Origin of the sequence: Ruegeria sp. HKCCD6604 (assembly GCF_013110635.1) — a bacterium.
GTDB lineage: Bacteria > Pseudomonadota > Alphaproteobacteria > Rhodobacterales > Rhodobacteraceae > Ruegeria.
On record NZ_WVQW01000005.1, the window covers coordinates 172,232 to 225,761 of the forward strand.

General features: G+C 58.7%; 64 protein-coding genes, 1 tRNA gene and 1 riboswitch (2 of these 66 cut by a window edge). Of the genes, 31 read left to right on the forward strand and 34 right to left on the reverse strand.

What is annotated here, in order from left to right:
• Positions 1-112: the 5' end (the start) of an AraC family transcriptional regulator gene (locus GS614_RS13810; protein WP_152457547.1), read on the reverse strand. The gene continues 929 nt to the left of window position 1, outside the view; only the first 112 of its 1,041 coding nucleotides appear in the window; the start codon lies at positions 110-112; the stop codon falls past the left edge of the window.
• A 459-nt stretch (positions 113-571) separates the two neighbouring features.
• On the opposite strand from GS614_RS13810, the gene GS614_RS13815 reads away from it, so the two are divergent.
• The 4 genes from GS614_RS13815 (at position 572) to ribD (ending at position 3,099) form a co-directional block, all read left to right on the forward strand.
• Complete coding sequence (locus tag GS614_RS13815) at positions 572-976, forward strand: hypothetical protein (RefSeq protein ID WP_152457548.1); 405 nt, start codon at positions 572-574, stop codon at positions 974-976.
• A 21-nt stretch (positions 977-997) separates the two neighbouring features.
• Complete coding sequence (locus tag GS614_RS13820) at positions 998-1,411, forward strand: secondary thiamine-phosphate synthase enzyme YjbQ (protein ID WP_171726585.1); 414 nt, start codon at positions 998-1,000, stop codon at positions 1,409-1,411.
• A 120-nt stretch (positions 1,412-1,531) separates the two neighbouring features.
• Positions 1,532-2,002: a transcriptional regulator NrdR gene (nrdR, locus tag GS614_RS13825; RefSeq protein WP_117869416.1), complete on the forward strand. Its 471-nt coding sequence runs from the start codon at positions 1,532-1,534 to the stop codon at positions 2,000-2,002.
• Positions 1,999-3,099 carry a bifunctional diaminohydroxyphosphoribosylaminopyrimidine deaminase/5-amino-6-(5-phosphoribosylamino)uracil reductase RibD gene (gene ribD, locus GS614_RS13830; protein WP_171328875.1) on the forward strand — a complete coding sequence of 367 codons (1,101 nt, stop codon included), beginning with the start codon at positions 1,999-2,001 and terminating at the stop codon, positions 3,097-3,099. Before nrdR ends, ribD begins: the two co-directional genes overlap by 4 nt.
• Positions 3,100-3,101: 2 nt before the next feature.
• Here ribD and GS614_RS13835 read toward each other — a convergent pair whose 3' ends face one another.
• From GS614_RS13835 to GS614_RS13845, 3 genes are read right to left on the reverse strand one after another with little or no spacing between them, the layout of a single operon-like run.
• Positions 3,102-5,102 (reverse strand): capsular polysaccharide biosynthesis protein, encoded by a 2,001-nt coding sequence (locus GS614_RS13835; protein WP_171726586.1) that lies wholly within the window; start codon positions 5,100-5,102, stop codon positions 3,102-3,104.
• A gap of 3 nt (positions 5,103-5,105) precedes the next feature.
• Positions 5,106-6,239, reverse strand: coding sequence for a polysaccharide biosynthesis/export family protein (locus GS614_RS13840; protein WP_152457552.1), 1,134 nt, complete (start codon positions 6,237-6,239; stop codon positions 5,106-5,108).
• 53 nt (positions 6,240-6,292) lie between these two features.
• Positions 6,293-7,609 (reverse strand): capsule biosynthesis protein, encoded by a 1,317-nt coding sequence (locus GS614_RS13845; RefSeq protein ID WP_371809402.1) that lies wholly within the window; start codon positions 7,607-7,609, stop codon positions 6,293-6,295.
• A gap of 150 nt (positions 7,610-7,759) precedes the next feature.
• Here GS614_RS13845 and GS614_RS13855 point away from each other — a divergent pair, with 150 nt between their 5' ends.
• From GS614_RS13855 to GS614_RS13875, 5 genes are all read left to right on the forward strand, one after another.
• Positions 7,760-8,347 carry a riboflavin synthase gene (locus tag GS614_RS13855; RefSeq protein ID WP_171328869.1) on the forward strand — a complete coding sequence of 196 codons (588 nt, stop codon included), beginning with the start codon at positions 7,760-7,762 and terminating at the stop codon, positions 8,345-8,347.
• 99 nt (positions 8,348-8,446) lie between these two features.
• Positions 8,447-9,568, forward strand: a complete 1,122-nt coding sequence (gene ribB / locus GS614_RS13860; RefSeq protein ID WP_171726588.1) for a 3,4-dihydroxy-2-butanone-4-phosphate synthase — start codon at positions 8,447-8,449, stop codon at positions 9,566-9,568.
• A gap of 2 nt (positions 9,569-9,570) precedes the next feature.
• Positions 9,571-10,122 carry a 6,7-dimethyl-8-ribityllumazine synthase gene (locus GS614_RS13865; protein WP_171726589.1) on the forward strand — a complete coding sequence of 184 codons (552 nt, stop codon included), beginning with the start codon at positions 9,571-9,573 and terminating at the stop codon, positions 10,120-10,122.
• A complete protein-coding gene (gene nusB, locus GS614_RS13870) occupies positions 10,119-10,601 on the forward strand; it encodes a transcription antitermination factor NusB (RefSeq protein ID WP_171119535.1) in 483 nt (160 codons plus the stop codon). The genes GS614_RS13865 and nusB overlap by 4 nt, the downstream gene beginning before the upstream one ends.
• A gap of 59 nt (positions 10,602-10,660) precedes the next feature.
• Positions 10,661-10,966 (forward strand): hypothetical protein, encoded by a 306-nt coding sequence (locus tag GS614_RS13875; protein WP_171170548.1) that lies wholly within the window; start codon positions 10,661-10,663, stop codon positions 10,964-10,966.
• Between the two features lie 214 nt (positions 10,967-11,180).
• Here the strand turns inward: GS614_RS13875 and GS614_RS13880 are convergent, their stop codons facing one another.
• Positions 11,181-11,606, reverse strand: coding sequence for an SRPBCC domain-containing protein (locus tag GS614_RS13880; RefSeq protein ID WP_171170550.1), 426 nt, complete (start codon positions 11,604-11,606; stop codon positions 11,181-11,183).
• Positions 11,599-11,922: a helix-turn-helix transcriptional regulator gene (locus tag GS614_RS13885; RefSeq protein ID WP_152457560.1), complete on the reverse strand. Its 324-nt coding sequence runs from the start codon at positions 11,920-11,922 to the stop codon at positions 11,599-11,601. Before GS614_RS13885 ends, GS614_RS13880 begins: the two co-directional genes overlap by 8 nt.
• A 114-nt stretch (positions 11,923-12,036) precedes the next feature.
• Here GS614_RS13885 and GS614_RS13890 point away from each other — a divergent pair, with 114 nt between their 5' ends.
• Positions 12,037-12,468, forward strand: a complete 432-nt coding sequence (locus GS614_RS13890) for an MmcB family DNA repair protein (protein WP_152457561.1) — start codon at positions 12,037-12,039, stop codon at positions 12,466-12,468.
• Between the two features lie 2 nt (positions 12,469-12,470).
• Here GS614_RS13890 and GS614_RS13895 read toward each other — a convergent pair whose 3' ends face one another.
• On the reverse strand, positions 12,471-12,659 hold the full coding sequence (locus tag GS614_RS13895) for a DUF6324 family protein (RefSeq protein WP_171206892.1): 189 nt from the start codon (positions 12,657-12,659) through the stop codon (positions 12,471-12,473).
• A 77-nt stretch (positions 12,660-12,736) separates the two neighbouring features.
• Here GS614_RS13895 and GS614_RS13900 point away from each other — a divergent pair, with 77 nt between their 5' ends.
• Positions 12,737-13,219: a GNAT family N-acetyltransferase gene (locus GS614_RS13900; RefSeq protein WP_171206891.1), complete on the forward strand. Its 483-nt coding sequence runs from the start codon at positions 12,737-12,739 to the stop codon at positions 13,217-13,219.
• Positions 13,220-13,266: 47 nt separating this feature from the next.
• Positions 13,267-13,343, forward strand: a tRNA-His gene (locus GS614_RS13905).
• 94 nt (positions 13,344-13,437) lie between these two features.
• Here GS614_RS13905 and GS614_RS13910 read toward each other — a convergent pair.
• From GS614_RS13910 to secG, 12 genes are all read right to left on the reverse strand, one after another.
• Positions 13,438-14,244, reverse strand: a complete 807-nt coding sequence (locus tag GS614_RS13910; protein ID WP_152457564.1) for an ABC transporter permease — start codon at positions 14,242-14,244, stop codon at positions 13,438-13,440.
• Entirely contained in the window at positions 14,241-15,128 is an 888-nt protein-coding gene (locus GS614_RS13915) for an ABC transporter permease (RefSeq protein ID WP_171170555.1), read from the reverse strand. Before GS614_RS13915 ends, GS614_RS13910 begins: the two co-directional genes overlap by 4 nt.
• 82 nt (positions 15,129-15,210) lie before the next feature.
• Entirely contained in the window at positions 15,211-15,960 is a 750-nt protein-coding gene (locus tag GS614_RS13920) for a transporter substrate-binding domain-containing protein (protein ID WP_171170557.1), read from the reverse strand.
• Between the two features lie 33 nt (positions 15,961-15,993).
• Entirely contained in the window at positions 15,994-16,770 is a 777-nt protein-coding gene (locus tag GS614_RS13925; protein WP_152457567.1) for an ABC transporter ATP-binding protein, read from the reverse strand.
• Between the two features lie 109 nt (positions 16,771-16,879).
• Positions 16,880-17,638, reverse strand: a complete 759-nt coding sequence (locus tag GS614_RS13930) for a phosphate/phosphite/phosphonate ABC transporter substrate-binding protein (RefSeq protein WP_216597811.1) — start codon at positions 17,636-17,638, stop codon at positions 16,880-16,882.
• 5 nt (positions 17,639-17,643) lie between these two features.
• The gene (locus tag GS614_RS13935) at positions 17,644-18,081 is read right to left on the reverse strand and encodes a TerB family tellurite resistance protein (protein WP_171119546.1); all 438 of its coding nucleotides are present in this window, start codon (positions 18,079-18,081) and stop codon (positions 17,644-17,646) included.
• A 20-nt stretch (positions 18,082-18,101) separates the two neighbouring features.
• Positions 18,102-18,551: a TerB family tellurite resistance protein gene (locus tag GS614_RS13940; RefSeq protein WP_152457570.1), complete on the reverse strand. Its 450-nt coding sequence runs from the start codon at positions 18,549-18,551 to the stop codon at positions 18,102-18,104.
• A gap of 42 nt (positions 18,552-18,593) precedes the next feature.
• Positions 18,594-18,887: a DUF1330 domain-containing protein gene (locus GS614_RS13945; protein ID WP_152457571.1), complete on the reverse strand. Its 294-nt coding sequence runs from the start codon at positions 18,885-18,887 to the stop codon at positions 18,594-18,596.
• 75 nt (positions 18,888-18,962) lie between these two features.
• A complete protein-coding gene (locus tag GS614_RS13950) occupies positions 18,963-19,739 on the reverse strand; it encodes an isocitrate lyase/phosphoenolpyruvate mutase family protein (protein ID WP_171726590.1) in 777 nt (258 codons plus the stop codon).
• Between the two features lie 167 nt (positions 19,740-19,906).
• Positions 19,907-20,389: a bacterioferritin gene (locus tag GS614_RS13955; RefSeq protein WP_152457573.1), complete on the reverse strand. Its 483-nt coding sequence runs from the start codon at positions 20,387-20,389 to the stop codon at positions 19,907-19,909.
• A 122-nt stretch (positions 20,390-20,511) separates the two neighbouring features.
• Positions 20,512-22,155: a CTP synthase gene (locus GS614_RS13960; protein WP_152457574.1), complete on the reverse strand. Its 1,644-nt coding sequence runs from the start codon at positions 22,153-22,155 to the stop codon at positions 20,512-20,514.
• A gap of 160 nt (positions 22,156-22,315) precedes the next feature.
• Positions 22,316-22,681, reverse strand: a complete 366-nt coding sequence (gene secG, locus GS614_RS13965) for a preprotein translocase subunit SecG (protein ID WP_152457575.1) — start codon at positions 22,679-22,681, stop codon at positions 22,316-22,318.
• 151 nt (positions 22,682-22,832) lie between these two features.
• Here secG and nthA point away from each other — a divergent pair, with 151 nt between their 5' ends.
• From nthA to GS614_RS13990, 5 genes are all read left to right on the forward strand, one after another.
• Positions 22,833-23,447 (forward strand): nitrile hydratase subunit alpha, encoded by a 615-nt coding sequence (nthA, locus tag GS614_RS13970; protein ID WP_171119550.1) that lies wholly within the window; start codon positions 22,833-22,835, stop codon positions 23,445-23,447.
• Positions 23,444-24,121, forward strand: a complete 678-nt coding sequence (gene nthB, locus GS614_RS13975; protein ID WP_171726591.1) for a nitrile hydratase subunit beta — start codon at positions 23,444-23,446, stop codon at positions 24,119-24,121. Before nthA ends, nthB begins: the two co-directional genes overlap by 4 nt.
• On the forward strand, positions 24,118-24,447 hold the full coding sequence (locus GS614_RS13980) for a nitrile hydratase accessory protein (RefSeq protein ID WP_171170569.1): 330 nt from the start codon (positions 24,118-24,120) through the stop codon (positions 24,445-24,447). Before nthB ends, GS614_RS13980 begins: the two co-directional genes overlap by 4 nt.
• Before the next feature lie 224 nt (positions 24,448-24,671).
• The gene (locus GS614_RS13985; protein WP_171119553.1) at positions 24,672-25,967 is read left to right on the forward strand and encodes an adenylosuccinate synthase; all 1,296 of its coding nucleotides are present in this window, start codon (positions 24,672-24,674) and stop codon (positions 25,965-25,967) included.
• Positions 25,967-26,203 (forward strand): DUF2842 domain-containing protein, encoded by a 237-nt coding sequence (locus GS614_RS13990; protein WP_152457580.1) that lies wholly within the window; start codon positions 25,967-25,969, stop codon positions 26,201-26,203. The genes GS614_RS13985 and GS614_RS13990 overlap by 1 nt, the downstream gene beginning before the upstream one ends.
• A gap of 150 nt (positions 26,204-26,353) precedes the next feature.
• Here the strand turns inward: GS614_RS13990 and GS614_RS13995 are convergent, their stop codons facing one another.
• The gene (locus GS614_RS13995; RefSeq protein WP_171726592.1) at positions 26,354-28,054 is read right to left on the reverse strand and encodes a hypothetical protein; all 1,701 of its coding nucleotides are present in this window, start codon (positions 28,052-28,054) and stop codon (positions 26,354-26,356) included.
• Between the two features lie 123 nt (positions 28,055-28,177).
• Here GS614_RS13995 and GS614_RS14000 point away from each other — a divergent pair, with 123 nt between their 5' ends.
• A complete protein-coding gene (locus GS614_RS14000) occupies positions 28,178-28,885 on the forward strand; it encodes a thiamine diphosphokinase (RefSeq protein ID WP_171726593.1) in 708 nt (235 codons plus the stop codon).
• Here the strand turns inward: GS614_RS14000 and GS614_RS14005 are convergent.
• From GS614_RS14005 to GS614_RS14020, 4 genes are read right to left on the reverse strand one after another with little or no spacing between them, the layout of a single operon-like run.
• Positions 28,830-29,744, reverse strand: coding sequence for a DMT family transporter (locus tag GS614_RS14005; protein WP_171231882.1), 915 nt, complete (start codon positions 29,742-29,744; stop codon positions 28,830-28,832). The genes GS614_RS14000 and GS614_RS14005 overlap by 56 nt on opposite strands.
• Before the next feature lie 45 nt (positions 29,745-29,789).
• Positions 29,790-30,206: a GFA family protein gene (locus tag GS614_RS14010; RefSeq protein ID WP_171231881.1), complete on the reverse strand. Its 417-nt coding sequence runs from the start codon at positions 30,204-30,206 to the stop codon at positions 29,790-29,792.
• A 23-nt stretch (positions 30,207-30,229) separates the two neighbouring features.
• Positions 30,230-31,603, reverse strand: a complete 1,374-nt coding sequence (locus GS614_RS14015) for an L-serine ammonia-lyase (RefSeq protein WP_171726594.1) — start codon at positions 31,601-31,603, stop codon at positions 30,230-30,232.
• A gap of 1 nt (position 31,604) precedes the next feature.
• On the reverse strand, positions 31,605-32,306 hold the full coding sequence (locus tag GS614_RS14020; RefSeq protein ID WP_171726595.1) for a glutathione S-transferase family protein: 702 nt from the start codon (positions 32,304-32,306) through the stop codon (positions 31,605-31,607).
• 167 nt (positions 32,307-32,473) lie between these two features.
• On the opposite strand from GS614_RS14020, the gene rpiA reads away from it, so the two are divergent.
• From rpiA to GS614_RS14050, 6 genes are all read left to right on the forward strand, one after another.
• Entirely contained in the window at positions 32,474-33,262 is a 789-nt protein-coding gene (rpiA, locus tag GS614_RS14025; RefSeq protein WP_171726596.1) for a ribose-5-phosphate isomerase RpiA, read from the forward strand.
• A 126-nt stretch (positions 33,263-33,388) separates the two neighbouring features.
• A complete protein-coding gene (gene gor / locus GS614_RS14030; protein ID WP_171726597.1) occupies positions 33,389-34,747 on the forward strand; it encodes a glutathione-disulfide reductase in 1,359 nt (452 codons plus the stop codon).
• A 72-nt stretch (positions 34,748-34,819) separates the two neighbouring features.
• Positions 34,820-35,962 carry an FtsH protease activity modulator HflK gene (hflK, locus tag GS614_RS14035; protein ID WP_152457589.1) on the forward strand — a complete coding sequence of 381 codons (1,143 nt, stop codon included), beginning with the start codon at positions 34,820-34,822 and terminating at the stop codon, positions 35,960-35,962.
• Positions 35,962-36,858, forward strand: a complete 897-nt coding sequence (gene hflC, locus GS614_RS14040) for a protease modulator HflC (protein ID WP_171119562.1) — start codon at positions 35,962-35,964, stop codon at positions 36,856-36,858. Before hflK ends, hflC begins: the two co-directional genes overlap by 1 nt.
• Positions 36,858-37,052, forward strand: a complete 195-nt coding sequence (locus tag GS614_RS14045) for a DUF2065 domain-containing protein (protein ID WP_152457591.1) — start codon at positions 36,858-36,860, stop codon at positions 37,050-37,052. The genes hflC and GS614_RS14045 overlap by 1 nt, the downstream gene beginning before the upstream one ends.
• A gap of 110 nt (positions 37,053-37,162) precedes the next feature.
• The gene (locus tag GS614_RS14050) at positions 37,163-38,677 is read left to right on the forward strand and encodes a Do family serine endopeptidase (RefSeq protein ID WP_152457592.1); all 1,515 of its coding nucleotides are present in this window, start codon (positions 37,163-37,165) and stop codon (positions 38,675-38,677) included.
• A gap of 223 nt (positions 38,678-38,900) precedes the next feature.
• Here GS614_RS14050 and GS614_RS14055 read toward each other — a convergent pair whose 3' ends face one another.
• The 5 genes from GS614_RS14055 to GS614_RS14075 all read right to left on the reverse strand — a co-directional run bounded on the left by GS614_RS14055 (position 38,901) and on the right by GS614_RS14075 (position 43,137).
• On the reverse strand, positions 38,901-39,569 hold the full coding sequence (locus GS614_RS14055; RefSeq protein WP_152457593.1) for a Crp/Fnr family transcriptional regulator: 669 nt from the start codon (positions 39,567-39,569) through the stop codon (positions 38,901-38,903).
• A 115-nt stretch (positions 39,570-39,684) separates the two neighbouring features.
• Entirely contained in the window at positions 39,685-40,290 is a 606-nt protein-coding gene (locus GS614_RS14060) for an inner membrane-spanning protein YciB (protein ID WP_171119563.1), read from the reverse strand.
• 16 nt (positions 40,291-40,306) lie between these two features.
• The gene (locus GS614_RS14065) at positions 40,307-41,209 is read right to left on the reverse strand and encodes an EamA family transporter (protein ID WP_171726598.1); all 903 of its coding nucleotides are present in this window, start codon (positions 41,207-41,209) and stop codon (positions 40,307-40,309) included.
• 91 nt (positions 41,210-41,300) lie between these two features.
• Complete coding sequence (gene ftsY / locus GS614_RS14070) at positions 41,301-42,440, reverse strand: signal recognition particle-docking protein FtsY (RefSeq protein WP_171206878.1); 1,140 nt, start codon at positions 42,438-42,440, stop codon at positions 41,301-41,303.
• 58 nt (positions 42,441-42,498) lie between these two features.
• On the reverse strand, positions 42,499-43,137 hold the full coding sequence (locus tag GS614_RS14075) for a lysoplasmalogenase (protein WP_171119566.1): 639 nt from the start codon (positions 43,135-43,137) through the stop codon (positions 42,499-42,501).
• Between the two features lie 155 nt (positions 43,138-43,292).
• Between GS614_RS14075 and GS614_RS14080 the strand changes: the two genes are divergently transcribed.
• The gene (locus GS614_RS14080; protein ID WP_171206909.1) at positions 43,293-43,673 is read left to right on the forward strand and encodes a hypothetical protein; all 381 of its coding nucleotides are present in this window, start codon (positions 43,293-43,295) and stop codon (positions 43,671-43,673) included.
• A gap of 96 nt (positions 43,674-43,769) precedes the next feature.
• Here GS614_RS14080 and GS614_RS22370 read toward each other — a convergent pair whose 3' ends face one another.
• A complete protein-coding gene (locus GS614_RS22370) occupies positions 43,770-43,895 on the reverse strand; it encodes a glutathione binding-like protein (protein ID WP_367396925.1) in 126 nt (41 codons plus the stop codon).
• A gap of 22 nt (positions 43,896-43,917) precedes the next feature.
• On the reverse strand, positions 43,918-45,402 hold the full coding sequence (xseA, locus tag GS614_RS14090) for an exodeoxyribonuclease VII large subunit (RefSeq protein WP_171328825.1): 1,485 nt from the start codon (positions 45,400-45,402) through the stop codon (positions 43,918-43,920).
• A gap of 75 nt (positions 45,403-45,477) precedes the next feature.
• Here xseA and purD point away from each other — a divergent pair, with 75 nt between their 5' ends.
• Complete coding sequence (gene purD / locus GS614_RS14095; RefSeq protein ID WP_171170601.1) at positions 45,478-46,746, forward strand: phosphoribosylamine--glycine ligase; 1,269 nt, start codon at positions 45,478-45,480, stop codon at positions 46,744-46,746.
• A gap of 133 nt (positions 46,747-46,879) precedes the next feature.
• On the opposite strand, the gene GS614_RS14100 is transcribed toward purD, so the two are convergent.
• The gene (locus GS614_RS14100; protein WP_171206874.1) at positions 46,880-47,623 is read right to left on the reverse strand and encodes a VCBS repeat-containing protein; all 744 of its coding nucleotides are present in this window, start codon (positions 47,621-47,623) and stop codon (positions 46,880-46,882) included.
• The gene (locus GS614_RS14105) at positions 47,623-47,946 is read right to left on the reverse strand and encodes a 2Fe-2S iron-sulfur cluster-binding protein (RefSeq protein WP_152457603.1); all 324 of its coding nucleotides are present in this window, start codon (positions 47,944-47,946) and stop codon (positions 47,623-47,625) included. The genes GS614_RS14100 and GS614_RS14105 overlap by 1 nt, the downstream gene beginning before the upstream one ends.
• Before the next feature lie 127 nt (positions 47,947-48,073).
• On the opposite strand from GS614_RS14105, the gene GS614_RS14110 reads away from it, so the two are divergent.
• Together GS614_RS14110 and GS614_RS14115 are read left to right on the forward strand one after the other, a co-directional pair.
• On the forward strand, positions 48,074-48,466 hold the full coding sequence (locus GS614_RS14110) for an OB-fold nucleic acid binding domain-containing protein (RefSeq protein ID WP_152459842.1): 393 nt from the start codon (positions 48,074-48,076) through the stop codon (positions 48,464-48,466).
• 225 nt (positions 48,467-48,691) lie between these two features.
• The gene (locus tag GS614_RS14115; protein WP_171726599.1) at positions 48,692-49,078 is read left to right on the forward strand and encodes a hypothetical protein; all 387 of its coding nucleotides are present in this window, start codon (positions 48,692-48,694) and stop codon (positions 49,076-49,078) included.
• A gap of 69 nt (positions 49,079-49,147) precedes the next feature.
• Here the strand turns inward: GS614_RS14115 and GS614_RS14120 are convergent, their stop codons facing one another.
• A complete protein-coding gene (locus GS614_RS14120; RefSeq protein WP_171726600.1) occupies positions 49,148-49,846 on the reverse strand; it encodes a glutathione S-transferase N-terminal domain-containing protein in 699 nt (232 codons plus the stop codon).
• Positions 49,847-49,967: 121 nt separating this feature from the next.
• A riboswitch (SAM riboswitch) is annotated at positions 49,968-50,045 on the forward strand.
• A gap of 62 nt (positions 50,046-50,107) precedes the next feature.
• Here GS614_RS14120 and metZ point away from each other — a divergent pair.
• The 3 genes from metZ to GS614_RS14135 form a co-directional block, all read left to right on the forward strand.
• Positions 50,108-51,313: an O-succinylhomoserine sulfhydrylase gene (gene metZ / locus GS614_RS14125; RefSeq protein WP_171119573.1), complete on the forward strand. Its 1,206-nt coding sequence runs from the start codon at positions 50,108-50,110 to the stop codon at positions 51,311-51,313.
• Between the two features lie 232 nt (positions 51,314-51,545).
• Positions 51,546-52,649 carry a GTP cyclohydrolase FolE2 gene (gene folE2 / locus GS614_RS14130; protein WP_171119574.1) on the forward strand — a complete coding sequence of 368 codons (1,104 nt, stop codon included), beginning with the start codon at positions 51,546-51,548 and terminating at the stop codon, positions 52,647-52,649.
• 133 nt (positions 52,650-52,782) lie between these two features.
• Positions 52,783-53,530, forward strand: the 5' portion of a protein-coding gene (locus GS614_RS14135) for a hypothetical protein (RefSeq protein WP_216601180.1). Its footprint extends 176 nt past the window's final position; 748 of the gene's 924 nt are visible here — the first part of the coding sequence; the start codon lies at positions 52,783-52,785; its stop codon lies beyond the right edge, outside the window.

Consider the following 53,530-nt stretch of genomic DNA (forward strand, 5'->3'; position numbering starts at 1 on the left):
CCTGCTGACGCAGCCCGGCCTGTTTCAATACCCGCTGGGATACTTTGCTGTTGCCGGCGTGGCGATCCAGTGCCTGGATCAAAAAATGTAGTCGGTCGATATCTACATCCATCGTGGTACAACACCTTACATTCTCAAATACACTAACAGTTTATCAGGGAAATCCCTTTGTTGACTTTGGCTTTTGGCAGAAAGGATTTTGCACTTGAGTACTACTTGTTGGCAAGTTCTCGAAAGGTTTTGACCGGAACGCGCATGAAGTGTAGAGCGGGGCTGTCCAAATCAGCTTTGTTGCCGGGTCGGGACCTTTATGGGGATGAGGTCAGAGCCTCGGAGAAATCACCAATCTCTGCTCAGGGCTCCCCGGCACGCTCTTTTTCCCGCAAGTGGCGCGTTGTTCTACGACGCCGGGCTTGGGCCTGCTGATCCGCTGTCAAGGCTGGCTCACACCGGATAACGCTATGTACCTGGCGGGCTGAATTGATTGTGAGGTACCCTGTGCACGCGGTGAAGTTCGACTAACCTATTTAGGGGTCGCTATTTGGAACAAGCAATCAGGGAAGAAATTACCATGAAACAGTCATACACTTTCGCCGCGTTGGCAGCCTTGGCCTTCAGTGTTCCATTGACAGCAGATGCTGCACGGAACGGATTTCGAACGGAACCCATAAACGCCACTGATTTTGAGGTCATCCCCCGCGGCGACATGCGTACCGAAGGCTATTGGTGCGCGGCCGCAGATTATGCGCGCCGAACCTTGGGATTGGGTTGGACGGACCGGATTTACGTGCTGCGGGGGTACGGGCCCAGTGTCACAACCGGTCGCAGAACAGCGGTTCAGTTTTCGATCAAGCAACCTCAAACGGTTGATGTGCAACCAAGCAGCTTTGTCTCGTTCGGGTTTCAGCCTGGCAACAGTGAATCTGTACAAGGTGCGAATGCACGGTGTAATTATCGACCGTTCTTCAACGACTGACAAACGCGCAGGATAGTCACGATGCAGACCGAGTTCGTTTTGCACACCCGTGGACCGGGGCTGTACGAATTCACGTCCGACGTTCTGCAATGGCTTGAACGGGTGGCGAAAGATGGGGTCTTGACCCTTTTCGTTCGCCACACCTCCTGCTCATTGATGATTCAGGAAAACGCGGACCCCGAAGTTCAAACAGATCTTCAGGCGTTCTTCGAACGGCTGGTTCCACCGTCAGACAACCCTGCCATGTCCTATCTGCGGCACACCTATGAAGGCCCGGACGATATGCCTGCGCATATCAAGGCCGCGCTCTTGCCGGTTTCGCTGACGATCCCGGTGTCACAGGGACGGCCTGTTCTTGGAACATGGCAAGGTATTTACCTGTTTGAACACCGCACTGCGCCGCATCAAAGGAAGGTTGCGGCGTACCTGGCCTGACCCACTATTTAGCGGTTTGAATTTCCGACTACCCAAACCCTAGCGGCTGCCCTATAGTTGTGGATAAGTAAGCCGCAGCGCTTACAAAAAGAGGCCGAACATGGGACGAGGAGACGGCGGATGCGCTGCCCGTTTTGCGGAAATATCGACACTCAGGTGAAAGATTCACGCCCGGCAGAGGACCACGTGGCAATCCGCCGACGCCGGTTCTGTCCGGCCTGTGGCGGACGGTTCACGACCTACGAACGTGTGCAACTGCGTGATCTGGTTGTCATAAAAACCAATGGAAAACGCGAAGATTTCGATCGCGACAAGCTGGAGCGTTCGATCCGCATCTCGATGCAGAAACGCCCAGTTGATCCCGAACGGATCGATCAGATGATTTCGGGCATCGTGCGCCGTCTGGAAAGCATGGGCGATACGGATATCCCGTCCAACAAGATCGGTGAGATCGTTATGGAAGCTCTGGCGCGGATCGACACTGTCGCCTATGTTCGCTTTGCGAGTGTGTACAAGAATTTCCAGGCGGCCGATGATTTCGAGGAGTTCGTCCACGAACTGCGCCCGCCGCAGCCTTCGACTGACGAGTGAACGAAACAGATAAGCGATTCATGGCGCTTGCCCTGTCTTTGGGGCGGCGCGGTCAGGGGACGTGCTGGCCGAACCCCGCTGTGGGGTGTGTCATCGTTCGTGATGACCGGATCATTGGGCGGGGCTGGACACAGCCGGGTGGCCGCCCTCATGCCGAGACCGAAGCCTTGGCTCAGGCCGGGCAGGGTGCGCGTGGTGCGACCGCCTATGTAACTCTGGAACCCTGTGCCCATCACGGCAAAACGCCACCCTGCGCCGAGGCCTTGATTGCGGCAGGTGTATCCCGCGTTGTGGCCGCTGTCGAAGACAGCGATCCGCGCGTGGCCGGGCAGGGTTTTGCTATGTTGCGCGAGGCGGGGATTGACGTTGTAACTGGCGTTCTTGCGCAACAGGCAGAACGGGATCTGGAAGGCTTTTTCCTCAAGACTGAACAAGGCCGGCCTTTTGTGACGCTGAAGATGGCCAGCAGCTTTGACGGGCGTATCGCAACCTCGACAGGGCACAGTCAATGGATCACCGGACCGCAGGCACGTCGTGTGGTCCATGCCATGCGCGCACGTCACGATGCGGTTATGGTCGGGGCAGGGACGGCGCGCGCCGACGACCCCTCGCTGACCGTTCGGGATCTTGGCGTTGAGCATCAACCCGTCCGCGTCGTGGTGTCCCGCCATATGGATATTTCTCTGATGGGGCAGCTGGCGCGCACGGCTTCAAAGATACCTGTCTGGCTCTGCCATGCGCATCACCCGGATGCAGAACGTGCACAGGCGTGGGAGGGATTGGGGGCAAAGCTGATCCCCTGTGCGTTGAAAGATCATCATATCGATGCGATGGATCTGCTTCAGCAACTGGGTCAGGCCGGTTTGACCAGTGTCTTCTGCGAAGGCGGGGCCGCGCTTGCGGCCTCGCTGCTGGCCGAAGATCTGGTGGACGAGCTGATCGGGTTCACTGCCGGCTTAACCATCGGGGCCGAGGGCCTGGCCGCGGTCGGGACACTAGGTCTGGAAACGTTGGAGGCCGCCCCCAGATTCGAATTGATCGAGACGCAGGCGGTCGGCGGGGATGTATTGCACCGTTGGCGCAGAGCGTCGGAATAACGTCAACGCCAAAGATGAGCGTGCGTTGCGAACGCGCCCTGAAGCTTTGACAGAAACCGGTTGAACGGACCGGACGGTGCCGAATGCCCCAGCGCCAAGCGTTCAACAGCCACTTCGACAGGGCAGGGTTGTCTGGTGATCGGATCGAAATAGCGTGGATAGTCAATCAAGGTGGCGTGCACCAAACCCATCAGCGACGGCCGTGCACCTCGCCTGACGGGGACGGCATCCAGATCGGTGGTCAGGCCCCATCCCGCATAGAAGGGCGCGCCCAGGGTCGTGACCCTCACCCCGCGCAACAATGCCTCGAACCCCAATAGCGATGTCATCGTCCACACCTCGTCCACCTGCGTCAGCAGCGAGGCAGGGTCAGTTCGGGTCACGACAAGGTCCGCAAGTGACTCTGCGTCTATCTGGCCATCCCGCAAACCGGCTTCGACATCGGGGTGCGGTTTGTAGATCAGGATTGCATCGGGGTTGGCTTCGCGCGCCGTTTTCAGCAAGTCCAGATTGCTGCGCACCGTGTTGGTGCCCAGCAGGATCGAGGCGTCATCTTCAACCTGTCCGGGCACCAGAATTCGGTGCCCATGGGGTAGAACCGGCGCGGATTGGCCCGTGTTGTATTTGCTCAAACCATCGGCCAGCAATCGCTCAACAAGCCGTTCAGCGCGCAATTCCTGATCCGGGCGCAATGTTGCACGCTCGCTGATCAGGTTTTCCAACTGGCTGGGCTTTGTGGGGTCATAGTAGATGCCGATTTCGTCGGTTACCAGGGATAGGGGCGGAACAAGCGCCGCCCCAAGTCCGCGGGAACGCAAAAAACCGTCTTCCACACGAACGGCCCCTTCGCTGTCGCGCGCCTGACTGGCCCAGACCATGTGCGGGCGATCCGAGGCATCAGGCTGTGTGGCCGTAAAGCGCAACTTGCCATGCCGCCCGAAAATCTGTTGCATGTGCCTGCGTTTCCACAGACGCATACCGGCGGCCGTCCAACCGTGCCTGTCCTGCTGCCATGCGCGGGTCTGCGCCTCCAAAATGTCCAGAACCGTTTCCAGTTCGCAGAGCTGATCGCGAAAGGGGTCGTACCAGGTCGGGTAAAGCAGCATAGCGGCCGCGAACAGTTGCGCGCGCGTCAGGTTGCGCTGTCGGCGTTGGACTGGGAATTCATCCTGCGTCAGGCCCCAGCCGGCATAGAACGGTTGGCCGAAAACGCGCGGTTTGTGACCGACCAGGATTGCTTCAAAGCCCAGCTGCGAGGAAACGGTATAAACCGCAACGGCACCCTCAAGCAGGGGCCAGGGGCTGATGGGCTGGTCAAACCACGTGACCCGGTCTGACAGGTTCTGATCGGTGAAATATCCCTGACGATGACCTGCCATCGTTTCTGGATGTGTCTTGATCAGAATGCGCGCGCCTGGGTTTTCCTCCTGCGCGACCACAAGCATTTCAAGAAAACGGGCACGATCGGCACCGCTTGCCGTGACGGCGGCATCGCCAACCGTCTGATCGATGACCAGTACATAACCGGGATCAGGTGCGACAAGGTCGAGGTCAAACGCGGAATACTTGCTGAGGTGCAATTCCCTGACCCGCTCCATCGCCGCGCGTGCGCGGTTCAGCAGCGCGGTGTCGTCCAAGGGATCAGTGTTCAGCAGCTTCTCAAGGTCGGAAGGTTCTGCCGCATCGAAATGCGGGCCTGAACGGTCCAGCAAAAGACCCAAGGGCGGTTCACCGGCGCGCCCCGGGTGCAGAGACCTGAGAAAGGCATCCTCGACCCGCAGAACGGGTGCACGGTGTTTTTCGGCGATGCGCAGGCCCCGATACGCGGTCGGGCTGTTGCCCCATATGCCCACGCAATCGCCATCCTTGGGAAGACCCAGACGAATGTCATATCCGGCAAGCGTCAGAATCCGTCTCAGGCGTTTTTGCGTAAGAAACCCGCCGTTGTAGACGAACAGCCGGGTGCGCTCGGCCCCGGCTGCGCTGTCCGGATCGGGTACCATGCATCAGTTGCCGGTCAGCGTGGCGACGTTTGCGATGGGGGTCAGACCACCAGCGATCAGCGAGATCGATTTGCTCCACTGTGCATAGGGTGCTTCGGTCACATAAATCGTATCGTCGTCGCGGATCACGAAATCCCGCGCGATGAACAGGCCGTTGGGGGCCGTCAGGTTCAGCAGGTAGATCATGCGTTGATCCCCCTTCAGGTCGGCGCGTCCGGTGATGCTGCGCGCGATGTCCTGGCGCTCTTTTCGCAGAATGAAAATGCCGGTTGGATCAGAGGACAGCGTTAGCAGACCACCGACCTGAGCCAAAGCTTCCAACGCAGTAAGGTCCTGACTGTCAAAGGCCACGCGAGACTGACCCCCGGTCGCGCCGAGAGCTATGTATGATCTGCTGTCTTCTTCCACCAAAATGCGGTCGCCGCCACGCAAAGCGACGTCCAGTTTCGGGTTGCGGAACAGATCTTCGTACCAGACGGTGCCCTTTTGATCCCCTCGGATCAATGTCACCAGTGCGATATCCGACGCTACTGAGACCCCGCCCGCCTTGGACAGCATGCCAAGCAGGGAACGGGTTGGGCGTTCGATCGGATAGATGCCGGGGGTTGCGACTGTACCCGTCAGCGAGACGGTGGAACCGTCACCCGCAACACGCCGCACTTCGATCTGTGGGTCGGGTGTCTGTTCCCGCAGCTTGTTCGTAATCAAAACGCGAAGCTGTTCGGGCGTGTTGCCCGCGGCCCGAATCCGACCCGCATAGGGGACGAAAATGAAACCATCGCTGTCGACCTGAACTTCGTCCAGAATGGTCGCCGCACCGGTTTCGCCGGACAGCAACCCGTCGTCCACGTTTTCCCATATGGTCAGGCCCAGCACGTCACCGGGGCGGACAGTGTCGGCGGTCAAGGCCTGGGCGCTGCTGAACGAGGACGAAAAGCCAAACTGAGGCACGGCGGATGCAAGGCGTGTCACGCGGTCATCGACTTCGACGACAAACGCGTTGCCGCCATTCTGGACTGCGCCCGCCAGAATTTCGGTCTTGTTCGGCCCGGATTTCGGAAGTTGGCAGGCCGCCATCAAGCCGATTGCGGCCACAAGGGAAACCCCCCGCATCCATCGCTTAGGAGAGAATTGCACTGCCGGATATCCTCAGTCTTTTGTTGTTGCGGGAAGATTAGCCAAGAAGCAGCTCAACTTCCAGTCACAGGGCGCCCGAATTGCTCGACGATTTTCAACTGTGGCGTCGGTGCCTCGTTCTTGTTCAGAAGGGCCTGATAAGGGTCACTGCTGCTGAGCATCATGTCCACAGCGCGGCGCAGCAACTGCCGCCTGCCGCGCCGGGAATAATACCCGCCCGGAACCTGGCTGGTTTCCAGCAGGAATTGCCGGTAACAGCGATAGGCGTCGACATCCGGCGCGTCTGGTTCAGCAAAAAATGCGGCGATCGACTGCTGTGATACGAAGTCGGTCTTGTCATAAACCGAACGTCCCAAAATACGCAGCGGAATACCCCGCCACAAGACCTGCTGCCCCGCAGTGGAATTCACGGTGACGGCCGAGTTCGCCTCATCCAGCAAACCTGCCAGTTTTCCGCCGGGGACATAGTGAACACGGTTCTGCACCCCGTGTTTCCTGGCAATCTCCATGGCGCGAAGGTGCAATGGTTCACGGTGGTTTTCCAAAGGGTGCTCTTTTACAACCAGCCTGTGATGCGCCGGTGCGCCTTGCGCGAATCCTGCGATGACCAGTTCCAGAAAATCGGACATGCAAGAGAATTCGGAATGGGCCTGAACCGAACTGTCATGCCCGAGTTGCAGCAGCACGAGGTGATAGGGGAAGCCCCCCCATCTGACGCGCGCCGTGGCAACGCTGCGTTGCAGGCGATGAACTGGCATCAGCATCAAGCGTTTGAAATACAACCGGAATTCCTGTGAAACCGACAGATCACGATGCGGCCGGAAATTGCGGTATCTCTTTTTCAGGAACATGACGAACCAATGATAGAGGGCACCGTAGAATATGTGTTGCCGCATATCCCCCCAATGCGACGGTGGCGGGGGCGTTTTGCTGTCCGAGCGGGCCAGAGCCTGCCGCATCTGGTCGACATCCAGTGACATCAGGCGCGAATGCCCGTTTGACCCGTCCCGCTCGTACGTGACCCACCAGGGCCGCAGGTAGCCTTCTTCGAAAACGTGAATTGTCAGCCCTTGAGACTTCGCAATCTCAACTGCGCGGGCGTGGACCGGTCTCGTGTCGCCATAAAGAACGATATCCGTGACGCCCTTGTCGGCAATCAACCTGTTCAATGTCTCGGGCCAATCGTCGGGCCTGTTCCGGAATGCGATGAAACTTGCCTTGTCGAACCAGAACGCCTGATCCCCCGCATTGAACCCAACCCGCCAGACCTGTGCCCCCGTGGCACGCAACATCCGCCCGAGTGTTGAGAAAAACGGCCCGTGAGGTCCCTGAAGAAACAGGAAGACCCGTTTGTCTGAGCCTGAAGGCATTTGCGGCATCTGGACTGCTCTTTTGTTTTTTGTTGCGGAAACTATGCCTGTTTGGGCCTTGTACGGCAAGGCGGGGCTTGCCCGCGCGGCCCATTGGGCTTACCTCGACGGTGAATAGCAGGCACAGGTTAGGAACTGAGGGTTAACGGAATGTTCACAGGGATCGTCACCGACATCGGCACCGTCACCGAGCTGGAACAGCAGGGGGATCTGCGTGCCCGGATCAAGACGGCCTATGACACGGCCAGTATCGATATCGGTGCTTCGATCGCCAGTGATGGTGTGTGTCTGACGGTGATCGCGCTGGGCGACGATTGGTATGATGTTCAGATCAGCGCCGAGACGGTTTCGAAGACCAACCTTGATACATGGGCCGTCGGCAAGCGTGTCAATCTGGAACGTGCGCTGAAAGTCGGCGATGAACTGGGCGGTCACATTGTTTCGGGTCATGTGGATGGCGTGGCCGAAGTGGTCGCGGTCGAGGATGAAGGCGACAGCACGCGTGTCACCTTGCGCGCACCGAAGGAACTGGCCCGGTTCATAGCGCCCAAAGGGTCGGTTGCGCTGAACGGGACATCGCTGACGGTCAATGACGTGAATGATTGCGAGTTTGGCATCAATTTCATCCCTCACACCAAGGAAGTCACGACCTGGGGCGATGTGGGTGTGGGCGATCGCGTCAATCTTGAGATCGATACGTTGGCCCGGTACGTCGCGCGTCTGGCCGAGATGTCCTGATACGTCGCGTCGGAAAGCACCTGCGCCGTTTGTGGACTGGTCTTTGCGCCCTCAGTGGTCTATTCCGCCGAGCAAACCTGCCATGTGAAAGGCTGCCCCATGAGCTTTGAAACCCCCGGACCGGTCGAGGCCCAGTTGCGTGACGCGATCAGCCCGATCGAAGAAATCATCGAAGAAGCGCGCGCAGGCCGGATGTACATTCTGGTCGATCACGAAGATCGTGAAAACGAAGGCGATCTGGTGATTCCGGCCGAGTTTGCGGATGCCGAGGCGATCAACTTCATGGCCACCCACGGGCGCGGTCTGATCTGTTTGCCGATGACGGCGGAACGGATAGATGCGCTGGGGCTGCCGATGATGGCCGTGAACAACTCGTCCCGGCACGAGACGGCTTTCACCGTATCGATTGAGGCGCGCGAAGGTGTCAGCACCGGGATTTCAGCCGCCGACCGGGCGCTGACCGTGGCGACCGCAATAAATGAACAGAATACGATGGCGCATATCGCCACCCCAGGCCATGTCTTTCCGTTGCGGGCAAAGCGGGGCGGGGTGCTGGTGCGCGCAGGCCATACCGAGGCCGCCGTGGATATCTCGCGCCTTGCCGGGCTAAACCCGTCAGGCGTGATCTGCGAGATCATGAATGCAGACGGAACCATGGCGCGCCTGCCGGATCTGGTCGAGTTCGCCAAAAAGCACAACATGAAAATCGGCACGATCAGCGACCTGATCAGCTATCGGGCGCGCAATGACAATCTGGTTGTCGAGACTTCTCGTCAAACAGTCACCTCGGAATACGGCGGTGAGTGGGAAATGCGGATTTTCACCGATCAGACCCACGGCATTGAACATGTTGTCATGATCAAAGGCGACATCACCACGCCCGAGCCCGTTCTGACGCGCACGCACGCCCTGCACGAAGCGCCGGATATCCTGGGGCTTGGCCCGAAATCATCGCGCGAGTTGCCGCGCGCGATGGAAAAGATCGCCGAAGAGGGCCGCGGAGTGGTCTGCCTGTTCCGCCAGCCGCGCAACTCGTTGTATGCGGTCGAGGATGAAGGCCCGCGCACCATCAAGCAAACCGGTCTGGGGGCGCAGATCCTGTCCAAGATGGGGATTCAGGAACTGGTGCTTCTGACCGACTCTCCTGAAACGGTGTATCTTGGGCTGGACGCGTTTGGCCTGTCCATCGTCGGCACCCGCTCGATTCTGAAGGAAGACTGAACATGGCTGAACAAGACAAACACGGAATTCTGCCGACACCCAGCTTCGACAAGCCGGTGAAACTGCTGATCGTGGCCGCTCCGTTCTACCGCTCGATCGCCGACAACCTGATTGCGGGTGCCACGGCCGAGATCGAAGCGGCTGGCGGCACCTGCGAAGTGGTCGAAGTGCCCGGCGCGCTGGAAATTCCCACGGCCATCGCCATGGCCGACCGACAGTGCAACTTTGACGGCTATGTCGCGCTTGGCTGCGTCATCCGCGGTGAGACCACGCATTACGAAACCGTCTGCAACGACTCCAGCCGCGCGATCCAGCTGCTGGGCCTACAGGGGCTGTGCATCGGCAACGGCATCCTGACGGTCGAGAATGACGAGCAGGCCGAAGTCCGCGCCAACCCCGAAAAGATGAATAAAGGGGGCGGCGCGGCCGCTGCGGCCTTGCATCTGATCGCGCTCAGCCGTAAGTGGGGCGCTTCGAAAAAGGGCGTCGGATTCAAGCCGCCGTCCGAGTCCATCATGGTGGCGGGCGACAGCAACGGATCAACGACAGCATGACCCAGACAGACACGCCGAAACCGGCAAACCGGAAACGCCTGATGAAATCCGCAGCGCGGCTTTATGCCGTGCAGGCGCTGTTCCAGATGGAACAGTCGGGCCAGACGACCGAGCAGGTGGTCAACGAGTTTCTGGACCACCGGTTCGGCGCGGTCTACGAGGGCGACGAGATGCTCGAGGGCGACAGCACGCTGTTCCGCAAGCTGGTGGATGACGCGGTGAACTATCAGGCGCCGATCGACCAGATGACCGACCGCGCGCTGGTGGCGAAATGGCCGATCGCGCGCATCGACCCGACCCTGCGCGCGCTGTTTCGCGCGGCGGGTGCGGAACTGACCCAAAGCGGCACACCGCCCAAGGTGGTGATCACCGAGTTTGTCGATGTGGCACGTGCATTTTTCCCTGAGGGTAAGGAACCAAAATTCGTCAATGCCGTGCTGGATCACATGGCGCGCGAGGCCCAGCCCGAGGCGTTCTGACACGTTTACCTGAACCAGACATGCGCTAGCATTGTTTTCGAAGCGCAAGGAGGTTCGCCATGCCCAAACTGATCCGCCTGTATATCACGCAAGTCGCCTGGGGTTTTGTCATTTCGGCCGTGTTTGTCGGGGTGCTCTTGGCGCTGAACGTCGCGAACCTTCGGCATCTGATCACCGGGTCGGAAATCGGCCTGATAGCGTTGGTGATGATCTGGTTCATGAACGGCATCGTCTTTGCCGGCGTTCAGTTCGCGTACAAGATCATGAGCATGGCGGAAAAGCCGCAGGGGCCGCGTCGGGGAACACCGGTCGCACACAGCTTCGAGCCGGCAACCGTGAAACAGGAAGCCCACGCAGGGCGCTGATATTTCAGGGAAAGTGCGGCGGGACCACCAGTCAACCGTGCGGTTTGATTCCCGAGGACCTGTATGTACAGGTGGGCGCCGGGTAATCAGGCCAGGACCTGAACAGAGCCAGCCCCCTCGGAATTGCTTAAGGCCACCAGAATGCTACCTGTCACAAGAAGGGCAGAACCCGCCACGCGCTTAAGTAGGGTGTCTGACGGGTTCGCGCAAGAGGTCAGGCGTCAACAGTTTCGTGCAATGCCACACGCAACTTGCCGAAATGTTCATCCCATCCTTTGTCCAGGGCCAGGATCAGATCAAATGCTGCGACGCCTTGCGGCAATCCTTCGTGCACAAGCTCAAGACGTGTGCCGCCCGAGACCGGCTCCAATGTCCATTTGACCACGCTGACAGCGTCTCCCATCGGTTTGACGGTGAAGGTGTGTTCAAGATATTTTGGGGGGCGGGCGACACGGACCTCTCCCCAGATCAGCAAGTCGCCGCTTGTCGTGCCGAACATCTCAAGCTTCTGACCTTCTGCCAGTGTTCTTTCAGGTTTGTGGAACCATTCCGCCAAATGCTCAGGTTCCGTCAGATATGCCCAAACGGTTTCCGGTTCCGCCCTGAGGAAAATCGATTTCTTCAATACGGCATCAGTCATTTTGTTTCCTTTCAATGGCTTCCTTGAGAGAGTTGAGGCGATCGTCCCAGAACTGGTCAAAATAGCTGAGCCAGTCGAGCACCGGGGCCATACCCTGTGGTTCAAGTCGATTGATGCGTTCCCGGCCGCGCGCTTCGACTGTGATCAACCCACCGTCGGACAGAATCGTCAGGTGTTTTTTGACCGCAGCGCGGGTCATGTCGAACCGGTCCGTCAACTGCCCGATCGTCATGTCCTGTGACGAGAGCAGTCGCACGATGTTCCGGCGTGTGGGATCGGCCAGCGCGCGAAACGCGTTTTGAGTTTGGTTCTCCATAAGCAACCCCAGAAATAGTACCTTTTGGCGTCATATGAATGTAATACCAAAAGGTACTATGTCAAGACGCAAAGGCGCTTTACTTTTGTTCGCTAATTGTTCACATTTTCAGCTATGACTTTGGATCTGCAACCTGGACAGAGACTGGCACGTGGCGTCGCGCGGCATCTTGCGGCCCATGGCTTTGTTTCTGTGGAGGAATTCGTACCTGCGCGCGGGTTGCGCGTTGACGTGATGGGGCTGGGGCCAAAGGGTGAGTTGTGGGTGATTGAATGCAAATCCAGCCGTGCCGATTATCAGTCGGATTCGAAATGGCAGGGCTATTTGGAATGGTGTGACCGCTTCTTTTGGGCCGTCGATACAGAATTCCCGACCGATCTGTTGCCTGATGAAACAGGCCTGATCATCGCCGATGCCTATGATGCGGAAATCGTGCGCATGGCGCCCGAGGACAAAATCGCACCGGCGCGGCGCAAGAAGATGATCCAGAAATTTGCAACGGATGCCGCGCGCCGTTTGCACGCGCTTCGGGATCCCAGGCTGTAAGGTCAACCTTTGACGGCAAGGGCGGCTTGTACCGCAGCACGAATTTCGTCGGCGATTTCTGCTGCTTCTTCCGGGTCAAAATCCATCGGTATTTCGATGCCGTCAGCTTCGATGAACAGTCGGACCATACCCTGATCGGTCGGACCGATTTGCAGGTTTGCCTGAATGTCGCGTTCGGTATTGATGCCCATCTGTGCCTCCGAGACTGAGCGTTCCTGCTAGCGCGCACGGGGTTGAGAATCAAGTCACCTTTGCGGTCAGATGAGATATGGAAGACGCCGTTCTCAGACCCTTTCACCCCGATGACGCCGCGTGGCTGGTTGAACAGCACGGTCTGCTTTATGCGCGCGACGAAGGGTTTGATGACAGCTTTGCGCCCCTAGTGGCCAGCATCCTTGACGACTTCATGGCCAACAGTGACCCCGAGCTTGAAAGAGGCTGGATCGCCGAGCAGGACGGGCAGCGTCTGGGCAGTATTTTCTGCGTTGCTGTTGACCGGAATACCGCCAAGTTGCGGCTGTTTCTGCTTGTCCCGCAAGCACGAGGGCTGGGGCTGGGAAAGCGCCTGTTGCAAGCATGCACTGCCTTCGCACGCGGGGCAGGATACAAAGAAATGGTTCTGTGGACGCACGAAAGCCATACCGCCGCCTGCGCACTTTACAAGGCGTCCGGCTGGGAATTGACAGACAGCAAAGCGGTGCATTCCTTCGGTGTCGATCTTGTCGAACAAAGCTGGAAATTTCGGCTTTAATGCTCTTGCATTCCGCGGGCGTGTTCGGTACATCGCCCCTCACGAGTGCCGCCTTAGCTCAGTTGGTTAGAGCGCTGGATTGTGGATCCAGAGGTCCCCTGTTCAAGCCAGGGAGGCGGTACCACTTCTCCCCTTTTGAATGTGCTGTAAAGCGCGCGGGCGCGCGGTGATTGGCGTTGATTTGGTTTGGTGTCCAGACGTGACTGGCGCGCCGAAACTCAGCGCGCCAGGTTCAGTTTGAACCGCATCTTGGCCCGTTTTGCGACCGGCAGGTGCCGGTTCAGGCGTTTATTGATCAGGCCAAAGCCCCCGACAATCACCAGCGTCAGCAGGATGAAATAGAACGCCAGTATCGGGTATGGGATGAACGGGTTGAACGTCTTGTCTGCAAAGTAACTGGCGTAATACAGGGCGTCTCCGCGTTGCTGCCATGCCGGGAAGGCTGAAAAGAAGACCAGCGTTGTTGCGTGGAAAAGAAAGATCGCTTCGTTTGTGTAGGCAGGCCAGGCAAGCCGCAACATGGTGGGCCAGACGATCCGGCGAAAACGGGCCCAGCCTGACATGCCATAGGCATCTGCGGCTTCGATATCGCCCTTGGGAATGGACCTTAGCGCTCCGTAAAAGATCTCGCCCGAATAGGCTGCGGTGTTGAGGAACAGCACGATCAGCGCCCCCAGCCAGGCTGAGGTGAAGGCGTCGAACATCGGGTTGGATTTCTTCAGCGACAGGAACAGGAAATAGGCGAAGAAAAACTGGATAAACAAGGGCGAGCCGCGAAACAGGAAAATGAACCATTCCGAAGGCTTGCGAAGCCATTTGTTTGCTGACGCCTTGCCGACGGCCAGGGCCGTGGCCAGAAAAAAGCCGGTCGCCAGCGCCATGATCCCGAAATAGACATTCCAGATCATCCCCGACCCGATCAGCGTGAACTGTTCGCACAGGGTGAAGTCACTTTTGGGCAGTAGTCGCTCGCCGATACCCAGGGACCGCAGGCCGTAATCTTGAATCGTCTGCAAGCAGCTCATGCCGTGGTCTCCTTGCGCAGAAGCTCACCGCCGGACGTGGCCTGCCCGTGGGACAGTTTCCGCATCAGCTTTTCAAGCCCAAGTTCAGATACGCGCGTCATGCCGAGGTAGAAGACAAGCAGGAACAGGAAGTACCACATGCGCCAGTCGCCATGCGGATATTGGGTGAACTTGGACGTCTTGGTGCCGCCAAGTTCGCGGGCCCAATAGACGATGTCTTCGATCCCCAGCAGGAACAGCAGCGGAGTGGCCTTGATGAGAACCATCCAAAGATTCGACAGGCCGGGCAGGGCATAGACCCACATCTGCGGCACAAGGATGCGCCAGAAGGTCTGACGACGGGACATGCCATATGCTTCGGCGGTTTCAAGCTGCGCGTGGGGCACGGCGCGCATTCCACCAAACAAAACGTTTGCCGCAAACGCCCCGAAAACAATTGAGAAGGTAACGACGGCCAGGAAAAAGCCGTAGGTTTCATGCACCCATTCCGGTGCGGTCCCCAATGGCAGCTTGGCCGCCTGACAGACGATAAAGTCATTTCCCTGCCGGATCGGGTCGGTCCATTCGGGGCACAATATCTTGTGCCGCGTCCATTCGAATGCCTGATCCAAGGCTATCACGAAAAACAGGAAGAAAGCGATGTCCGGAACACCACGCACGATGGCAATATACCCTTTGCCCAGCCAGCTCAGGGGCGGGAAATGTGATCGGGCGGCCATTGCGCCAACAAAACCAAACGCCAATGCGACCGGCGCGGTCACCGCCAGCAATCCCAACACCTTGAGGAACGATAGGTAGAAGGACCAGTGCACGCCGTTGGTCAGGTAGCAGGAGAACCAGCGGAACGTTCCAAGCGTGTCAGGGTCAGCGCAATAGGAAAACATGAAGCGTCTTTCGAGCGTCGTACCCGGTTATTCCACCGGGCAGGGTTCGGCGCGATGGACGCGCCGAACCGCTTGATACGGATTAGTTTGTAACGACCGAACCGTCAGCGTTGTAGGTCGGAACGCCTTCGCCGAACCACTTGATGATCAGTTCGTTCAACGAACCGTCCGCTTTCATCGAGGTGATCGCCTCGTCGAACTTTCCGCGCAGTTCGCCATCCGATTCACGGATGCCCAGCCCGATGCCACCGCCCAGCGGAACGTCATCACCCACGAAAACCAGCTCTCCGGCGGATTCCTCGACGATCGGCACCAGGAAGTCCTTGTCGGCAAACACGGCATCGGCTTCACCGTTGCGGACGGCTGCGATGGTTTCTTCCGGAGTTGCAAACTCGACCAGAGTCGCGCCCGACTCGGCTACGTGGCCTGCCTGAATGGTGGCGGTCTGTGCGGCAACGACGCCGGTGGTGACATCAACATCCGCAGACGCACCGACATAGGCCGAGGCCGCAGGCGGGAAGTAGTTCTGGGTGAAGTCGATGACTTCGTCACGTTCGTCGGTGATCGACATACCCGCGATGATGGTGTCGTAGTTGCCCGAGACCAGGTTCGGAATGATCGAATCCCAGTCGTTCTTGACCCATTCACATTCCAGGTTTGCGCGCTTGCACAGTTCGTCGCCGACTTCACGCTCGAAGCCGTCGATTTCGCCCGCATCATTGATGAAGTTGTACGGAGGGTAGGCGCCCTCGGTTCCCATGCGGACCGTGTCGGCCATGGCGATACCGGCGGTCAGCGCCAGTGCGGCAGTGGACAGAATCAGATTTTTCATTGGTTGCTCCCCAGTTTGGTTCTGTTTTTGAAGTTAAGCCGCCTGAGTGGCGGAGAGAAAACCCCGAAGCCGTTCGGATTCAGGAGATGTGAAGATATCTTCGGGCGTGCCTTCTTCCTCGATCAGGCCCTGGTGCAGGAACACCACGTGGCTTGAAATGTCGGCGGCCATTTTCATGTCATGCGTCACGATGATCATGGTACGCCCTTCGGCGGCCAAGTCCTTGATCACCTTGATCACTTCCTGTTCCAGTTCAGGGTCCAAAGCCGAAGTCGGTTCATCAAACAGCAGGGCTTCGGGTTCCATGCACAGGCCGCGGGCGATGGCGGCGCGCTGTTGCTGCCCGCCGGACAATTGCGCCGGATAGGCGTCGCATTTGTCGCCGATGCCAACCTTATCCAGATACTTGCGCGCGCTCTCTTCCACCTCGGCCCTGTCGCGCCCCAGAACGGTCACGGGGGCTTCCATCACATTTTGCAGGATGGTCATATGCGCCCAAAGATTGAACTGTTGAAACACCATCGACAGGTTGGTGCGTATGCGCAGAACCTGTTTGGAGTCGGCGGGGCGGCGCCCGTGGCTTTCCCCGGACCATTTCACAGGCTCACCCTTGAAAAGGATTTCTCCTTGCTGGCTGTCTTCCAGAAGATTGCAGCATCGCAGAAGCGTCGACTTGCCGGACCCGGACGACCCAATCAGTGATACCACGTCACCGCGATGTGCCGTGATATCGACCCCCTTCAACACTTCAAGATTTCCGAAGCTTTTGTGAAGGTCTTTGATTTCGATAACGGGTGCAGTTTCTGTCACGGGCAGTCCAGTGGTTGGTGGTGTTGGTCCGGTACTAGGACCGAAAAAAAAGGTCAATGCAATGTGCAAATGACAGAATCAAGCGGAGAAACACCCAAATTGGCCAAAATCAGTCGACAAATTGGGCAGTCGTTGATCCGCCGTCTTTGGGGGGCGCCGGAGTGGGGACAGCCAAGTAGTGCGCCGCGGGAATATCGATCAACCCGCGTATATGCAGCAATCGTTGATCGTCGTCGCAAAGCTGGTCAATCGCGGCCCGAACAGCGCCTGCAACGACCTGCGGATTCTGACCCATCGATGTGATGTAGGGCAGGGTCGGAGTCGGAGTCGTTCTTGCCAGTTCGCGCAGTTTGGTCCCCAAATTGCTATGTTGTTGCAGCATCAGCCACGTCAGCATGTCCAGTGCGGCAAAGTCCGCTTTGCCATCTGCGACGGCTTGGGCAGACAGCGCATGCCCGCCGGTTTCCAACAGTCCGGCGGGGTGCAGGTTTGCTTGGGTCATATGTGTGATCGGGGCTGCCCAGCCGGATTGGGACAGGCTCTCATTATACGCGAACACGCCTGTGCTCAGCCCCGCCAGATCCCGGTCGTCGTCATTCCGAGACACAAAGACCGAGCAATAGTATCCGGGGGGACATCCGGGCAGGCCATAGTCCGGGGTGCCAACCAGTTGCACGTGACCATGCAATCGGGTTCGAAACGGCATGCCACAGGTTTGTGCCAGAATCAGTTTTGGGTCCCGCCAGACCGTCCACACGTCTTTGTCGCGGGTAAGGTGTTCCGGGCCTGATCCAAGTTGGGCGCGAATCAGGTTCCAGAACCTGTCATTGGCGGCTTGCAGGGCAGGCATGTCATACATGCCCAGCATGGCAATCACGATTTTGCAGCCTTTTGCCGTGCCAAAGCGGAATCCACGTCACTTACGCCTAGAAGACTGACCACCAGACGCAGCAGCGAATCTTCCTCGCTTGTGCGGTGCCCATCGGCCAACGCCACGGACCACAGTGCCTGAACGACCGCAAGCCGATCTTCATAGGCAACCGCCTCTTTGATGGCTCGGGTAAAGCGGACGGTGTCCGGGGCCTCGGCCTCAAGATCTTCAGCGCGGGCGCGCAGGGCGGCGCTTTCGAACGGCGACAGGCCATAGCGTTGCGCCGAAATTCGGTCGATACGGGCCATTTCGGTATCGGAATAGTCATTGTCGGACCGTGCCAGACGCACCAGCAGGGCCGTCAGGGCCAGGCGGGCGTCATCGTCGACAAGAGGATCGGGCTGAGGCTGCGTGAGCCTGGAAAGAAATTCACTGAACATGCGTTAGATATAGCGAGCGACTAACTCACATCCAAGCGGCTTTGAACGCGTTCACGCGCAGCCTTGCTGTCGTTAAAGCTCAACCCCATGGCAACGCGGGCTTCCTCGACGATTTTCACCTCGCCTTCGTCGGTGTTTCCATCTGCCAGGACAACTTCCCATAGCGCATCCAGAGCGGCCAGGCGTTCCTTCAGATCCGTGGTCTCACGGATCAGCTTGCCGAAGGTATCGGTATCCGGTGCTGCCGCGTGAAGCTTTTCGCATGTGGCGCGCACCTTGGCTGCTTCGATCGCGTTGTGCTGGTAAAGACGGGCCAGGATTTTGTCGATCAGGCGGATCTCTTCCAGCTTGTAGTCCCGATCAGCCTGCGCCACGCGCACCATGAGCGCCCCCAGAGCAAGTTCGGCATCCGGGTCCGGAAGATGTTCATGCTGGGGCGGTCTGAGCGCCTGAAGGAACTTTTTCAACATGGCAAAAGATTATTCCATATTTTGTGGTGCGCCAAGCTTAGTCTACCCGTCATAGCCCTGAATGATCACAAGATCGCCCATCGATACCGGGGCGCGCAGTGCTTTGGCTTTCTGGTATGCTTCGCTTTCGTAACAGGCAAGCGCATCCTCATAGCTGGGAAATTCGATCACGACGGTCCGGGCGCGCGCTGCGCCTTCCTTAACTTCGCGCTTTCCTCCGCGCGTCAGAAAGCGCGCACCATAAGCTGCAAAGGGTTCCGCATTTGCAGCAATGTAGGTCTTGTACGTGTCCATGTCGTCCACATCGACATGTGCAACCCAATAGCCTTTCATCAGGCTTGCCTCCTGTTCAGTTTCAAAAGCAGGGTGGTGAGAAGTGGCGGCAATTGCAATCCCACAACTTCAGGGTGATCAGTTGCGGTAGTGAATAGCGGCGTGCGCCTGATCTGTTAACCACTTGATCATCTGACGATAAGGAACCGGACCATAGCTGACGCGCGTAACCCCCAGTTCAGCCAGACGCGGTGTGCCGGGGGTGCCGGGCAGGGCGATGATGTTGACCGGAAGGTTCGTGCGCTCGCACAGATGGCCGATCATCGCCTCGTCTTTCAGCCCCGGAGCAAAAAAACCGCTGGCGCCCGCAGCCTCATAGGCCGAAGCACGGGCAATGGCGTCGTTCAGCATGGCCTCATCATGTGTTTCTGCCGGGGCTTTCAGGAAAATGTCGGTTCTTGCGTTGACATAGGCAGGTATGCCCGCGTCTTCGCAGGCCGCGCGCATGGCTTCGACGCGTTTGGCCTGAACCGCTGTATCGTACAGCCCGTCGCCGCCGATGATCTGATCTTCGAAGTTGAAACCTACCACGCCGCAATCCAGCGCACGCTTGACGTTTTGCGCAATGCCCTGTGGATCTTCGGCATATGCCCCTTCGAAATCCAGTGTCACCGGAAGATCAACCGCTGCAACGATGCGGCGCGCATTGTCCAATGCGGCCTCAAGCGGGATGTTCTGACCGTCGCCAAAACCCTGTGCCATGGCAACAGGTGCACTGCCGGTTGCAATGGCTTGCGCGCCTGCATCCCGCACCGCGCCGGCACTGCCAGCATCCCAGATGTTGAACAGAATGACGGGGTCGCCCTTTTTGTGAAGGCTGGTAAAGGTCTTCGCGCGTTGGGATTGATCGCTCATCGGGGCTCTCCTGTCGTGGTGTGATCAACAGTTAACCCCATGAGGGCAGACCGAGTAGAGGTTTTTTGCTCGGCAGCGTCACATTGAAGTGACGGTAGCCGCATGGCCCGGTCCATGGCAAGATGGTCCGGGCCATGCTGGTGCATGGGCAAGCGGCGGTGCGTGCCTCAGGCTTCTTCTGCCGCGCCGGATACGAATTTTGCGCTGAAGTTGGCCTCACCCAAACGCTTCAACAGGTTCAGCTGAGTGTCCAGCCAGTCTTTATGGCCTTCTTCTTCCAGCAAGATGCGTTCGAACAGGGTCCTTGACCCGACATCGCCGACCTCGGCGGCCTGCAACGCGGCCTTGGTATAGAAGTCGACCGCCTCGGTTTCATCTTTCAGGTCTGCGGCAAACATGTCTTCCAGAGACCCCGCGGCAACTGGACTTTTCTGAAACGCAAGCTCGGGCACACCGCCAAGGAACAGGATACGCTCGATGAACGCGTCGGAGTGACCCAATTCTTCCTGCATTTCAGCGCGCATTTTTTCGGCAAGGATGTCCAGCCCCCAGTCCTCCAGCACATGGGCATGCAGCTGATACTGGTGCGCCGCCGTCAGCTCCATATGAAGCGCTTGCTGGAGGTTGGTAATCGTTGTTGCGTTGCTCATCGGAAATCTCCTGAAACTCTGAACGGCATTGAGCCTGCGAAGCAGAAATTCTGCTTGCACATACAGTTAAGAGATCAGCCCGCACAAAACAACGCGGGGTGACAGTCCGACACAGCCCAGGGTCAGACCAGGCGAGAAGTGTCTTTCGCAGCGCGCACGAAATCGCGGAACAGGGGATGCGGATCGAACGGTTTGGACTTCAGTTCCGGGTGGTACTGCACGCCGATGAACCATGGGTGATCCGACCATTCCACGATCTCGGGCAGGCGTCCGTCCGGCGACATGCCCGAGAAGTTGAGCCCGGCCTTTTCAAGCTGCTCACGGTATTTGATGTCCACCTCATAGCGGTGACGGTGGCGCTCCTCGATCTGTGTGCCGCCATAAACTTCAGCGACTTTCGATCCCTCTGCCAGCACCGCATTGTAAGCGCCCAGGCGCATGGTGCCGCCCTTGTCGTCACCGACCTTGCGTTCGACCTTGTGATTGCCCTGCACCCATTCCTTCAGATGGTACACGACAGGTTCAAAACGTTTCTTCCCGGCTTCGTGGTCGAATTCTTCCGAACCAGCTTCCTTGATGCCAGCCGCATTTCGGGCGGCCTCGATCACGGCCATCTGCATCCCAAGGCAGATGCCCAGATAGGGGACTTTGTGCTCGCGCGCATATTGCGCGGCCTTGATTTTGCCCTCTGTGCCACGTTCGCCAAAGCCTCCGGGGACGAGGATGGCGTGGAAACCTTCAAGATAGGGGGCGACGTCTTCGTTGTCGAACACCTCGGCGTCAACCCATTCGACCTTGACCTTGACCCGGTTGGCCATGCCGCCATGGGTCAGCGCCTCGGCAATCGATTTATAGGCGTCTTCAAGCTGCGTATACTTGCCTACGATGGCGACCTTCACTTCGCCCTCGGCATTGTGGATGCGGTCGCTGACGTCTTCCCATTTTGCCAGATCGGGTTTGGGTGCAGGGCTGATCTGGAACGCGTCCAGAACGGCCTGATCCAGACCTTCGCGGTGATAGGCCAGCGGCGCGTCATAGATGGTGCTCAGGTCCTGCGCTGCGATCACGCTGTCGGGGCGCACGTTGCAGAACAGCGCCAGTTTCTCGCGCTCCTTGGTCGGGATCGGCCCTTCCGAGCGGCAGACCAGAATATCGGGCGCCAGACCGATCGAGCGCAGTTCCTTCACCGAGTGCTGAGTCGGTTTGGTTTTCAGCTCGCCCGAGGCCTTGATATAAGGCAACAGTGTCAGGTGCATGAAAATGCACTGCCCGCGCGGCTTGTCCTGGCTGAACTGGCGGATCGCCTCGAAAAACGGCAGACCCTCAATATCGCCCACGGTGCCGCCGATTTCACACAGCATGAAATCAACCTCATCCTCGCCGATGGCGATGAAATCCTTGATCTCGTTGGTGACGTGCGGGATCACCTGAATGGTCTTGCCCAGATAATCCCCGCGGCGTTCCTTTTCCAGAACGTTCGAATAGATCCGCCCCGAACTGACCGAGTCGGTCTTGCGCGCGGCCACTCCGGTGAACCGTTCGTAATGGCCCAGGTCCAGGTCGGTTTCGGCCCCATCATCGGTGACGAACACTTCGCCGTGCTCAAACGGCGACATCGTCCCCGGATCCACGTTCAGATAGGGGTCCAGCTTGCGCAGCCGTACCGAGTATCCCCGGGCCTGCAACAAGGCGCCCAGCGCCGCCGAAGCCAGTCCTTTGCCCAAGGACGAAACCACACCACCAGTGATGAAAATAAAACGCGCCATAGTTTTTCGGCTGCTCCCGTGAGACGTCATAATCAGCTGCCCGACGGTTTCGAAAAACCGCTGCATCACGGGACTTCACGTATAAAGGATTCGCGCCAAAAGCGCAAGAGAACCGCAAGATGCTGTTGCAGTCCTCTTCCATGTTTCTAGGTTTTGTAGGTCAGTCGGCCTGCGGGATCAGCGGCGCGTTGTCGCCCTGTGCAGGCGGCAGAAGGTCATCCGCCGACGGAATTGCCGGAGTACTTTCTTCGCTTGAAGCCGGAGCCGGCACGCCCAAACGGTCGATCACCGAGCTGCCCGAAGATTTCTGCGCCGCCAGAATGGTCAGCGTGATCGAGGTCACGATGAAGCAAGCGGCGAGGATCCAGGTCAGTTTGCCCAAAGCCGTCGCCGCTGCACGGCCTGTCATGGCTCCGCCACCACCGCCACCCATGCCAAGGCCACCGCCTTCGGACCGCTGCATCAGAACAACGGCAATCAAGCCTAGGGCCAAGAGGAGGTGGATGATGAGAACGACGTTTTCCATGGTGGTCCTGTACAGCGTGGCGTGTATCGCGTGGTATCTATGCAAGTTTGCCAGCGGGGGCAAGTGAGGAGTTCGCATCACCGCACGTGATATGACATATCACGTCAAAGGGACTGGACAGAACGCCGATGCGTGACGCAGGCTGCGGCCCATGCCTCATGACGACCACGACCACCCGCACGCCCTTTTGCCGACCGAACCCGCGCTGCGCGTCAAAGCGCTGGAAACGATTCTGACCCGCAAGGGCCTGATCGACCCGGCGGCTCTGGACGAAATCATAGACACCTATCAGAACAAGATTGGCCCGCAGAACGGCGCGCGGGTGGTTGCCAAAGCCTGGAGCGACCCAACTTTCAAGGCCGCTCTGCTGGAAGATGCCACCTCGATGGTCGCGGATCTTGGTTATTTTGGCCGCCAGGGTGAACACATGGTTGTTGTCGAGAACACGCCAACCCGGCACAACATGGTCGTCTGCACCTTGTGCAGCTGCTATCCTTGGCCGTTGCTGGGTATCCCGCCGGGCTGGTACAAATCTGATGCCTACCGTGCCCGAGCGGTGCGTGAACCCCGCAAGGTACTGGCCGAATTCGGCCTCACCCTGCCTGAAGACACTTCGGTGCGGGTGTGGGATTCGACGGCCGAGGTTCGCTATCTCGTTCTGCCGATGCGTCCCGATGGAACTGATGGGATGGATGAGGAGGCGCTAGCCGCACTTGTGACACGTGACAGCATGATCGGCACGGGCCTGCCGAAGGCCCCTTCATGACCCGCGTTCACGATATGGGCGGCCGCTTTGGAGATGGTCCGATAAATCCCGAGGCCGAGGACGCGCCGGTTTTTGCCGAAGACTGGCACGCACGGGCGCTGGCGGTGACACTTGCATCCGGCTTTCTGGGGCAGTGGAATATCGACGTATCCCGCCACGCAAGGGAACGGTTGTCGCCAAAGGACTATGCCCGGTTTTCATATTACGAGAAATGGATTTCGGGCCTGGCTGACCTGTTGGTTGAACGCGGCGTTCTTTCTCTGGATGACCTGCGCAGCGGCGGAGAGGATGGGCCGCATCCGTTGGCAGAACGGATACTCAAGGCGGACGCCGTGTCAGTCGCCCTGGCCAAAGGTGGGCCAGCGGACAGACCTTCGAACGTGGCGGTGCAGTTTTCTGTCGGTCAACAGGTGGTCACGACCCGTCCGGCGGGAAATCGCATTGTGGATGGCGGGCACACACGCCTGCCGAATTATGCGTCCGGTGCCAGGGGTCGAATACTGCGCCTGCACGGAACCCATGTCCTGCCCGATTCCAATGCCCATGGGCTGGGCGAAGCGCCCGAACCGATCTATGCCGTGGTCTTCCCCGCTTCGGAACTTTGGGCCAGCCCGGAGCATCCGGATGACGAAGTGGTTCTGGATCTCTGGCAAAGCTATCTGGAACCGGCATGAGCGGCTGCAATGAACATTCAGCCCCAGAACCGGTGTTTGCCGAACCCTGGCACGCTCAGGTCTTTGCCGTCACCGTTGCCCTGAACGAGGCGGGGCGGTTCAATTGGTCCGATTGGGCGGCACGGTTCTCGGGCACATTGAAACGCCACGGGCTCGCGCGAGAGCTGGACGGCGGCGACGACTATTTCCGTGCATGGCTGGAAACGCTCGAGGGGTTGCTGGCCGAGCAGGGCGTCGCGCCGCCTCAGGAGGTAAAAGGGCTACATGAGTCCTGGGAAGAGGCTTATCTGACGACGCCTCATGGGCAACCGGTGCATCTGCGTTGATGCCGGGCAGGGGGCTCTGCCCCCGCCGCCCGTTCGGTGCGATTCCCCCGGGATATTTTCAGCCAGATGAAGCAGGGGATCCGCTTTTCATCTGGCCATAAATATCCCCGCCGGAGGCATCGCGCGTTCGCGCGATTTTCATCTGCGGCGAAATATCGGTTTCCCTGCCGTTTGCGCCCCGCTATATGAGCCGGGTTTGATAACTCAGCGCAAAAGGACCGGATATGGCCAACGTGGTTGTTGTCGGCGCCCAGTGGGGTGACGAAGGAAAAGGCAAGATCGTCGACTGGCTCAGCGAACGGGCGGACGTGATCGCGCGTTTTCAGGGCGGGCACAATGCCGGACATACGCTGGTGATTGATGGCGAAGTTTACAAGCTGCACGCTCTGCCGTCCGGTGTCGTGCGCGGCGGTAAGCTGAGCGTCATCGGCAACGGCGTGGTGTTGGACCCCTGGCATCTGGTCAAGGAAATCGCGACCATCCAGGCACAAGGTGTGGAAATCACCCCCGATACGCTGATGATTGCTGAGAACACCCCATTGATCCTGCCGATCCACGGCGAGTTGGATCGTGCGCGCGAACAGGCGGCCAGCAAGGGAACCAAGATCGGCACCACAGGTCGTGGGATTGGACCCGCTTATGAAGACAAGGTCGGGCGCCGTTCTGTTCGCGTCGCGGATCTGGCGGATGAGGCCACGCTCGAGGCTCGGGTGGACCGTGCTTTGCAGCACCACGACCCGCTGCGCAAGGGTCTGGGAATCGAGCCGGTCGACCGCGACGCGCTGATCGCCCAATTGAAAGAGATCGCGCAAGAGATTCTGCCGTTTGCCGCGCCTGTGTGGAAAGTGCTGAACGAAAAACGCAAAGCAGGTAAACGCATCCTGTTCGAAGGGGCGCAAGGCGCTCTGCTGGACATCGATTTCGGCACCTATCCATTTGTGACCTCGTCCAACGTGATCGCAGGTCAGGCCGCGACCGGGGTGGGGATTGGACCGGGATCGATCGACTTTGTACTGGGGATTGTCAAAGCCTACACCACCCGTGTCGGCGAAGGCCCATTCCCGACAGAACTTGAGGATGCGGATGGTCAGCGCCTTGGGGAACGCGGGCATGAGTTCGGAACAACGACAGGTCGAAAGCGCCGCTGTGGCTGGTTTGATGCGTGCCTGGTTCGTCAGACCTGCGCGACCAGTGGCGTGAACGGTATTTCTCTGACAAAACTGGACGTTCTGGATGGGTTCGAAACCCTGAAGATCTGCACAGGCTATGAACTGGACGGCGAGCGCCTCGACTATCTGCCGACTGCCGCAGAACAACAGGCGCGCTGCACCCCGATCTACGAAGAAATGCCGGGCTGGAGCGAATCCACTGAAGGCGCGCGCAGCTGGGCCGAATTGCCCGCGAACGCAATCAAGTATGTGCGCCGGGTGGAAGAGCTGATCGAATGCCCTGTGGCCCTTTTGTCCACCAGCCCGGAGCGGGACGACACCATTCTGGTGACCGACCCGTTTGCAGATTGATGAACAAAGAGCAGAAAACAGGTCTGAGCTATAAGGCGCGCCGGCGCTGGTCGTTGGTTATTCTTGTGATCGGCCTGCCACTTTACATTGTGGCGGTGGTGACGGTTCTGAACTGGCTGGAGCGCCCCCCGATATGGATGGAACTTCTGGTCTATATCGTTCTGGGCATTCTTTGGGCCCTGCCGTTCAAGTTCGTTTTTCGCGGCGTTGGCAAAGAGGACCCGGATCAATCCTGAGCCGGGCCATTGCTCGGACCAAGGCGGCTGGTCGGGCCCGGTACAATGGGCAACGCTGTGTCTTGTTTAACAACGTGCGTTTGTCTCTGGGCGCGCCATAGCAAAAGGGCCGGGGTTCACCCGGCCCTTTTTTGTCAATTGGCGCGGCAGTCAGCCTACTGCGCGCTCATCATCAGGTCGGAAGCCGATCAGGTCAGAGGCCGCAAAACGTCCGCCGCCGGCTTTTTCGATTTTTCCATCGCGCAGCAGCTGTCCGAAGGAGCGCAGGCTTTCTTCGCGATTGAACTCATCCTGCTTCAAAGAACGGACTTTGTTCATAAGTTGCGGGCGCGAGAATTGTTGCTGTCCTTCGATGAAAGACAGGTAGGCTGCGGCCGCTTCAAGCAGGTCCTGGAGCGACTGTGCACCCTGATCCTGTGCGAATTGCGCAAAACCGCCTTCTTCCGACCCGGTTTCTTCCACCTGAGTGGTCACGCGACGCGGCATCACGGGGCCATTGGATTCGCTTTGATCGTCCACGCGCTGCTCAGCAACCAGCTTCAACGGAGCCGGAGCGTCTGCTTCCGGGCGTATGCTGGTCACGTTAACTTCGGGGCGGCGCGGGCTGACCGCTGACGCAAGATCAACGCGATACTCATCAACAGGCGAGGTTTTCGGGGCCGGTTGGTCATCACGGTCGGCCTCGGTCGCGGCAACGGCGGTGCGAAGGTGCGAATAGGTTTCTCGCGCGTCGCTGCTGGAGGGATCCTCCATATGTTCACCGGTTTTGGCCATCAGTCGCGAGATATCCTGATCAGGATCGGCGTCATCCGTCAGTTTTTGGCTTGAACGACCTGCCATGTCTTTTTCGATTTCGGAAATCTCGGACAGCAGCTGAATTTCGTCCTCTTCCGACAATACTCCTTGCGCCTGATCGTCTTGCGGCTCGTCATCTGCTTCATCTTCGGATTCGATCGCCACGTCTTCGACGTTGAGGATGTTTGGAACATCTTCTTCGTCGATTTCCTCGTCGGTATCCTCTTCAAGATCCGAAAACAGGGGCTCAGCAGGAAGCTGCGCGTCGTCCGTTGCGACCTCGATTTCTTCATCCCGCAGGTGGTCGGGGGTCAGCTGCACCTGCTGTTCGGAATTGTTCTCGATATTCGGCGCGGCGGATTCGAAGGCCTGGTGTTCAGATACTGCCGGCGCGTCGTCTTGTACCTCTTCGGCGTCAAGCGCTTGCAGATCCTCGATTTCTGCGGCCTCGGGCTGAGCAGGTTCAGCAAAGTCATCCGCATTGAGAGCACCTGCTTCGAACGCAGCGGCCACGGCGTCCACCGGGGGGGCGGTGTTGGCCAGCAGCGAAGATTCCTCGTCTTCGGAATAGGCAGTGGGGGGGACGTCCGAATGGGAAACAACGGCCCGGATGCGTTGCAGTTTTGCGGCAATGCTGTCGGCCGGCGGAGATGTGGTGGCGTCGACGGCCTCCGCGTTCGTGAACGCGGTCTGCCCCGGGCTTGCTTGCGCATATCCGGGAGGGGGGGTGGTCATAGCATCTGCATTTTGCGCATGCGGGTCCGTTGCGTCAGAAGCGACCGGTGCCGGGGCTTCAGTATTTGGAGCGGCACGCAGCAGAAGCCCGGATTCGTTTTGGCTGGCTTCGACGCGTTGCGATGCGTCGCGGCGTGCGATACGGGTCAGCATTTCGGCGTCTGGTTGTGGAGGCTCTGAGCCGAAGTAACGATCATCTGCAGCAAGATCGCGGAAATATTCGGCAATGGCTTTCATCGTTTCAAAGGAATCGTCGAATCCTTCCAAAGTGCAGGAGAAGGTTCCATATGAAACGGTTAATACCTTGTTATTCTGTACCATCAGACGCACGTCCTTTACAAACTACGAGAGCCCACTTACCCGGAATCGGGAGCACACGAGGGCTCTGAACTTTATGCATGAACCTATCATTTTGTGGTCTTAATGTGTCCAAATCCGGGAAAAATGGCCAATCTTTGGAAAAATGAACCAATTGTACGCTCTGCCGATCCAATCGGGTTGTTTGGGGGTGGTTTTGTTGGTTCCGAGGACCTGAATTTGGTGCTGAACCGCGTCACTTCTGTCGTTGCAGCTGATGGTGGAGCGGCAGTTCTGACAGAATCAGGCCGGATTCCGGATGCGGTCATCGGGGACTTCGATTCGCTGGACAAAGCAACGAAAGCCAATATCCCGTCTGACCGGCTTTTTGCCATTCGTGAACAGGACAGCACCGATTTCGACAAGGCCTTGCGCAATGTGCAGGCTCCACTGGTTTTGGGGGCCGGTTTTCTGGGCGGACGGCTTGACCATCAGCTTGCCGTTCTGAACGTGCTGGTCAGACGTCAGGAACAGGCCTGCATTCTGCTGGGCGCGCATGAGGTTGTGTTTCACGCGCCTCGCCAAATCCGGCTGCCGGTTCTGCCGGGGGATGTGGTGTCGCTGTTTCCAATGCGCCCTGTGACGGGGCGCAGCACCGGGCTGGAATGGCCCATCGACGGCCTACGGTTGCAACCGGACGACCAGGTGGGCACCTCCAATCGCGCACTGTCGGATGTTGAATTGCAGATGGATGGGCCCGGCCTGTTGGTGATGGTTCCCCGCGCCGCACTCGATCCGCTTATGCAGGTGTTTCTGTCGGGGCAGAGCGAGCGGTGGCCCGTTCACGAAGAATAACGTACAAACCGGCGGCGACGGTAATCATGATCCCAACCGCCGCCAGCCCGTCGGGCAGGTCGCTGAAGATTGCCCAGCCAATCAGAGTCGCCACAGGGATTTCCAGATATTGCATCGGGGCCAGCGTGGCCGAAGGTGCATAGCGCAGCGACCATGTCATCAGCAGATGTGCGACAGTTCCCAAAACTCCTATCGCGATCAGCAGCCAAAACATGTCGGGGGCGGGCAAGGCGGCTGACAGGTTCCAGATACCAAGCGATGTTCCGATCACAAGGACAGGAACTAGCCCCACAGTTGCCATGACACCAGACACCGCCTGCAAGGAAATCGGATCAGTTTCCTTGGCGATTTGCCGCGTGACCAGCATGAACAGGGCAAAGACCACGGCAACGATCAACGGCAGCAGGGCAGGTAAGCCCACCTCGGCAAAGCTGGGCTGTATGACCAGGAGTGTGCCGATGAAACCGACGATGCAGGCCACCAGGCGCCGCGCGCCGACCTCTTCGCCCAGAACGTATCTGCCCAGCAGCAACATGATGAACGGCATGACAAATGCAATGGCGATGGCATCAGCCAGGGGCAGGAACTGCAACGCACTGAACATCGCGGTTATGCCGATGATGTGCAACAGCGTGCGGATGACTGTCAGGCGCAGGATACGCCCGTGCATCCGCCAGGGCCGGCCTGTTATCATCACCAACGGGATAAGAATCAGCGCTTGCACCGCGAACCGGGCTGCAACCAGCAAACCCAACGGTGTCGTTTCGCCCAACAGCTTTGCCATCGCATCCCCCAAGGGTGCAAGCACGCAAAAACCGAGCATCAAAAAGATGCCAAAGACGGGACGATCCTGAGTCATGCGCGCGACGCTATCTGCTTCGCGGCGCAGTGGAAAGGTCGAATGTCAGGCCTCGGGCAGGGGTTGAACCTTTGTGTAATCCGGCCCGGTGCAGGTGGGCAGGTTGTCATCCAGATGCAGCCAGCTCAGCCTTTCTTCATGAGCCACGTGCAATGTGGGCTGCATTGCTTCGGGGTTCTCCAAAGTGGCGACGTATAGATGCAGCACATCCGACATTTTGGCCGAGCGGAACGAGATTGGCGTGCCGCAATCCGGGCAAAAGCTGCGCTCGACTCCGGGCGAAGAGTTGAAGCGTTTCGGCTCTTCCCCGATCCAGCGCCACTGACCGTCACGAACCGCGAAATAGGTTGTCATCGGCGCGGCGCATTGGCGTCGGCAGCTGTCGCAATGACAGGTGACGCACGACAGGGCAGGAGGGTCGATTTCGTACTTGATGCTGCCGCACAGGCAATGTCCACGCATTTCGACCCCCATTTGTTGCGATCTCAGCAGTTTGGCACGTTCACGGCCAATCCACCAAGCGAGGTTTCCTTGTATTTTTCGTGCATGTCATGGCCGGTCTGACGCATCGTCTCGATCACCGCATCCAGCGGCACGAAATGCTCTCCATCCCCGCGAAGGGACAAAGACGCGGCGGACACAGCCTTGATGGCCCCCAGCCCGTTGCGTTCGATACAGGGCACCTGAACCAGCCCGGCGACGGGATCGCAGGTCATGCCCAGATGATGCTCCAACGCGATCTCGGCGGCGTTTTCAACCTGTTCGGGCGTACCGCCCATCACGGCGCAGAGCCCCGCCGCGGCCATGGCTGATGCGCTGCCGACCTCGGCCTGGCACCCCGCTTCGGCCCCCGAGATGGACGCATTGTATTTGACCAGCCCGCCAATCGCGGCCGCGGTCAGAAGGAAATCTTCGATATGGCTCTCCGAGGCACCAGGAACGTGGTCCAGGTAATAGCGCAGCACCGCAGGAAGAACGCCCGCCGCCCCATTGGTCGGTGCCGTTACGACTTGCCCACCGGCGGCGTTTTCTTCGTTGACCGCCATGGCGTAGACACTCATCCAGTCGTTGATCGTGTGCGGCGCGGTCAGGTTCATGCCGCGTTCGGCCATCAGCGCGTCATAGATACCCTTTGCCCTGCGTCGCACTTTCAGCCCGCCGGGCAGAATGCCGTCGGTCGTCAAACCGCGTTCGATACAGGCATTCATGACGTCCCACAGACGGGCGCATCCTTTGGCGAAACTGTCGGCGCAGCCGCGCGCAATCTCATTGGCGCGCTTCATCTCGGCAATGGTTTTGCCGCTGGATTTGGCCATCTCCAGCATTTCAGCCGCGGACTTGAACGGGAACGGCACCGGTGCGCCTTCATCCGTTGCCTTGCCTTCGGCCAGTTCTTCTTCGGTCAGGACAAAACCGCCACCGATGGAATAGAACACCTGGCGCAGGATCACGTCCCCCTGCGCGTCCGTAGCCATCAGGATCATCCCGTTGGCGTGTCCCGGCAGGTTGGTGTCATAGTCGAAAATCAGGTCTGTTTTGGGATCGAACTGAAGCGTCGGCAGGCCGTTGGGGGTAACCGTGTGCGTCTTGGCGATATCCGCCAATGCGGCCTCGGCCTTGTCGTTGTCATAGGTGTCCGGAACGAAGCCGGCCAGGCCCAGTATGGTCGCCCGGTCGGTCGCATGGCCGACGCCGGTAAAGGCGAGCGAGCCATGCAGCGAGCCCTTCAGACCCGCAAATTCAAAGGGTGAAGCACGCATCATATCCAGAAAGCGCGCCGCCGCCACCATGGGGCCCATGGTGTGCGAGGAGGACGGGCCGATGCCCACTTTGAACATATCGAAGACAGAGAGGAACATGTCAGGTAGCTGAGCCTTCTAAGGGGTTGGCGTAAATAGGAGAGGTGTACGGTGCGGGGCCCAGACCCTCGGCCGCGATGGCCGTGTGGGTGGCGGGGCGTGTCTCGAGCTGTGCCAGGATGGTTTGCAGGGCCGGGGTGTCAGCCAGCGCATACCAACTGCGATCTGCCTCGGCCGGATACAAGGCCATCCAACGCATCATGCAGGCGACATAATAGGTCAAAACCGACGGGCATTCCGCGCAAAACCAGGCTGGCGCGCGTTTTGCCAGCGCGTCCAGCAGTTGCAGGTGCTGCTTCAAACGGGGTCTGATGCCTGCGCGCAGGGTATCAGCCTGTGGTGGGGTGATGTATTTCTCGGCATAGAACATAATGCGCAGATCGGCGTGCAGCGTGTTGGACGCAAAGAACAGCCATTTCAAAAACTCTGCGCGTTCGGGGGCGCCTGCCGCCGGGGCCAGTTGCCCGTGGCGCTCGGACAGCCACAGCAGGATTGCCGCCGTTTCAAATATCGGCCCTTGCGGAGTTTCAAGCACCGGGATCAGCCCGTTGGGGTTCAATGCCCTGTACGCCGCGCTGTCCTGTTCGTTGCGACGGCGATCGACCAGCACAGTTTCATAAGGTGCCCCCATTTCTTCCAGCACCAGCCGGATCACCAGCGAGGCGTTGTCAGGGGCGTAGTGCAGGCGGTATCGGGTCAACATGCGGGCAATCTATATGACAAAGATGAGGGTGTAAGACATGATTGCGACGTTTCCGATAGGAAACGCGCAGTCTTCAGGCATCTTTACGCTTGCCGAACCGCAAAATGTGGTCGCAGTCGCGCGGCGCATTCCCTATAACTCCGGCAGGCCAAACTGGGAAAGCTGCCATGACCGGAGAACTGTCGCCCATCGACACCGCAAAATACGTGGCCGCATGTCGTGCCGCCGAGATGGTCGAGGACGGCATGCGCGTGGGTCTTGGAACGGGATCCACTGCGGCCTGGCTGGTCCGTCGTTTGGGCGAACGGGTGCAGGACGAAGGTCTGCGGATCAAGGGTGTTCCCACCTCCACCCGCACCGCGCAGCTGGCACGCGAAGTCGGGATCGAAGTCATTTCTCTGGATCAGGCCGGGTGGCTGGACATGACCATCGACGGCGCGGATGAATTCGACCCTGACCTGAACCTGATCAAGGGCGGCGGCGGCGCGCATTTGCAGGAAAAGATCGTTGCCACGGCCAGCGATCAGATGGTTGTCATCGCAGATGCCGGGAAAGAGGTGGAGACGCTGGGTGCTTTCCCCTTGCCGGTCGAGGTTGTTCCATTTGGCTGGCAAACCACGCGAACACTGATCGAAGAAGCGCTGGACGCGATGGATGTACTTGGAACCTCGTCGGCGCTGCGTATGAATGGCGCGGCCCCGTTCGTAACGGATGAAGGCAACCACATTCTGGACCTGCACCTGCAACGCATCGGCAATCCGCGTCAGATGGCCCTGATCCTCAACCAGGTTCCCGGCGTGGTGGAAAATGGCCTGTTTGTCGATATTTGTGACAAGGTCATCATCGGCCACGGCGACGGGCGGGTCGAACTGCGGGATATCAACGCGGGCACCCTTGAACTGGATCAGCTGTTGAGTGACTCTCGGGAAAACCTGTTTTCCGACCAAACGGACTGAGTTTTATGCAAGCCAATCGGACAAGCGTCGGCAAAAGATCGAAAATTCCACGCCCGGGGGTTGGCACCGGGGTTTTCGCGCCCAGATATCCAGAGGATTTTTGCAAGTTGAACGAAGGAACCCGGCATGAGCTTTGACTATGATCTTTTTGTGATCGGCGGAGGCTCGGGCGGGGTCCGGGCGGCACGCGTGGCGGCGGGTGAAGCCGGTGCAAAGGTCGCGCTGGCTGAAGAAGACCGCTATGGCGGCACCTGTGTGATCCGGGGCTGCGTGCCTAAGAAACTGATGGTTTTTGCCAGTGAATACTCCGGCATGATCGAAGATGCGCAAGCTTATGGTTGGGATGTTCAGCCCGGCGCGTTTGACTGGGACATGTTTCACGGCAAACTGGTTGCAGAACTGGACCGGTTGGAAGGGATTTATCGCAGCATCCTGAAAAACAACGGCGTTGAAAGCTTTGATCAGCGGGCGCGCCTGGTGGATGCGCACACGGTCGAGCTGGCCAATGGCACCCGCAAAACCGCCAAACACATCTTGATTGCAACAGGCGGTCGACCGGTGGTGCCGGATTTCCCGGGATCGGATCTTGCGATCACGTCGAATGAGATTTTCCATCTGGACAAGCTGCCCGAAAGCATTCTGATCGTCGGCGGTGGCTATATCGCCAGCGAGTTCGCCGGGATCATGAACGGTCTGGGTGTCAAGACCACGCAATTCTATCGCGGTGCGCAGATCCTGCGTGGCTTTGACGAAGAAGCGCGTGGGCTAATCTGCGAAGAGATGCGCCAGAACGGCATCGACGTACGGCTGGGCACCAATGTGCTGGAAATGGTCAAAGATGGCGACCAGATCCGTGTCAAGGCGACAGACGGCACCGAGGATCGTTTCGATGTCGTCATGTACGCCACCGGCCGGGCACCGAATGCCGATAACCTCGGGCTGGAAGAGCTGGGCGTTGAACGTGGGCGCAAGGGCGAGATCGTCGTGGATGAATACAGCCAGACCGCCGTTCCGTCGATCTATGCCATTGGCGATGTCACCGACCGGGTCAACCTGACACCCGTGGCCATCCGCGAGGGTATGGCCTTTGTGGAAACCGTCTTCAAAGGCAACCCCACGCCTGTGGATCACGCGCTGATCCCAACCGCCATTTTCACGCAACCGGAATTCGGCACAGTCGGCCTGAGCGAGGAAGAGGCCTCGGCCCAGGAACCGATCGATGTGTATGCCACTTCGTTCAAACCGATGCAGAAGGCGTTTGCCGGTGGCACGCAACGGGTTCTGATGAAACTGATCGTCAGCCAAGCCACCCGCAAGGTTTTGGGCTGCCATATTGTCGCCCCCGGAGCAGGAGAGATGATCCAGCTGGCCGGAATTGCCGTAAAGATGGGCGCGACAAAGGAAGATTTCGATCGCACGGTTGCAGTACATCCCGTTATGGCGGAAGAACTGGTGACAATGCGGCAACCTGTACGCTCCGCTTGATTTGCAAGCGCGCGCACACAAGTTACAAGTGTGCCCGTGATCACACGGGCCTAAACGAAGGAAATGATACATATGGCGGGCAACAGCGGTGGCCCCTGGGGGGGCGGAGGCTCTTCAGGAGGTGGAGGAAATCGGGGTAACAACGGGGACGGGCGACGCCCACCCGAAGGCGAAGGCCCGCAGATTCCCGAGATCGACGAGCTGATGAAAAAAGGCCAGGAGCAGCTGCGCGTCCTGATGGGCGGTCGCGGCGGCGGTGGCCGTGGTGGCAGCGGTGGTCAGGGCGGTGGAGGCCCGGCCTTTACCAAAGGTACAGTTGCGATTGGTCTGGTGGCGGCTGCCGTTTTGTGGGGGCTGGCCAGCTTTTATACTGTAAAACCGGAAGAACAGTCAGTTGAGCTGTTTCTGGGTGAGTTTTCTGCGGTTGGCAATCCGGGTCTGAACTTTGCGCCATGGCCGTTTGTCACTGCCGAGGTGATTCCGGTCACCCGCGAACAGACCGAAGATATGGGCGGAGCCCGGGGAAGCGACGATGGCCTCATGCTGACCGGCGACGAAAACGTGGTCGATATCGATTACCAGGTCGTCTGGAACATCAACGACCCGGCCAAGTTCCTGTTCAATCTGCGTGATCCGCGTCAGACGATCCGCGCCGTGTCGGAATCGGCGATGCGTGAGATTATCGCGCAGAGCGAGCTGGCACCAATCCTGAACCGGGATCGCGGCATCATTGCTGAGCGCCTTCAGGAACTGATCCAGACGACGATGGACAGCTACGATTCGGGTGTGAACATCATCCGAGTGAACTTCGACAAGGCCGACCCGCCGCAGGACGTGATCGCCGCCTTCCGCGATGTTCAGGCCGCTGCGCAGGAGCGTGACCGGCTGCAAAACGTCGCCGACGCCTATGCCAATCGGGTTTTGGCCGAGGCGCGCGGTGAAGCTGCCCAGGTACTCGAAGAAGCCGAAGCCTACCGCGCACAACAGATCAACAGCGCCATGGGTGAGGCGAGCCGTTTCAGTGCGGTTCTGGAAGAATATTCCAAAGCGCCTGATGTGACCCGCAAACGTCTGTACCTGGAGCGGATGGAGCAGGTTCTGGGTGACGTGGACAAGATCATTCTGGACGAAAACTCGACCGGATCGGGGCAGGGCGTCGTACCTTACCTGCCGCTGAACGAACTGCGCCGCAATTCCGGACAGGAGAGCAACTGATGCGTAAAGCGACCTTTATTCTGCCGATCGTTTTCATCGCGATTGTTGGTGTACTGTCTTCGATCTTTATCGTGGATGAACGTGAGCGCGCGTTGGTTCTGCAATTTGGCCGCGTTGTTGCGGTCAAGGAAGAGCCGGGTCTGGCGTTCAAGATCCCGCTGATTCAGGAAGTTGTCCGCTATGACGACCGGATCCTGTCCATCGACGTTCAGCCGTTGGAGGTTACGCCTCTGGATGATCGCCGACTGGTGGTTGATGCCTTCGCCCGCTATCGGATTTCTGATCTGGAACAGTTCCGTCAGGCCGTTGGTGTGGGTGGTATTCCGGTCGCCGAAGACCGTCTGGATCGTATCCTGCGCGCTGAAACCCGCGAAGTACTGGGTTCGGTGTCCTCGCGTGACATCCTCAGTTCAGACCGTGCCGCGCTGATGCTGCGCATCCGCAACAGCGCGATTGCCGAAGCGCGGGCGCTGGGCGTCAACGTTATCGACGTGCGACTTAAGGCAACCGACCTGCCGCAGGCGAACCTTGAGGCAACATTCGACCGGATGAAGGCTGAACGTGAACGTGAGGCGACCGACGAGCGCGCCCGCGGTAACGAAGCTGCACAACGTGTTCGCGCGCAGGCAGACCGTACCGTGGTCGAACTGGTCTCGGATGCCCGTCGGGAAGCGGAAATCATCCGCGGTGAAGCTGACGCCGAACGCAACGCGATCTTTGCCGAAGCGTATGGTGCAGACCCGGAGTTCTTCGAGTTCTACCGTTCGCTGACCGCGTATGAAAATGCGCTGCAAGGTGGTAATAGCTCATTGATCCTGAGCCCAGATTCCGAGTTTTTCAACTACCTCGCTTCGCCAAACGGACGGCGAGCACCGGCGGCTGCGGCGTCTGAATAATGGGTATGATCCTTCTGGCTTTCGGGCTGGTACTGATTGTCGAGGGGCTGGCCTATGCGCTGGCCCCTTCGCTTATCGAGCGGATGCTTGAAGCCCTGCGGGACATGCCAGAGCAAGCCCGGCGCCTGGTCGGATTGCTATGCGTGATCAGCGGTTTGGTCCTGCTTTGGGGCGCGCAACAATTGGGATTTTGACGCTGTGGTTTCACTTGCTGGTGATTTCACTGCGATCCCGAGTTGCTCGTGGGGGCAAACTGACTACATTGGTTTGTAAGAAAGGCCGAGAACAAGCGGTCTTGGCGTGAATGTCGACAAGGAGAGCTCAAGTGCAGGCGAAAGCGCGCAGTGTATCCGTCCGGTGGGACGAAGTGAGTGTTTGGATGCGGCTGATGTGGCTGGCTTTTGCAGGTTCACTGCTGTTGCTGGCGCAATCGGTTGCAGCGCAGGCCAAAAGTGAAAGTCTGGCACCGCTGGCCGAGGAAATCAGCCCGGCAGTAGTGAACATTACCACCAGCACTTTGATCGAAGGCCAGACTGGACCGCAAGGTATTGTTCCTGAAGGCTCTCCGTTCGAGGATTTCTTTCGCGAGTTTCAGGATCGCAACGGTGACAACGGTGACAACGCGCCGCGCAGAAGCAACGCGCTGGGATCTGGGTTCGTTATCTCGGAAGATGGCTTTATCGTCACAAACAACCATGTGATCGCCGAAGCTGATGAGATACTTGTGGAATTCTTCCCCGGCGATGGCCAACCCAAGAAAGAGCTGGTGGCCAAGGTTATCGGAACGGATGAGAAAACCGATATCGCGCTGCTCAAGGTCGAGGCTTCGGGCCCACTAAAATATGTGAAATTCGGCGACAGCGACGTAGCACGTGTGGGTGACTGGGTTATCGCCATGGGCAACCCGCTTGGGCAAGGCTTTTCGGTATCGGCAGGGATCGTTTCTGCACGCAACCGAGCACTGAGCGGAACCTATGACGATTACATTCAAACGGACGCGGCGATCAACCGGGGCAACTCGGGCGGGCCGCTGTTCAACATGGACGGCGAAGTGATCGGTGTGAACACCGCAATCCTGTCGCCCAACGGCGGTTCGATCGGCATCGGTTTCTCGATGGCGTCGAATGTTGTCGTAAAAGTCGTGGATCAACTGCGCAAATATGGCGAGACCCGCCGCGGTTGGTTGGGCGTCCGTATTCAGGACGTAACCGAGGACATGGCCGAGGCCATGGGCCTGGAAAAGCCGGGCGGGGCGCTGATCAGCGATGTACCGGACGGCCCCGCCAAGGAAGCTGGGTTGAAGGCGGGTGACGTGATCCTCAGCTTTGATGGCGTCGAGGTGGAAGACACCCGAGGTCTGGTGCGTCAGGTCGGTGAAGCAGAAGTTGGCAAGTCGGTCAGAGTGGTCGTGCACCGCGACGGCGGAACCCAGACCGTACTTGTGACACTGGGGCGTCGGGAAGATGCGGAACGCGCTGACACTGGCGAGGAGGAACCGCAGGAAGCTCCGATTGAAGAGAACGCGGATATTCTGGGCCTGACGATTTCCCCCCTGACCGATACGCTGCGTGCAGATTTGGGTCTGGATGGTGATGCAGACGGCCTTGTGATTACGGATGTCGATGAAGCATCTGAGGCGTATGCCAAGGGAATGCGGGCAGGTGATCTGATCACCGAAGCAGGCCAGCAAAAGGTGGAAACCATCGGAGATCTCGAAGCCCGTATGGAAGAATCGCGCGAAGCTGGTCGCAAATCTCTGCTGCTGTTGGTGCGCAGGGGCGGCGATCCGCGTTTTGTGGCGCTGAGCCTTGAGAACTGATTGAACAGGCCGGGAGAACTTCCCGGCCTTTTTTCTGATTGCGGGCCAGACCAGGTATCACTGATGCGCCAAAAAAATGAGCCATACGCAGTGATTGCGTATGGCTCAGATACAGGGAGAGGTCAGTGGACAGATATCGGGGATGATTCTCTGACCTCCTACGGTAACAATCTCACGTTAGGTCAAAGCGTAATCGATGGTCTGTGAACCAGATCACACCGGATCAAATAAGATCTGAATCAGCCAATTCTCGCAGGGCTTCAAAGTCCTGGATCAGCAAACCACCTCGAGAGGCTTCGACCATGTTGTCGCGTTTCCAGATCGAGATGGTTTTGGATACTGCCTCGCGTGTGGCACCGACAAATTCGGCCAGTTCGCTCTGCGACAGGGTGATGCGCGCGGTCGGGTCGTCCTGTAAACTGGACAGGTGCAGCAGCTTGCGGGCCAGCCGAATAGGCATGGGCAGAAAGACCTGCTCGTTCAATTGCAATCCCATCCATCGCATCCGCAATCCGGCCAGACGGATCATATCCACGGCCAGATCAGGCTGTTGCCTGATCTGGTTCATAACGTCGTTGCGGCGCACACGCAGTACACGCGACTTTTCGGCCGCCGCAATGGTGGCCGTACGCGGACCATTGTCGAACAACGCGATTTCACCGAAGACTTCGCCGGGGCGCATCAAGGTAAGTGTCAGTTTGCGGCCGCTCATTGCCAGAAAGGAAACCTCTAACGTGCCTTCCAAAATGGCATAGAGAGAGTCGCCCTCGTCACCTTGTTCAAAAAGTATTTCACCTTGGGACAGAGATATTTCGGTCGCCTGCGCCGAAAGCATTTCTCTGAGCCCGTCGGAAGCTTCGGCAAGGAAGCCGCTGGTGGGAAAGGCCGTCATGTATGCACCGATCTTGGGCAGGGTATGAGAGTGGGTGGTGGCACAACTTCCCATAGCTGGGCGCTCAAGCCAAGAATTTTGTTTGTTTTGGCAGGTCTGGCGGGTGTAAAGGCCGCTATTTCTGCTCGGGATCGTCCATATAGCGTTGCAGAATGCTGAACTGAAGCATCAGGAAGGCCATCAGCGCGATGGGAAAGCCGAAGGTCTCGATCTTGACCCACAGATCCGTCGACATGGTGCGCCAGACGAATTCGTTTGCGGCGGCCAGAACGGCGAAACAAGCACACAGACGGCGCGTGAGTATCATCCAGCCTTCGTGTTTCATCGGCAGCATTTCGTCCAGAACATAGGCCAGGTAGGATTTCTTTTGCATCAGACCGATGCCGAGGATCAGGGCAAACAGACCATAGACAAGTGTGGTTTTCATCTTGAAGAACCGCTCGTCGTTGAACCAGGCTGTGAGACCGCCGAAGAAAATCACCATGATGGCCGTGAAGATCTGCATCCGGCTGAGTTTGCCGGTCAGATACCACAGGATACCCATTGCCCCCAGCATCAGGGGGACAAAGATAATCGTGGCGATAATGAAGCCGGAATACTCGATGCCGCCGATCAGAAAACTGTCGTCGCGCAGGCGCAGGTAGATGAAGAAGAAGGCCAGCGGGGGGCCAAGTTCCAGAACCTGTTTCAGAAACGGGTTGATGTCTTTTTTGACTGTCATCTGTACTTCCTGCTGCTTATCCGCCCATTTCAACTATTACGGCGCCAAGTGCAATCAGTGCCATCAAGGCAATGCGTCTGGGGCCAACCGTTTCCTTTAGCACAAGCCAGCCAATCAGCGCAGCGAAGACTGTTGAGGTTTCGCGCAGAACGGCTGCTTCACCGACCTTGTCCAGCCGGGTGGCCATCATGATGGCCCCGAAGGACAAAGGGGCGATGATACCGCCAGCGAGGCCGCGCAGCATCAGCGGGCCAGGCGCAGGTCTGTGCGCCATCGCGCGCCACCTGAGAAATGCGTAGATCGGCATGGCCGCGCCGTCGATCATGAAGAACCAGGCCAAAAAGGTGAACGGATCGGCGGTGGCGCGAATGCCATAGGCATCATAGGTGGTGTACAGGGCCACAAACAGGCCAGTGATGATCGCCAGTGTCAGCGCGATGCCCAGCGTATCCCTGTTGGTTTCCAGGAACCTGAAGTTGTAGGCAGCCAACCCAAATATCCCCGCCAGCAAGGTGGCCACGCCCAGCCATTGAACGGCCGAGAATGTTTCGCCGAACAGAAGATAGGCACCGATGACGGTGAACAGCGGACCCGTCCCGCGCACCACCGGATAGACGACGGTATAAGAGCCTTTGGTATATGCCATGGCTTGCAATGTCTTGTAGGCGATGTGGATCAGCCAGACGAGCGCGAAGATCGGCCACATATGAGGTTCGGGCCAGGGCACCACGAAAAAGGCGAAGGGGGCGGCCATGAGGCAATAGCAGGCGTCGATCGCGCCGCGGGACAGCCATGGGTCATGCCTGCCTTTTTGCAATGCACCGAAGACCGCGTGCAGGAACGCGGCCATCAAAGCCAGCGCCAATGCCAGCTGGTGTCCGGCTTCGGTGCCTTCGAGAGAGATCAGCCAGTCGCTCAAATACGCGGACCTTTTGCGGAGCGGAGAAGGTGGGGGGCTGTCTGCCCCCCAACACCCCCCGAGGATATTTGGGGCCAGATGAAGCCTGGGATCAGCCTTTGTCGAGACCGGTGAGGGCGGCGGCGAATTCTTCGGGGTCGAAAGGGGCAAGGTCGTCGATCTGTTCACCGACGCCGATCGCGTGGATGGGCAACCCGAATTTGTCTGCCAGGGCAACAAGAACACCGCCCTTGGCCGTGCCATCCAGCTTGGTCATGACCAGACCGGAAACGTCCGCCAGTTTGCGGAACGTTTCCACCTGGCTCAGCGCGTTCTGTCCGGTGGTGGCGTCGAGTACGAGCAAGGTGTTGTGCGGAGCAGTGTCATCAACCTTGCGAATGACGCGGACGATTTTGGCCAGTTCCTCCATCAGGTCGGTGCGGTTTTGCAGGCGGCCCGCCGTATCTATCATCAGCAGATCGGCGCCCTCTGCCTGTGCACGGGTCAGCGCGTCAAAGGCGAGGCTGGCGGGGTCCGAGCCTTCGGGGGCGGTCAGAACCGGAACTCCGGCGCGATCACCCCAGACCTGCAACTGTTCCACGGCCGCGGCGCGGAAGGTATCGCCGGCGGCGATGACGACCTTTTTGCCGGCCTCTTTGAACTGGCTGGCCAGTTTTCCAATTGTCGTGGTCTTGCCCGAGCCGTTGACGCCGACGACCAGCACCACTTGTGGCCGTTTGGGATAGATCGGCAGAGGCTTGGCCACAGGCTCCATCACGCGGGCGATTTCTTGTGCCAGGAGTTGCTTGATCTCTGTGGTCGACAGTTTGCGGCCAAAGCGGCCCTCGGCCATGTTCGACGTGACACGCAAGGCCGTGTCGACGCCCATGTCCGAGGCGATCAGCAGCTCTTCGAGCTGCTCCAGCATGTCATCGTCCAGGGTTCGGCGCATTTCCGTGACGGCGCCTCGATTGAACAGGCGGTTCAGGATACCCTTGGATTCCGGTATTTCCGGCGGCGGAGCGACAGGCGTGGGGTCAGCCGGGATCGGTGCCGGCGGTTCAGCCGGTTGCGGGGCCGGGGCAGGTTCTGGCACTTCCGGAACGGGTTGCGGATCCGGCTGCGGCTGGGGGATCACCGGGTCCGGTGCCGCCGTTTCCTCGCCGCCATCCTCGACGATGGCTTCCAGCCCTTCTTCAAGACGAGATGAAGATTTGAACAGCTTGTCCTTTAGCTTTGAGAAAAACGCCATACTTGGTCTCCACAGGTGTTCCCTTCACCTAATGCGGATTTGCGGCAGTTGCAAAGGGTCACGCAAACGCAAGGACAAAGCCAAGCTGAGCACCCCAGTAAAGGGGCCATACAAGATAGGGCGTCACCTTGAGGGCCGGATGGTGCGGCGGCAGCAGGAACTTCTCGGTTGCGAGGATCAGATCTGACGCGATGAAGGCCATTGCGGCGGGAAAGGCCCACCGAAGGGGACCGGCATCCGGCAGTGCCAGCACCGTGATCCCCATGCCAAGAATGATGGGGATATAGGCCAGAACGGGCCCCTTCAGGTCTCCGGCGCGGGGCGCAAGCAATGTGGCCATGATGATGCCCAGAATGATCAAGGACCATACAATCGCAGGCGCGCTGAGGATCAGCCCGGCAGAACTGATCGGCAATGTCAGGAACAGAGCGATATAGGCCAGATGCCCGGCGGCAAATGCGGCGATGCCCGTCATGAAGGTGGCATCTGTTTCGCGCGACAGCAGCGCGTCGCCTGTCGCACAAAGAGCGAGCGCAAGAACCAACAGCCAAGGCCCACCGTTCATGATGGCCGTGACCGCCAATAGGGCGACCGATGCGGTTTTCAGTACAGTGCGCAAAGAACCGGCGGGCCGGGAGGTCAGCGGCAGGTACCCAAGGGCACAGCCAAAGGCGATCCAGAACAGTAGGGTTGGCATGTCATCTCCTCGCCGGTTCAGAATAATCTGATCTGGGACGTGGCTTGAAATCAACCGCTTACGTTGAGTTAAGCGCCTTGTGATGACCCCGATCCAACAGGCGAATGGCATGACCGAAGCGCTTCTGACAAAATGGAAGCATGTTCAGGTTCCTGATGATTCTCGCGACTTTTGCCGCACATTCCGTGGCGGCACAAACGCCTTTGTCTGGCTCGGAGTTCGACAAGTATACGCAAGGCAAAACTCTGTTTTACGGGTTCGAAGGTCAGATTTACGGGGTGGAGCGGTATCTTCCGAACCGTCGTGTGATCTGGTCTTTTCTCGACGGGAATTGCAAGGAAGGTATCTGGTATCAGCAGGGTGAGCAGATCTGCTTTGTCTACGAAGACAGGCTGGATCCGCAATGCTGGGTTTTCACTCAATCCGGTGGCGGTTTGATTGCGCAGTTCGAAGGCAATCCGCAAGCGACCGAACTGTATGAGGCCGAGGATCTTGGGGAAGAAATGGTTTGTTACGGGCCGGACGTTGGCGTTTGATCAGTTGGTGCGCAGCTCATCATAATCGATCATGACATGGGTTTGGTAAGCTGTCCTGTCCGTCAACCCTTCATGATAGCGGCGCAAACTGCGCAGTTATGCGCGCGAAATATCGATGTCATAGTAGCGATAGAGTATGTGTCCCAACTGGATATCGGCCAAAGTCAGGCAGGAACCGCACAGGAAAGCGTTTTCAGAAAGTTGCGCATCGGCGATTGTCACGGCCCCAGATGGTCAACACGGCTTAGAACAGTGATCCCTGATCCGGGGTGTCCGGCCTGGGTTTCTTCGAGGGTGATTTCGCGCCCGGGCCGGTGCTGAGAACACCATCGGCGAATTCGATCTCGAGCGCCGTTTGTTTGGCGGCCTGAGCCTTGGTGGTGATCACATTCCCTTCGGCCCGGACGACTGCGTATCCGCGGTCCAAAGTGGCTTTGTAGCTCAGCGTCTCGCGCAGGCGGTCCGTCGCTTCGAGTTGCTGTTTGAGGCGGTCCAGTCGCGTGGTTTGGGCCGTGTGCATTCGATCGCGCAAACGATCGAGGTTTTGCCGCTGCTGGTCGATTTCCCTTTGGATCGGTCGCAAGGACAGGCGCGATGACAGGTTGCGCAGCGATTCCTGTCGCGTCGATATCAAGCTTCGCAGGGTCGAGGGGCGCAGATGAGCAGACAATTCCACCACTTGTAGGCGACGGTTCTGCACCCCTCGGATCAAGGCGGGTGTGAGGCGATCTGCAATCAAATCAAGGCGTTGTCTTGGTGTGTTCAACAGGCTGTCCGGGCGCGGCAGGGCGCGGGACAGATCGCGCAGCCTTTGCGTTCGGCGTTGAACGGCATCCGTTGCCGCGCGGGACAGGCGCGCGGCTTGCTCTTCGGTCCAGGCAAGCAGTTCCATGCGCACCGGAACGGCCAGTTCGGCGGCCGCGGTGGGCGTCGGCGCGCGCTGGTCCGACACGAAATCAATCAGGGTGGTATCGGTTTCATGCCCAACGGCCGAGATCAACGGTATGTCCGACGCGGCTGCGGCGCGGGCGACGATCTCTTCATTGAAGCCCCAGAGGTCTTCGATCGATCCGCCGCCACGGGCGACGATGATCAGGTCGGGCCGGGGCAACGCGCCGCCGGGTGTCAGTTGGTTGAAGCCTTCGATGGCGCGGGCGACCTCGGGGGCGCAGTTGGCCCCTTGAACCGCCACAGGCCAGATCAGCACCTTGCGCGGGAACCTGTCCCTGAGCCGATGCAGAATGTCGCGGATCACGGCACCGGAAGGGGATGTCACAACGCCAATGATCTGCGGCAGGTAAGGCAAGGGTTTCTTGCGTTCCGGCGCGAACAGACCTTCGGATTCCAGTTGTTTCTTGCGCTTCTCCAGCAGCGCCATGAGCGCGCCCTGACCCGCGACAGAAACCTCATCGACGTTCAGGTTGTATTTGGATTGCGCCCCGAAAGCGGTAAGGCGGCCGGTGACGACGACCTCCAACCCTTCTTCGGGCACAACGGACAGGCCGGAAATCTGACCTTTCCACGTGGTGCAGGCCAAAACGTTCCGGTCGTCCTTGATGTCGTAATAAAGATGCCCGGATCGGGCTTTGAACACGCGCCCAACCTCACCGCGCACGCGGATTCGGCCGAATGAGCCTTCGAGCGTCCGTTTCACCTCACCCGAAATTTCGGACACTGTGTATTCAGGGGTGTTTTGGCCCGGAATCGGGTCATCAAGCAGGTCGGACATTTCAGCGCCTTGTTTCAAATGCGCGCCCAGCTTAGAACGCCGCGCAGGCAAGGCCAAGCAGATCGGAGAGCTTTCATGAATATCCTCATTCTCGGCAGCGGAGGGCGCGAACACAGCCTGGCATGGGCAGTGCTGCAAAACCCCAAATGTGATCGCCTGATCGTTGCTCCGGGGAATGCGGGGATCGCGCAGATCGCGGATTGTGCCGCTCTGGATATTGAAAACGGCGGGGCTGTTGTCGGCTTTGCCGAAGAAAATGCGATTGATTTCGTGATCGTCGGGCCCGAGGCGCCTTTGGCGGCCGGAGTGGTTGATCGGTTGCGCGAAGCCGGAGTATTGGTTTTTGGACCCTCGGCCGAGGCGGCAAAGCTGGAAGCGTCGAAAAGTTTCACCAAGGAAATCTGCGACGCGGCCAACGCCCCCACCGCAGCTTATGCCCGGTTTACCGAGGCCGAGGCTGCCAAAGCCTATACCCGCGAACAGGGCGCACCGATTGTGGTCAAGGCCGATGGTCTGGCCGCAGGCAAGGGCGTTATCGTTGCGATGGACGAAAAGACCGCACTGGACGCCATTGACGACATGTTCGGCGGTGCGTTTGGCGGAGCCGGTGCGGAAGTCGTCATTGAAGAATTCATGGATGGGGAAGAAGCCTCGCTGTTCGTTCTGTGTGATGGTGAGGACATTCTTTCAGTCGGGACGGCCCAGGATCACAAACGGGTTGGCGAGGGCGATACCGGGCCGAACACGGGCGGGATGGGCGCGTATTCTCCGGCGCCGGTGTTGAGCGAAGAGGTGGAGGCGCGCGCGATGGAAGAGATCGTGCGCCCCACCATCGCCGAGATGAAACGCCGGGGAACGCCGTTTCAGGGCGTTCTTTATGCAGGTTTGATGATCAAGGACGGGCGGCCAAGGCTGGTTGAATACAACGTCCGCTTCGGTGATCCGGAATGTCAGGTGTTGATGATGCGGTTGGGCGCGCAGGCGATGGACCTGATGCACGCCGCGGCCGAGGGCAGGTTGGGTGAAATGCGGGTGAATTGGGCGGATGACCATGCGATCACGGTTGTAATGGCGGCCAATGGCTATCCGGGTGCTTACAAGAAAGGCACTGCGATCAAAGGGCTTGAAGGCCTGCCGGAAGATAGCCGGAACATGGTGTTCCACGCTGGTACAAAGAGTGTCGATGGACACGTGGTTGCATCGGGCGGGCGCGTGCTGAACGTGACCGCCCGCGGGAACACGCTGCAAGAGGCGCGCGACCGGGCCTATGAAATGGTTGAAGCTGTGGATTGGCCTGACGGGTTTTACCGGCGCGATATCGGATGGCGTGCTTTGGAAGGTTGACGGGGTTGGGGGGTGCCTCCTCGGCCTTGCGGCCTCCCGGCGCTGCGCGCGTTCGCGGTCGAAATCGTCCACTGGACGATTTCCTTTCAACCGCTCACCCCCCAGGATTTTTTTGGCCAGACGAAGAAGCGGATCAGCAGTTCAGGGCTTGGGCAAGGCTTTTGCGGCCGTGGAACGGGCCCCGGTCGGATGTGATCCAGCCGTTGTCGTAGAAGACGCTGACGATCCGCGTCCAGTCGGCGCTGGCCACGATTAATTCCGGGCGGTCGCCGCAGGTGCGCAGGCCACCGGAAATGAAATCTTCACCGATCCTGTGGTTGGTCAATCCGGGCAGAGCCGCGATTTCGGTCAGGGCGTTGTCTTTGTAGCGCCAGATGCGCAGCGTTTTGGCAAGGTGCGGACGGTCGATATAGGCGATCTCGACATGTCCGTCGCCGTCCAGGTCGGCTGCCCCGATCGGGGCGAGCCAGCGGAAGCGGGTACCGATATGAGGCGTGGCCGCGATCTTGTCTCCGGCGGCGTCGTAGATCGCAAGTTGAGCCCCTGATTTGTCGTGGGATTCAACGACAATTGCTTCGCGCGCGCCGTCCAGGTTGACGTCTGCCAAACGCGGAGCGAGGTCTTCGAACACGCGATCCTGCGGCAGTCGAACAGTTACGACCGTAGTGTCGGTCGTGAATTCCAGCGCGCCATATTCGATCGTGTCACCCAGGACGCCATGGGCGTAACGGGTGGTTGGTTCTGTGAAACGGGCGCCGTTGATGGTTTCCGCCGCGTCAGCCGGTTGCTGTGAGAGCCAAAGTCCGAAAGATAGCAAAGCGCCGCGTGCCCGAGATTGCCAAAAGCGGCGGGGCAGGCGCGGCGCATTGTTGTGCATCAGATCTGCTTTTCAGGCATCTGAACGACCAGACCGTCCAGCGCATCGGTGACCTTGATCTGGCAGGTCAGGCGCGAGCGGGCCGGGTCGGGCTCATAGGCAAAGTCCAGCATGTCTTCTTCCATGTCATCCTTGGCCGGGATTTTCTCGACCCAGTCGGGGTGGACGTAGACATGGCAGGTCGAGCAGGCGCAGGCGCCGCCACAATCGGCCTCAATGCCGGGAATGTTGTTGTCACGGGCCCCTTCCATGACGGTCAGTCCGTTGGCGACCTCGACTGTGTGTTCGGTACCGCCGTGCTCGACATAGGTGATCTTTGCCATTGCGTGCGTCTTCCTTTTGCGATGTTCGATTTCTTCCTTAGTGAAGGCATTTAGGTCTTTCCAGCCTCATTTGCGACTCAGCGCGCCGTGTCTGGACTTTCTTGTCGTTTGTTCTATTTTTGTTCTTATGCTTGTTACACCCATTCGCCCTGTGGTTTCAAACCGGGATTGGCCGCGCCCGCCGTCCTGCCTACCTTCCAGCCAACTGGATTCCCCGCCCGAGGGCGCGCGCGTGGCTGTGGCCGGGCTTGTGATCCTGCGGCAGAGGCCGGGGACGGCCAAGGGCGTGATCTTTCTGACGCTTGAAGATGAGACCGGGATCGTGAATGTGGTGGTGTGGCGCAAAATCTACGAACGGTTCCGCCGTGCGGTGATTTCGGGGCGGTTGCTGAAGGTGACGGGCCGGATGCAGCGGGCGCATTCAGTGACCCATGTGATTGCGGAAGAAATCGAGGATATTTCGGGGATGCTGGATATGCTGGTTCAGGGCGCAGGGGCGGCCTGCCGTGACGGACAATAGCGAGCGGCTGTCTTGCCGCCTTGCGCACAGCAAGACCTGTGCGCCGATGAATGTCGGTAAGTTCTCGCATATCACGCTGGGTCAAAGGCGCTTTTCCGCCAATTCGGCATTGGTCGGTCGACTCTTTGATGTCGTGTTAGTACTGCGGGCATCTCTATGCGTCGGCCTGTGTCTGAACGCAGGCGCGACGGCACGCTACTCAACATCTTCTCAGAGTCAGTTCAGATGCCCGAAGTAACACGAAATGGATCGTTCGAAAAAACCGTCCAGCTGGATGAGAGCCAGATTGCCGGTCGCCTTGGCGAACTGTTGGAGCATACGCGTTCAAAAGGATACGTGCATACCGCCAGAATGATCGAGGAAGCATTGAGTGCCCACTCTTTCGAGCGCAGACACCTTGGGAATACCCAAAAATACCTCTCGGAATTGCAGCGTCTGAAGCGAAAAGAGATGACACGCTTGGTGCGGGAAACGGATGGGAAGAAGCAAGCGGCTTTTGTTCTGACACCCCGGATGCGCGTTGACCACAGAAATCCTGCCGCGCTGCGCAGTGGAGCTTGGAGGAACACCCCGATGCCTTTCCTGGCGGAACCCGAATTCAAGTTTCGCTAGCCGAACCTGCCGTGGCCAAGCCAGCCAGGGCTGATGATCAGCGTCAATCCAAACGGGTTTTCAACGCAGTCATCGTTTGAACAAGACCTCCTGCGCCTGCTTGTCACGATTGTCTCCTCGTAGCTCTGCGTGCAGAGCGCGCCCGGCCTGAACACCGGGGCGGGCGCCGACGGCCTTCAGCCAGCGCGCAAAGTGGGGTTTGTCCTCCAGCACTTGCTGCTGCCCTTCCCACAGGCTGGCCCAGCCCCAGATCGACATGTCTGCAATCGAATAGAAGTCTCCGGCAACGTATTCGTTCTCGGCCAGCCGTCTGTCGAGCACCCCGTACAGACGACCGACCTCGGCCCGGTATCGATCTTTGGCATAGGGCAGGTCCTGTGGCGGGTTCAGTTGCGGGGCGTATTTCAGGAAGTGATGCGCCTGACCTGCCATCGGGCCAACACCGCCCATCTGCCACATAAGCCATTCTTCGACGGCGATCCGATCACGCTCGGTCTTGCCATAGAACTGCCCGGTCTTGCGGGCCAGATACATCAGAATTGCCCCGCTTTCAAAAACCGAGATCTGTGCACCATCCGGCCCGTCAGGGTCCACGATTGCGGGCATACGGTTGTTCGGGGCGATCTTCAGGAACTGCGGGTCGAACTGATCGCCCTTTCCGATATTGACCAGATGCGTGGTGTAGGGCAGTTCCATCTCCTCAAGGGCGATGGACACTTTCCAGCCGTTCGGTGTGGGCCAGAAGTACAGATCAATCGGGTCGGCCATGTGTTCTCCTGATGTTGAAGGGATCATGCGGGTTTCTGCCGGTTCGGCAAGGGCCGCTTACGAAAGCGTGACTGAAACGCAGGCCGGGCTTGACCGCAAACCGCCCGAGGCGTATGCCATCCCAGAGCTTCGTGGCGATTTGTTACCGGATTGCGGGCCACGCTAAACAACACCGCTAAAAGGTCAGGATGAAAGACCCCTTTCGCTTGGCCGCGTCTGGGGTTTTTTGTTTGCCTCCGCCGGAGGCTGAAAGGGAATGAGATGAGCGAGAACTGGAACAAACGCACCCAAGCCGTCCATGGCGGTGTCCGCCGCAGTCAGTACAACGAGGTGAGCGAGGCGATTTTCCTGACGCAGGGCTTTGTGTACGAAACTGCCGAACAGGCCGAAGCCCGGTTTCTGGAATGCGGCCCCGATGAGTTCATCTATGCCCGCTATGGCAACCCGACCGTGTCTATGTTCGAACAGCGCATCGCGGCCCTTGAAGGTGGCGAGGATGCGTTCGCGACGGCCTCGGGCATGGCGGCGGTGAACGGAGCGCTGACCTCGATGCTGAAGGCCGGGGACCATGTTGTTTCAGCAAAGGCACTGTTCGGGTCCTGCCTGTACATTCTGGAAAACATCCTGACCCGTTTTGGCGTCGAGGTGACTTTTGTGGACGGCACCGATCTGGAGCAATGGCAGACAGCGATCCGCCCGGACACCAAGGCGGTCTTCTTCGAGTCGATGTCGAACCCGACTCTTGAAGTGATCGACATCGCATCCGTGTCCAAGTTGGCCCACGCCGTCGGGGCGATTGTGGTGGTGGACAACGTGTTTTCGACGCCCGTCTTTTCGCGCGCGATAGAACAGGGCGCGGATGTGGTCGTTTATTCGGCGACCAAGCATATTGACGGACAGGGCCGTGCGCTGGGCGGCGTCATCATCGGCACCAGGGATTTCATCCGCGGAACCGTCGAGCCGTATCTGAAGCATACCGGCGGCGCGCTCAGCCCGTTCAATGCCTGGGTCATGCTCAAAGGTCTGGAAACCATGGCGCTGCGCGTCAATGCGCAGGCCGACAGTGCACAACGGATCGCAGAGGCGCTGGAAGGGCACCCGGCGCTGGCGCGCACCCTTTACCCCGGTTTGAAGACCCACGCGCAAAACGCTCTGGTTCAATCGCAACTTGGTGGAAAAGGCGGGACCGTGTTGTCCCTGGATGTCAAGGGCGGCAAGGACGCGGCTTTTGCTTTCCTCAATGCGCTGACCATTCCTGTGATCTCGAACAATCTGGGCGATGCCAAGTCGATCGCAACGCACCCGGCGACCACAACGCACCAGCGTCTGAGCGATGCGCAGAAGGACGAGTTGGGCATTACGCCGGGCCTGATCCGTTTTTCCGTTGGCCTGGAAGACGCCGGAGACCTGCTGGCAGACATCCAGCAGGCATTGGAGGCTTCGCAGAAGCAAACAGCAGCACAGTGACAAGCCTCTTACCACTAGGGGTCGTCGCGTTATCTGTGAACGCGGCGTCTTTCCGGGTGGTGTTCGCGGTTGAAGCCTGACCTTTGTGTCTGCGAAAGGCGTATTTCGTTGCAGAATGACGGTTTTGCGCCGGTTTTTTCAATCCGGACTGCTATTGCCTGCGTATTGGGTTAAACTGGTAAATCACCTGCAGTCGTATATATTTCTACGACCAATCGAGGAACCGCAGCCGATGAACATCCACCCGCGCGATATTGATGAGACCCCGGATCAGGAAAAAGCCGCCGAGGCCCTGAAAGTTCTGCGGCAATGGGCGGAATCTGCGACGGCATCCGAGATCAGCCAACTGGATCCGGCTATTGCGCGGCTGGTGCCCGGCCTGACCCGGGTGAACTATCCTTCGCTTTCGCGCGAGTACCCGGAGGGTTTCTCGGTTGACGCGGATTACCGAGCGTCGTTGCCCGACTTGCAAAACGGCCCGTCCAGCTTGATACGCGGTGCCAAGCAACAGATTCAGCATGTTGGCATCTCGAACTTTCGCCTGCCGATCCGTTTCCATCGGAAAGATGGGGAAGACCTGACGCTTGAGACATCTGTTACGGGCACCGTCAGCCTTGAGGCGGAGAAAAAGGGCATCAACATGTCCCGGATCATGCGGTCTTTTTACAAACATGCCGAGCGTACATTCAGCTTCGAAGTGATGCAGGCGGCGCTTGACGACTATATGACCGATCTGGACAGCTTTGACGCTCGTATCCAAATGCGGTTTTCTTACCCCGACAAGGTCAAGAGCCTGAGATCAGGTCTGGAAGGATATCAATATTACGACATCGCTCTGGAACTGGTGGAGTCGGGCGGTGTGCGCCAGAAGATCATGCATCTGGACTATGTCTATTCCTCGACTTGCCCGTGCTCTCTGGAGTTGAGCGAACATGCCCGTGTCATGCGGGGACAATTGGCAACACCGCATTCGCAACGATCTGTCGCGCGAATTTCCGTGGTCGTGGATTGCGATGCCGATTGTCTTTGGTTTGAAGACCTGATCGAGTTGTGCCGACGCGCGGTGCCGACCGAAACTCAGGTCATGGTCAAACGTGAAGACGAACAGGCTTTTGCCGAGTTGAACGCAGCCAATCCGATTTTTGTCGAAGATGCGGCGCGCTTGTTCTGCGCTGAATTGCTGGCAGATCATCATGTTGGTGATTTCCGGATAGTAGCCAGCCATCAGGAGAGCCTGCATAGCCACGACGCTGTGTCGATTCTGACCGAAGGCCCAACCTTTGCGGCATCCAGCTTGGATCCAAGACTGTTCAACACTTTGTTTCACGTTGGGTGAATACCGCCGTGTAAGCGATTAGGATTTAATCAAAGATTACGGCGGTAGGCGTTCTTTTGCCGCAATGCAGCAAAAATGCTGCATTTGCGCAGTCGTTTGTTATATATCTATCGTGAATGCAGCAGCTGGATGCTTGCCATTTGATTGGCTGGCCGCCCCGAAAAGGATGCCGAGACGTGAGACGCCTTGGACTGCAAGACCGCGACCACCGTTCGAGAAATCGAAGAGGGCAAGGCGTTTTATCCATCACATTTGGGCTGCATCGTTATTACAGGAGAAGCATGTAATGAATCCGATTACCCAACCGCTGGAGTTTCAAGCTGCGGCAATTCGCATGGCTGGTTACGCAATGGTCAACCAGATGAAGATCATGCAGATCGTAGCCCGTTCAGCGTTCGAATTGCCGATGGCTCCTGTGCAGGCGTTGCACGTGGCTGCGGCGTCCCCGGAAAAGCCGGTGGAAAAGACGACGGTCAAGGCAAAAGCCACTGCGCCGCGTGTGCAAAAAACTGTCGTCAAAAAGACCGCAGCAGTGAAAAAAACCGTAACGAAGGTCACCGCCGGCAAACCTGAGCCCAAACCCGCGGAGTTTTCCGCGAAGCCGCGCGCCGTCGTCACGCCAAAGGCTGAACCTGCGGCGATAGCAAAGCCCGCACCAAAACCAGCACCCAAACCGGCGCCGCAGCCAAAAACAGAATCGAAACCGGCTGCAGCTGTTGCAAAAAACGCCAAACCGGCTGCGCGGAACGCGACTGCAACCACGTCTTCCTCTCGCGCGTCGGCCCCGGCAAAAAAACCTCGTACCCGACCGGCGGCTTCTGCGACCAAGGCACCTGCTGCGCGTGCCAAAGCCGCTAAGCCTATCGAACAAACCGTTTCGA

Bases quoted from the DNA above. Each gene is read 5' to 3' on its own strand.
- GS614_RS13890 (WP_152457561.1), top strand. From the start codon at position 12,037: ATGACTTTGGATCTGCAACCTGGACAGAGACTGGCACGTGGCGTCGCG.
- GS614_RS13835 (WP_171726586.1), bottom strand. From the start codon at position 5,102: ATGGTACCCGATCCGGACAGCGCAGCCGGGGCCGAGCGCACCCGGCTG.
- ribB (WP_171726588.1), top strand. From the start codon at position 8,447: ATGAGCTTTGAAACCCCCGGACCGGTCGAGGCCCAGTTGCGTGACGCG.
- GS614_RS13955 (WP_152457573.1), bottom strand. From the start codon at position 20,389: ATGAGCAACGCAACAACGATTACCAACCTCCAGCAAGCGCTTCATATG.
- ftsY (WP_171206878.1), bottom strand. From the start codon at position 42,440: ATGGCGTTTTTCTCAAAGCTAAAGGACAAGCTGTTCAAATCTTCATCT.
- GS614_RS14080 (WP_171206909.1), top strand. From the start codon at position 43,293: ATGATTCTCGCGACTTTTGCCGCACATTCCGTGGCGGCACAAACGCCT.
- xseA (WP_171328825.1), bottom strand. From the start codon at position 45,402: ATGTCCGACCTGCTTGATGACCCGATTCCGGGCCAAAACACCCCTGAA.
- GS614_RS13985 (WP_171119553.1), top strand. From the start codon at position 24,672: ATGGCCAACGTGGTTGTTGTCGGCGCCCAGTGGGGTGACGAAGGAAAA.
- secG (WP_152457575.1), bottom strand. From the start codon at position 22,681: ATGGAAAACGTCGTTCTCATCATCCACCTCCTCTTGGCCCTAGGCTTG.
- GS614_RS14015 (WP_171726594.1), bottom strand. From the start codon at position 31,603: ATGTTCCTCTCTGTCTTCGATATGTTCAAAGTGGGCATCGGCCCGTCC.
- GS614_RS13880 (WP_171170550.1), bottom strand. From the start codon at position 11,606: ATGACTGATGCCGTATTGAAGAAATCGATTTTCCTCAGGGCGGAACCG.
- GS614_RS13940 (WP_152457570.1), bottom strand. From the start codon at position 18,551: ATGTTGAAAAAGTTCCTTCAGGCGCTCAGACCGCCCCAGCATGAACAT.
- GS614_RS14115 (WP_171726599.1), top strand. From the start codon at position 48,692: ATGCCCGAAGTAACACGAAATGGATCGTTCGAAAAAACCGTCCAGCTG.
- GS614_RS13815 (WP_152457548.1), top strand. From the start codon at position 572: ATGAAACAGTCATACACTTTCGCCGCGTTGGCAGCCTTGGCCTTCAGT.
- GS614_RS13950 (WP_171726590.1), bottom strand. From the start codon at position 19,739: ATGAGCGATCAATCCCAACGCGCGAAGACCTTTACCAGCCTTCACAAA.
- GS614_RS13930 (WP_216597811.1), bottom strand. From the start codon at position 17,638: ATGCTGGGCATGTATGACATGCCTGCCCTGCAAGCCGCCAATGACAGG.
- GS614_RS13885 (WP_152457560.1), bottom strand. From the start codon at position 11,922: ATGGAGAACCAAACTCAAAACGCGTTTCGCGCGCTGGCCGATCCCACA.
- GS614_RS13960 (WP_152457574.1), bottom strand. From the start codon at position 22,155: ATGGCGCGTTTTATTTTCATCACTGGTGGTGTGGTTTCGTCCTTGGGC.
- GS614_RS13855 (WP_171328869.1), top strand. From the start codon at position 7,760: ATGTTCACAGGGATCGTCACCGACATCGGCACCGTCACCGAGCTGGAA.
- GS614_RS13980 (WP_171170569.1), top strand. From the start codon at position 24,118: ATGAGCGGCTGCAATGAACATTCAGCCCCAGAACCGGTGTTTGCCGAA.
- GS614_RS13900 (WP_171206891.1), top strand. From the start codon at position 12,737: ATGGAAGACGCCGTTCTCAGACCCTTTCACCCCGATGACGCCGCGTGG.
- nrdR (WP_117869416.1), top strand. From the start codon at position 1,532: ATGCGCTGCCCGTTTTGCGGAAATATCGACACTCAGGTGAAAGATTCA.
- GS614_RS13910 (WP_152457564.1), bottom strand. From the start codon at position 14,244: ATGAGCTGCTTGCAGACGATTCAAGATTACGGCCTGCGGTCCCTGGGT.
- GS614_RS14010 (WP_171231881.1), bottom strand. From the start codon at position 30,206: ATGCGTGGACATTGCCTGTGCGGCAGCATCAAGTACGAAATCGACCCT.
- GS614_RS14045 (WP_152457591.1), top strand. From the start codon at position 36,858: ATGGGTATGATCCTTCTGGCTTTCGGGCTGGTACTGATTGTCGAGGGG.
- GS614_RS14050 (WP_152457592.1), top strand. From the start codon at position 37,163: ATGTCGACAAGGAGAGCTCAAGTGCAGGCGAAAGCGCGCAGTGTATCC.
- metZ (WP_171119573.1), top strand. From the start codon at position 50,108: ATGAGCGAGAACTGGAACAAACGCACCCAAGCCGTCCATGGCGGTGTC.
- nthA (WP_171119550.1), top strand. From the start codon at position 22,833: ATGCCTCATGACGACCACGACCACCCGCACGCCCTTTTGCCGACCGAA.
- nusB (WP_171119535.1), top strand. From the start codon at position 10,119: ATGACCCAGACAGACACGCCGAAACCGGCAAACCGGAAACGCCTGATG.
- GS614_RS13875 (WP_171170548.1), top strand. From the start codon at position 10,661: ATGCCCAAACTGATCCGCCTGTATATCACGCAAGTCGCCTGGGGTTTT.
- GS614_RS14075 (WP_171119566.1), bottom strand. From the start codon at position 43,137: ATGCCAACCCTACTGTTCTGGATCGCCTTTGGCTGTGCCCTTGGGTAC.
- GS614_RS13920 (WP_171170557.1), bottom strand. From the start codon at position 15,960: ATGAAAAATCTGATTCTGTCCACTGCCGCACTGGCGCTGACCGCCGGT.
- rpiA (WP_171726596.1), top strand. From the start codon at position 32,474: ATGACCGGAGAACTGTCGCCCATCGACACCGCAAAATACGTGGCCGCA.
- GS614_RS13990 (WP_152457580.1), top strand. From the start codon at position 25,967: ATGAACAAAGAGCAGAAAACAGGTCTGAGCTATAAGGCGCGCCGGCGC.
- purD (WP_171170601.1), top strand. From the start codon at position 45,478: ATGAATATCCTCATTCTCGGCAGCGGAGGGCGCGAACACAGCCTGGCA.
- GS614_RS13935 (WP_171119546.1), bottom strand. From the start codon at position 18,081: ATGTTCAGTGAATTTCTTTCCAGGCTCACGCAGCCTCAGCCCGATCCT.
- GS614_RS13895 (WP_171206892.1), bottom strand. From the start codon at position 12,659: ATGGGCATCAATACCGAACGCGACATTCAGGCAAACCTGCAAATCGGT.
- GS614_RS14100 (WP_171206874.1), bottom strand. From the start codon at position 47,623: ATGCACAACAATGCGCCGCGCCTGCCCCGCCGCTTTTGGCAATCTCGG.
- hflK (WP_152457589.1), top strand. From the start codon at position 34,820: ATGGCGGGCAACAGCGGTGGCCCCTGGGGGGGCGGAGGCTCTTCAGGA.
- GS614_RS13845 (WP_371809402.1), bottom strand. From the start codon at position 7,609: ATGCCTTCAGGCTCAGACAAACGGGTCTTCCTGTTTCTTCAGGGACCT.
- gor (WP_171726597.1), top strand. From the start codon at position 33,389: ATGAGCTTTGACTATGATCTTTTTGTGATCGGCGGAGGCTCGGGCGGG.
- GS614_RS14055 (WP_152457593.1), bottom strand. From the start codon at position 39,569: ATGACGGCCTTTCCCACCAGCGGCTTCCTTGCCGAAGCTTCCGACGGG.
- GS614_RS14000 (WP_171726593.1), top strand. From the start codon at position 28,178: ATGGCCAATCTTTGGAAAAATGAACCAATTGTACGCTCTGCCGATCCA.
- nthB (WP_171726591.1), top strand. From the start codon at position 23,444: ATGACCCGCGTTCACGATATGGGCGGCCGCTTTGGAGATGGTCCGATA.
- GS614_RS14020 (WP_171726595.1), bottom strand. From the start codon at position 32,306: ATGTTGACCCGATACCGCCTGCACTACGCCCCTGACAACGCCTCGCTG.
- folE2 (WP_171119574.1), top strand. From the start codon at position 51,546: ATGAACATCCACCCGCGCGATATTGATGAGACCCCGGATCAGGAAAAA.
- GS614_RS14060 (WP_171119563.1), bottom strand. From the start codon at position 40,290: ATGACAGTCAAAAAAGACATCAACCCGTTTCTGAAACAGGTTCTGGAA.
- hflC (WP_171119562.1), top strand. From the start codon at position 35,962: ATGCGTAAAGCGACCTTTATTCTGCCGATCGTTTTCATCGCGATTGTT.
- GS614_RS14105 (WP_152457603.1), bottom strand. From the start codon at position 47,946: ATGGCAAAGATCACCTATGTCGAGCACGGCGGTACCGAACACACAGTC.
- GS614_RS13820 (WP_171726585.1), top strand. From the start codon at position 998: ATGCAGACCGAGTTCGTTTTGCACACCCGTGGACCGGGGCTGTACGAA.
- GS614_RS13865 (WP_171726589.1), top strand. From the start codon at position 9,571: ATGGCTGAACAAGACAAACACGGAATTCTGCCGACACCCAGCTTCGAC.
- GS614_RS14005 (WP_171231882.1), bottom strand. From the start codon at position 29,744: ATGACTCAGGATCGTCCCGTCTTTGGCATCTTTTTGATGCTCGGTTTT.
- GS614_RS13915 (WP_171170555.1), bottom strand. From the start codon at position 15,128: ATGTTTTCCTATTGCGCTGACCCTGACACGCTTGGAACGTTCCGCTGG.
- GS614_RS13995 (WP_171726592.1), bottom strand. From the start codon at position 28,054: ATGGTACAGAATAACAAGGTATTAACCGTTTCATATGGAACCTTCTCC.
- GS614_RS14110 (WP_152459842.1), top strand. From the start codon at position 48,074: ATGCTTGTTACACCCATTCGCCCTGTGGTTTCAAACCGGGATTGGCCG.
- GS614_RS14120 (WP_171726600.1), bottom strand. From the start codon at position 49,846: ATGGCCGACCCGATTGATCTGTACTTCTGGCCCACACCGAACGGCTGG.